60 protein-coding genes, 5 tRNA genes and 2 rRNA genes (2 of these 67 cut by a window edge) are annotated in these 56,409 nt (G+C 56.8%); 7 read left to right on the top strand and 60 right to left on the bottom strand.

The window, feature by feature from the left end; translation table 11 throughout:
- On the bottom strand, positions 1–668 hold the 5' portion of the coding sequence (locus A3224_RS02620) for an MFS transporter (protein ID WP_067151103.1). Its footprint begins 502 nt before the window's first position; only the first 668 of its 1,170 coding nucleotides appear in the window; its start codon is at positions 666–668; its stop codon lies beyond the left edge, outside the window.
- 138 nt (positions 669–806) lie between these two features.
- Positions 807–2,213, bottom strand: a complete 1,407-nt coding sequence (locus A3224_RS02615) for a mannose-1-phosphate guanylyltransferase/mannose-6-phosphate isomerase (protein ID WP_067151100.1) — start codon at positions 2,211–2,213, stop codon at positions 807–809.
- A gap of 151 nt (positions 2,214–2,364) precedes the next feature.
- Between A3224_RS02615 and uvrA the strand changes: the two genes are divergently transcribed.
- The 5 genes from uvrA (at position 2,365) to A3224_RS02590 (ending at position 9,386) form a co-directional block, all read left to right on the top strand.
- The gene (gene uvrA, locus A3224_RS02610) at positions 2,365–5,190 is read left to right on the top strand and encodes an excinuclease ABC subunit UvrA (protein ID WP_067151097.1); all 2,826 of its coding nucleotides are present in this window, start codon (positions 2,365–2,367) and stop codon (positions 5,188–5,190) included.
- 40 nt (positions 5,191–5,230) lie between these two features.
- Positions 5,231–5,983, top strand: a complete 753-nt coding sequence (locus A3224_RS02605) for a LamB/YcsF family protein (RefSeq protein ID WP_067151094.1) — start codon at positions 5,231–5,233, stop codon at positions 5,981–5,983.
- Positions 5,980–6,708: a 5-oxoprolinase subunit PxpB gene (gene pxpB, locus A3224_RS02600; RefSeq protein ID WP_067151091.1), complete on the top strand. Its 729-nt coding sequence runs from the start codon at positions 5,980–5,982 to the stop codon at positions 6,706–6,708. The genes A3224_RS02605 and pxpB overlap by 4 nt, the downstream gene beginning before the upstream one ends.
- A complete protein-coding gene (locus A3224_RS02595; RefSeq protein ID WP_067151088.1) occupies positions 6,705–7,658 on the top strand; it encodes a 5-oxoprolinase subunit C family protein in 954 nt (317 codons plus the stop codon). The genes pxpB and A3224_RS02595 overlap by 4 nt, the downstream gene beginning before the upstream one ends.
- 273 nt (positions 7,659–7,931) lie before the next feature.
- Positions 7,932–9,386 (top strand): pectin acetylesterase-family hydrolase, encoded by a 1,455-nt coding sequence (locus A3224_RS02590; protein WP_067151085.1) that lies wholly within the window; start codon positions 7,932–7,934, stop codon positions 9,384–9,386.
- A gap of 91 nt (positions 9,387–9,477) precedes the next feature.
- Here the strand turns inward: A3224_RS02590 and A3224_RS02585 are convergent, their stop codons facing one another.
- The 30 genes from A3224_RS02585 to rpsJ all read right to left on the bottom strand — a co-directional run bounded on the left by A3224_RS02585 (position 9,478) and on the right by rpsJ (position 24,698).
- The gene (locus A3224_RS02585) at positions 9,478–10,107 is read right to left on the bottom strand and encodes a hypothetical protein (RefSeq protein WP_067151083.1); all 630 of its coding nucleotides are present in this window, start codon (positions 10,105–10,107) and stop codon (positions 9,478–9,480) included.
- 118 nt (positions 10,108–10,225) lie between these two features.
- Positions 10,226–10,486: a YeaC family protein gene (locus A3224_RS02580; RefSeq protein WP_067151079.1), complete on the bottom strand. Its 261-nt coding sequence runs from the start codon at positions 10,484–10,486 to the stop codon at positions 10,226–10,228.
- Between the two features lie 74 nt (positions 10,487–10,560).
- Positions 10,561–10,956 (bottom strand): 50S ribosomal protein L17, encoded by a 396-nt coding sequence (rplQ, locus tag A3224_RS02575; protein ID WP_067151076.1) that lies wholly within the window; start codon positions 10,954–10,956, stop codon positions 10,561–10,563.
- A 97-nt stretch (positions 10,957–11,053) separates the two neighbouring features.
- Complete coding sequence (locus A3224_RS02570) at positions 11,054–12,058, bottom strand: DNA-directed RNA polymerase subunit alpha (protein WP_067151073.1); 1,005 nt, start codon at positions 12,056–12,058, stop codon at positions 11,054–11,056.
- Positions 12,059–12,098: 40 nt separating this feature from the next.
- The gene (gene rpsD, locus A3224_RS02565; protein ID WP_067151070.1) at positions 12,099–12,719 is read right to left on the bottom strand and encodes a 30S ribosomal protein S4; all 621 of its coding nucleotides are present in this window, start codon (positions 12,717–12,719) and stop codon (positions 12,099–12,101) included.
- Between the two features lie 14 nt (positions 12,720–12,733).
- Positions 12,734–13,123 (bottom strand): 30S ribosomal protein S11, encoded by a 390-nt coding sequence (gene rpsK / locus A3224_RS02560; RefSeq protein ID WP_067151067.1) that lies wholly within the window; start codon positions 13,121–13,123, stop codon positions 12,734–12,736.
- A gap of 71 nt (positions 13,124–13,194) precedes the next feature.
- A complete protein-coding gene (rpsM, locus tag A3224_RS02555; RefSeq protein ID WP_067151065.1) occupies positions 13,195–13,551 on the bottom strand; it encodes a 30S ribosomal protein S13 in 357 nt (118 codons plus the stop codon).
- A gap of 407 nt (positions 13,552–13,958) precedes the next feature.
- Complete coding sequence (gene rpmJ, locus A3224_RS16425) at positions 13,959–14,075, bottom strand: 50S ribosomal protein L36 (protein WP_010133825.1); 117 nt, start codon at positions 14,073–14,075, stop codon at positions 13,959–13,961.
- Positions 14,076–14,117: 42 nt separating this feature from the next.
- Positions 14,118–15,464, bottom strand: a complete 1,347-nt coding sequence (gene secY / locus A3224_RS02550) for a preprotein translocase subunit SecY (RefSeq protein ID WP_067151062.1) — start codon at positions 15,462–15,464, stop codon at positions 14,118–14,120.
- 11 nt (positions 15,465–15,475) lie between these two features.
- A complete protein-coding gene (gene rplO, locus A3224_RS02545; RefSeq protein WP_067151058.1) occupies positions 15,476–15,910 on the bottom strand; it encodes a 50S ribosomal protein L15 in 435 nt (144 codons plus the stop codon).
- 1 nt (position 15,911) lies between these two features.
- Entirely contained in the window at positions 15,912–16,097 is a 186-nt protein-coding gene (gene rpmD, locus A3224_RS02540; protein ID WP_067151055.1) for a 50S ribosomal protein L30, read from the bottom strand.
- Between the two features lie 38 nt (positions 16,098–16,135).
- A complete protein-coding gene (gene rpsE / locus A3224_RS02535; RefSeq protein WP_067151052.1) occupies positions 16,136–16,642 on the bottom strand; it encodes a 30S ribosomal protein S5 in 507 nt (168 codons plus the stop codon).
- 10 nt (positions 16,643–16,652) lie between these two features.
- On the bottom strand, positions 16,653–17,003 hold the full coding sequence (gene rplR, locus A3224_RS02530) for a 50S ribosomal protein L18 (protein WP_067151049.1): 351 nt from the start codon (positions 17,001–17,003) through the stop codon (positions 16,653–16,655).
- A gap of 13 nt (positions 17,004–17,016) precedes the next feature.
- Complete coding sequence (gene rplF / locus A3224_RS02525) at positions 17,017–17,550, bottom strand: 50S ribosomal protein L6 (protein WP_067151046.1); 534 nt, start codon at positions 17,548–17,550, stop codon at positions 17,017–17,019.
- A 12-nt stretch (positions 17,551–17,562) separates the two neighbouring features.
- Entirely contained in the window at positions 17,563–17,955 is a 393-nt protein-coding gene (rpsH, locus tag A3224_RS02520) for a 30S ribosomal protein S8 (protein WP_067151044.1), read from the bottom strand.
- 23 nt (positions 17,956–17,978) lie between these two features.
- Positions 17,979–18,284, bottom strand: a complete 306-nt coding sequence (rpsN, locus tag A3224_RS02515; protein WP_067151041.1) for a 30S ribosomal protein S14 — start codon at positions 18,282–18,284, stop codon at positions 17,979–17,981.
- Positions 18,285–18,293: 9 nt separating this feature from the next.
- Positions 18,294–18,833, bottom strand: coding sequence for a 50S ribosomal protein L5 (rplE, locus tag A3224_RS02510; RefSeq protein ID WP_067151038.1), 540 nt, complete (start codon positions 18,831–18,833; stop codon positions 18,294–18,296).
- Positions 18,834–18,864: 31 nt separating this feature from the next.
- On the bottom strand, positions 18,865–19,176 hold the full coding sequence (gene rplX, locus A3224_RS02505) for a 50S ribosomal protein L24 (protein WP_067151035.1): 312 nt from the start codon (positions 19,174–19,176) through the stop codon (positions 18,865–18,867).
- A gap of 23 nt (positions 19,177–19,199) precedes the next feature.
- Positions 19,200–19,568, bottom strand: coding sequence for a 50S ribosomal protein L14 (gene rplN, locus A3224_RS02500; RefSeq protein ID WP_067151032.1), 369 nt, complete (start codon positions 19,566–19,568; stop codon positions 19,200–19,202).
- Positions 19,569–19,614: 46 nt separating this feature from the next.
- The gene (gene rpsQ / locus A3224_RS02495; RefSeq protein ID WP_067151029.1) at positions 19,615–19,878 is read right to left on the bottom strand and encodes a 30S ribosomal protein S17; all 264 of its coding nucleotides are present in this window, start codon (positions 19,876–19,878) and stop codon (positions 19,615–19,617) included.
- Positions 19,879–19,880: 2 nt separating this feature from the next.
- On the bottom strand, positions 19,881–20,087 hold the full coding sequence (gene rpmC / locus A3224_RS02490; RefSeq protein WP_067151026.1) for a 50S ribosomal protein L29: 207 nt from the start codon (positions 20,085–20,087) through the stop codon (positions 19,881–19,883).
- Positions 20,087–20,500: a 50S ribosomal protein L16 gene (rplP, locus tag A3224_RS02485; protein WP_067151024.1), complete on the bottom strand. Its 414-nt coding sequence runs from the start codon at positions 20,498–20,500 to the stop codon at positions 20,087–20,089. Before rplP ends, rpmC begins: the two co-directional genes overlap by 1 nt.
- Before the next feature lie 11 nt (positions 20,501–20,511).
- Positions 20,512–21,192: a 30S ribosomal protein S3 gene (gene rpsC / locus A3224_RS02480; RefSeq protein WP_067151021.1), complete on the bottom strand. Its 681-nt coding sequence runs from the start codon at positions 21,190–21,192 to the stop codon at positions 20,512–20,514.
- A 19-nt stretch (positions 21,193–21,211) separates the two neighbouring features.
- The gene (gene rplV, locus A3224_RS02475; protein WP_067151018.1) at positions 21,212–21,544 is read right to left on the bottom strand and encodes a 50S ribosomal protein L22; all 333 of its coding nucleotides are present in this window, start codon (positions 21,542–21,544) and stop codon (positions 21,212–21,214) included.
- A 15-nt stretch (positions 21,545–21,559) separates the two neighbouring features.
- Positions 21,560–21,838, bottom strand: a complete 279-nt coding sequence (gene rpsS, locus A3224_RS02470; protein WP_067151015.1) for a 30S ribosomal protein S19 — start codon at positions 21,836–21,838, stop codon at positions 21,560–21,562.
- Between the two features lie 37 nt (positions 21,839–21,875).
- Positions 21,876–22,700: a 50S ribosomal protein L2 gene (rplB, locus tag A3224_RS02465; RefSeq protein ID WP_067151012.1), complete on the bottom strand. Its 825-nt coding sequence runs from the start codon at positions 22,698–22,700 to the stop codon at positions 21,876–21,878.
- A gap of 13 nt (positions 22,701–22,713) precedes the next feature.
- Positions 22,714–23,010, bottom strand: a complete 297-nt coding sequence (gene rplW / locus A3224_RS02460; protein WP_067151009.1) for a 50S ribosomal protein L23 — start codon at positions 23,008–23,010, stop codon at positions 22,714–22,716.
- Entirely contained in the window at positions 23,007–23,621 is a 615-nt protein-coding gene (rplD, locus tag A3224_RS02455) for a 50S ribosomal protein L4 (protein WP_067151006.1), read from the bottom strand. Before rplD ends, rplW begins: the two co-directional genes overlap by 4 nt.
- Positions 23,622–23,639: 18 nt before the next feature.
- Entirely contained in the window at positions 23,640–24,275 is a 636-nt protein-coding gene (gene rplC, locus A3224_RS02450) for a 50S ribosomal protein L3 (protein ID WP_067151003.1), read from the bottom strand.
- Positions 24,276–24,386: 111 nt separating this feature from the next.
- Positions 24,387–24,698, bottom strand: a complete 312-nt coding sequence (gene rpsJ, locus A3224_RS02445; protein WP_010133849.1) for a 30S ribosomal protein S10 — start codon at positions 24,696–24,698, stop codon at positions 24,387–24,389.
- Between the two features lie 197 nt (positions 24,699–24,895).
- On the opposite strand from rpsJ, the gene A3224_RS02440 reads away from it, so the two are divergent.
- Positions 24,896–25,372: an aminoacyl-tRNA deacylase gene (locus tag A3224_RS02440; RefSeq protein ID WP_067151000.1), complete on the top strand. Its 477-nt coding sequence runs from the start codon at positions 24,896–24,898 to the stop codon at positions 25,370–25,372.
- An 89-nt stretch (positions 25,373–25,461) separates the two neighbouring features.
- Here the strand turns inward: A3224_RS02440 and tuf (A3224_RS02435) are convergent, their stop codons facing one another.
- The 25 genes from tuf (A3224_RS02435) to A3224_RS02315 form a co-directional block, all read right to left on the bottom strand.
- Positions 25,462–26,655 carry an elongation factor Tu gene (gene tuf, locus A3224_RS02435; RefSeq protein WP_067150963.1) on the bottom strand — a complete coding sequence of 398 codons (1,194 nt, stop codon included), beginning with the start codon at positions 26,653–26,655 and terminating at the stop codon, positions 25,462–25,464.
- 34 nt (positions 26,656–26,689) lie between these two features.
- The gene (gene fusA / locus A3224_RS02430) at positions 26,690–28,795 is read right to left on the bottom strand and encodes an elongation factor G (RefSeq protein ID WP_067150997.1); all 2,106 of its coding nucleotides are present in this window, start codon (positions 28,793–28,795) and stop codon (positions 26,690–26,692) included.
- A gap of 90 nt (positions 28,796–28,885) precedes the next feature.
- On the bottom strand, positions 28,886–29,356 hold the full coding sequence (gene rpsG / locus A3224_RS02425) for a 30S ribosomal protein S7 (protein ID WP_067150994.1): 471 nt from the start codon (positions 29,354–29,356) through the stop codon (positions 28,886–28,888).
- 110 nt (positions 29,357–29,466) lie between these two features.
- Positions 29,467–29,841: a 30S ribosomal protein S12 gene (gene rpsL / locus A3224_RS02420; RefSeq protein ID WP_067150990.1), complete on the bottom strand. Its 375-nt coding sequence runs from the start codon at positions 29,839–29,841 to the stop codon at positions 29,467–29,469.
- 238 nt (positions 29,842–30,079) lie between these two features.
- Positions 30,080–34,309 carry a DNA-directed RNA polymerase subunit beta' gene (gene rpoC, locus A3224_RS02415; protein ID WP_067150987.1) on the bottom strand — a complete coding sequence of 1,410 codons (4,230 nt, stop codon included), beginning with the start codon at positions 34,307–34,309 and terminating at the stop codon, positions 30,080–30,082.
- 126 nt (positions 34,310–34,435) lie between these two features.
- A complete protein-coding gene (gene rpoB / locus A3224_RS02410; protein ID WP_067150985.1) occupies positions 34,436–38,509 on the bottom strand; it encodes a DNA-directed RNA polymerase subunit beta in 4,074 nt (1,357 codons plus the stop codon).
- 309 nt (positions 38,510–38,818) lie between these two features.
- Entirely contained in the window at positions 38,819–39,187 is a 369-nt protein-coding gene (gene rplL / locus A3224_RS02405) for a 50S ribosomal protein L7/L12 (protein WP_067150982.1), read from the bottom strand.
- A gap of 88 nt (positions 39,188–39,275) precedes the next feature.
- Positions 39,276–39,770, bottom strand: coding sequence for a 50S ribosomal protein L10 (gene rplJ, locus A3224_RS02400; RefSeq protein WP_067150979.1), 495 nt, complete (start codon positions 39,768–39,770; stop codon positions 39,276–39,278).
- A 302-nt stretch (positions 39,771–40,072) separates the two neighbouring features.
- Complete coding sequence (gene rplA / locus A3224_RS02395) at positions 40,073–40,768, bottom strand: 50S ribosomal protein L1 (protein WP_067150976.1); 696 nt, start codon at positions 40,766–40,768, stop codon at positions 40,073–40,075.
- A complete protein-coding gene (gene rplK, locus A3224_RS02390; protein WP_067150973.1) occupies positions 40,769–41,200 on the bottom strand; it encodes a 50S ribosomal protein L11 in 432 nt (143 codons plus the stop codon).
- Positions 41,201–41,362: 162 nt separating this feature from the next.
- Positions 41,363–41,896 (bottom strand): transcription termination/antitermination protein NusG, encoded by a 534-nt coding sequence (gene nusG, locus A3224_RS02385; protein WP_067150970.1) that lies wholly within the window; start codon positions 41,894–41,896, stop codon positions 41,363–41,365.
- A 10-nt stretch (positions 41,897–41,906) separates the two neighbouring features.
- A complete protein-coding gene (gene secE / locus A3224_RS02380) occupies positions 41,907–42,275 on the bottom strand; it encodes a preprotein translocase subunit SecE (RefSeq protein ID WP_067150966.1) in 369 nt (122 codons plus the stop codon).
- 117 nt (positions 42,276–42,392) lie between these two features.
- Positions 42,393–42,468: transfer RNA gene (locus A3224_RS02375), tRNA-Trp, on the bottom strand.
- 87 nt (positions 42,469–42,555) lie between these two features.
- Positions 42,556–43,749, bottom strand: a complete 1,194-nt coding sequence (gene tuf, locus A3224_RS02370; protein WP_067150963.1) for an elongation factor Tu — start codon at positions 43,747–43,749, stop codon at positions 42,556–42,558.
- Positions 43,750–43,887: 138 nt separating this feature from the next.
- A tRNA-Thr gene (locus A3224_RS02365) sits at positions 43,888–43,962 on the bottom strand.
- A gap of 61 nt (positions 43,963–44,023) precedes the next feature.
- Positions 44,024–44,097 (bottom strand) — tRNA-Gly (locus A3224_RS02360).
- A gap of 78 nt (positions 44,098–44,175) precedes the next feature.
- Positions 44,176–44,259: transfer RNA gene (locus A3224_RS02355), tRNA-Tyr, on the bottom strand.
- Positions 44,260–44,369: 110 nt separating this feature from the next.
- Positions 44,370–44,445: transfer RNA gene (locus A3224_RS02350), tRNA-Thr, on the bottom strand.
- Between the two features lie 162 nt (positions 44,446–44,607).
- Positions 44,608–45,309 (bottom strand): SPOR domain-containing protein, encoded by a 702-nt coding sequence (locus tag A3224_RS02345; RefSeq protein ID WP_067150960.1) that lies wholly within the window; start codon positions 45,307–45,309, stop codon positions 44,608–44,610.
- A 42-nt stretch (positions 45,310–45,351) separates the two neighbouring features.
- On the bottom strand, positions 45,352–46,089 hold the full coding sequence (locus A3224_RS02340) for a type III pantothenate kinase (RefSeq protein ID WP_067150958.1): 738 nt from the start codon (positions 46,087–46,089) through the stop codon (positions 45,352–45,354).
- Entirely contained in the window at positions 46,079–47,089 is a 1,011-nt protein-coding gene (birA, locus tag A3224_RS02335; protein WP_082817357.1) for a bifunctional biotin--[acetyl-CoA-carboxylase] ligase/biotin operon repressor BirA, read from the bottom strand. The genes A3224_RS02340 and birA overlap by 11 nt, the downstream gene beginning before the upstream one ends.
- A gap of 2 nt (positions 47,090–47,091) precedes the next feature.
- Positions 47,092–48,225 carry an alanine racemase gene (gene alr / locus A3224_RS02330; protein ID WP_067150955.1) on the bottom strand — a complete coding sequence of 378 codons (1,134 nt, stop codon included), beginning with the start codon at positions 48,223–48,225 and terminating at the stop codon, positions 47,092–47,094.
- A 4-nt stretch (positions 48,226–48,229) separates the two neighbouring features.
- Positions 48,230–49,375, bottom strand: coding sequence for an ABC transporter permease (locus A3224_RS02325; RefSeq protein WP_231902439.1), 1,146 nt, complete (start codon positions 49,373–49,375; stop codon positions 48,230–48,232).
- Positions 49,376–49,410: 35 nt separating this feature from the next.
- Positions 49,411–50,163: an ABC transporter ATP-binding protein gene (locus A3224_RS02320; RefSeq protein ID WP_067150949.1), complete on the bottom strand. Its 753-nt coding sequence runs from the start codon at positions 50,161–50,163 to the stop codon at positions 49,411–49,413.
- A complete protein-coding gene (locus tag A3224_RS02315) occupies positions 50,160–51,587 on the bottom strand; it encodes an alpha/beta hydrolase (protein ID WP_231902438.1) in 1,428 nt (475 codons plus the stop codon). The genes A3224_RS02320 and A3224_RS02315 overlap by 4 nt, the downstream gene beginning before the upstream one ends.
- Positions 51,588–51,756: 169 nt before the next feature.
- Between A3224_RS02315 and A3224_RS02310 the strand changes: the two genes are divergently transcribed.
- The gene (locus tag A3224_RS02310; RefSeq protein WP_067150947.1) at positions 51,757–52,704 is read left to right on the top strand and encodes a hypothetical protein; all 948 of its coding nucleotides are present in this window, start codon (positions 51,757–51,759) and stop codon (positions 52,702–52,704) included.
- A gap of 105 nt (positions 52,705–52,809) precedes the next feature.
- Here A3224_RS02310 and A3224_RS02305 read toward each other — a convergent pair whose 3' ends face one another.
- The 3 genes from A3224_RS02305 to A3224_RS02295 form a co-directional block, all read right to left on the bottom strand.
- Positions 52,810–53,712 (bottom strand): aldo/keto reductase, encoded by a 903-nt coding sequence (locus A3224_RS02305; RefSeq protein ID WP_067150944.1) that lies wholly within the window; start codon positions 53,710–53,712, stop codon positions 52,810–52,812.
- A 460-nt stretch (positions 53,713–54,172) separates the two neighbouring features.
- Positions 54,173–54,288 (bottom strand): 5S ribosomal RNA (gene rrf, locus A3224_RS02300).
- A gap of 204 nt (positions 54,289–54,492) precedes the next feature.
- A 23S ribosomal RNA gene (locus tag A3224_RS02295) occupies positions 54,493–56,409 on the bottom strand (it continues 962 nt past the right edge of the window).

The following is a 56,409-nucleotide window of genomic DNA, read 5'->3' as shown; positions in this document are numbered from 1 at the left end:
AGCGCCGTCAACAGCAAGTGAAGGAAGAAGGCTCCACTAGCCAGGCGCCAGACAGAGCCATTGCCCAGAACCGCACCCAGCCCGCCGCGAACAACCGCTGGCCGCCGCGGAGACTCCGGAGTGGGCACCAGGCGCCACAATAGCAGCATGCCCACAAGTGCCAGCGCCATAGTCACCCAAAAGATGGCCGACAGCCCGCCCGCACCGGCGAGGAGCGGCCCCAGCACCGCGGCGAGCATAAAAGCCACCCCGATAGCCGCGCCGATTACCGCCATGGCGATACCCCGATTTTCATCGCGGGTCAGATCCGCCACCAACGCCATAGTGGCCGCGGCTATGGCCCCGGCGCCCTGCAGCATACGGCCGGCGATAAGCCCGTATACAGAGTCGGTCAAAGCCGCGACCAGACTGCCGCAAGCGAACAGAGCGAGGCCTGCGTACATCACCGGTTTGCGCCCCCAGCGGTCCGACAGCATGCCCAGCGGAATTTGCAGCAGTGCCTGACTGAGACCGTAAACACCAAGGGCCATCCCCAACAACGCCGGCGTGCTGCCGCGGTAATCGGCCCCGTAAACCGTCATCACCGGCAGCACCATAAACAGACCGAGCATACGGAAGACATAGAGGGAAGCGAGACCGGCGAGGGCGCGGCGTTCGGAGGCGTTCATCGGATTTCCGGTACAGCTGTAAACAAGGCGCGCATTGTAACAGCGTTAGGCAGCGCGACCGAAGACCCACCACTGGCGGAGTATTGACAAACCTCAGCAAGCTGTGGGCCCCGCTTCCGCGCCGAGGAAAGAGCCCTCCTACACGCGGCCATAGCTGTCATCGAAGCGGACGATATCATCCTCTCCCAAATAACTGCCGGACTGCACCTCGATCAACTCCAGCGGGATGGTGCCGGGATTCTCCAATCGGTGTACCACCCCCAGGGGGATGTATGTGGATTGATTCTCGGTGACTAATAGCTCTTCATCGCCTCGCGTCACCTTCGCTGTACCGCGCACCACTATCCAATGCTCGGCGCGGTGGTGATGCATTTGCAGGGACAGTTGCCGTCCGGGTTTTACCACGATGCGCTTGACCTGAAAGCGCGGCCCCGCATCGATAGAGTCATAGTAACCCCAGGGACGGTAGACCTTGCGGTGTCGCCGGGTCTCACTGCGCGATGCGGCGTTCAAACGCTGCACCAGCCTCTTTACCTCCTGCACCCGCTGCTTATCGGCGATCAGCAGGGCATCGTCAGTGTCCACCACAACCAGGTCGCGCACGCCGAGTAATCCCACCAGCCGGCTGTCGGCGCGCACCAGACAGCCGCTGCTGTCCTCCGCCAGCGCGTCGCCGTGCAACAGATTATCGTCATCGTCCCGTTCCGACAGTTCCCAGAGCGCAGACCAGGAGCCCACGTCGCTCCATCCGGCATCCATCGGCACCACCGCCGCGGATTCGGTCTTTTCCATCACTGCGTAGTCCACCGAATCCTCGGGGCAGGAAGAAAAAGCTTCCGCATCCACCCGGGTAAAGTCCAAATCCCGCGCCGCTCCGGCAAAGGCGGCGCGGCAGGCATCGAGTATTTCCGGCTGGTGCTGGCCCAGCTCTTCGATATAGCGTGCGGCCCGGAAAAGGAAGATACCGCTGTTCCAGGCGTAACCGCCGTCGGCCAGGTAGCGCTCGGCGGTGGCTGCATCCGGCTTCTCTACAAACTCCGCTACCTTCCAGCCCCCTTCGCCGACAGCTTCGCCCCGGCGGATGTAACCGTAACCCGTCTCCGCACGAGTGGGCACTATCCCAAAAGTCACCAGGTGGCCCGCCTCCGCCAGCGCAGACGCTTCGGCCACGGCCCTCTGGAAGGCGGCCACATCAGCCACCATATGATCCGCCGGCAATACCAACAGCAGAGGATCTGCCCCGGTCTCCAATGCCGCGAGCGCAGCCAGAGCGATTGCTGGCGCTGTATTCCGGGCACAGGGCTCGAGCAGTATTGCCTGCGCCTTGTGGCCAATTTCTTGCAGCTGTTCAGCGGCGGCAAAACGGTGCTCCTCGTTACACACCACTATGGGGGCCTGCACCTCTTCGATACCATCGAGACGCAGAGCCGTGGCCTGTAACATGGTGTCGCTGCCGGTCAGAGATAAAAACTGTTTTGGGTAGGCTTCCCGGGACAGAGGCCAAAGCCGCGAGCCTGTGCCGCCGCAGAGAATGACGGGGATCATGCGTTGTCAATCTTTTGCTGGTCTTTTCGGAGCGGGGAATTTTGGCACACTTAGTAGCAGGATTATACTTGGCTGTTTTCCCGCGCCGCAGAAACCAGGCGCGAAGCCCCGGGTTTTCGCCCCAGGTCGCAAACAGACAGGCAGGTAGAGTGTGGACACGATTTATGTAAGGGGTGCGCGCACCCACAACCTCAAAAATATTGACCTGGATATTCCCCGCGATAAGTTGATTGTGATCACCGGGCTATCTGGCTCCGGCAAGTCCTCGCTGGCATTCGACACGCTCTACGCAGAAGGGCAGCGGCGCTATGTGGAATCCCTTTCCACCTACGCGCGGCAATTTTTATCGATGATGGAAAAGCCGGATGTGGACACAGTCGAGGGCCTGTCCCCGGCGATCTCTATCGAGCAGAAATCCACCTCCCACAACCCCCGTTCCACTGTCGGCACCATCACAGAAATCTACGACTATCTGCGTTTGCTGTTCGCCCGCGTCGGCGAGCCGCGCTGCCCGGACCACGATGAACCGCTGCAGGCGCAGACAGTGAGCCAGATGGTGGATCAGGTGCTGGCGCTGCCGGAAGGCACCAAGCTGATGCTGCTGGCGCCGGTGGTGCGCGACCGCAAGGGCGAACACCTGCACGTCTTCGAACAGCTGCGCCGCGACGGCTTCGTACGCGCCCGCATCGACGGCCTGGTCTGCGACTTGGATGACACACCGAAACTGGACAAGCGCAGGAAACACACAATCGAGGTTGTGGTAGACCGCTTCAAAGTGCGCGCCGACCTGCAATTGCGCCTGGCGGAATCCTTCGAAACGGCACTCGCCCTGACCGGAGGCATCGCCTCCATCGCTTTTATGGAGGGCGCCCAGGAAGAGCGGCTGTTCTCCGCCCGCCACGCCTGCCCTGTGTGCGACTACTCCCTCGACGAGCTGGAGCCGCGCCTTTTTTCTTTCAACAATCCCGCCGGTGCCTGCCCCGCCTGCGATGGTTTGGGGGTAAAGCAGTTCTTCGACGAAGAAAAAGTCATTCTGGACCCGAGCAGCAGTATTTCCGAGGGTGCTATCCGCGGCTGGGACAGGCGCAATGTCTACTACTACCACATGCTCAGCTCCCTGGCCGAGCACTACGGTTTCGATCTGGACAAACCCTGGAAGAAGCTGCGCAAGGCGCACCGCGAGGTCATCCTTTACGGCAGCGGCTCCACCCAGATTGATTTCAGCTATGTGAACGACCGCGGTGATGTCACCGTGCGCCGCCACGCCTTCGAGGGCATTATTCCCAACTTCCAGCGCCGTTATCGCGATACCGAATCCCAATCCGTGCGCGAGGAACTGGCCAAGTATCTGAGCACCCAAAAATGCCCCAACTGCGGAGGGGCGCGCCTGCGCCGCGAGGCCCGCCACGTCTTTATCGACAACCGTACACTGGCTCAGATCACCGAAATGCCGGTGGGCGACGCCTATGATTATTTTTCCCACCAACTGAAATTCGAAGGCGCGCAAAAAGAAATTGCAGAAAAAATACTAAAAGAGCTGCGCGACCGCTTCCGTTTTCTGGTGGATGTGGGGCTGAATTATCTGACCCTGAACCGCAGCGCCGAAACCCTCTCCGGCGGCGAGGCCCAGCGTATCCGCCTGGCGAGCCAGATAGGCGCCGGACTGGTCGGCGTGATGTACATTCTCGACGAGCCCTCAATCGGCCTGCACCAGCGCGACAATGAGCGATTGCTAAAAACCCTGACGCACCTGCGGGATATCGGCAATACGGTGATTGTGGTCGAGCACGACGAAGACGCCATTCGCAGCGCGGACTTTATCGTCGATATCGGCCCGGGAGCAGGGGTACACGGCGGTGAAGTAGTAGTGGCCGGCACACACGAGGAGGTGACCGCCTGTGCGCACTCCCTTACCGGCCAGTATCTCTCCGGCAAAAAGAAAATTGCCGTGCCCGAAGAGCGCTACGTGGCGGATCCGGAATATATGTTGCGCATTGAGGGCGCCAGTGGCAATAACCTGAAAAATGTCGATCTGGAAATTCCCGTGGGGCTCTTCACCTGCGTCACTGGCGTCTCCGGTTCCGGCAAGTCGACGCTGATCAACAACACCCTCTATCCACTCGCGGCCACTGCCCTGAACAAGGCCACGAGTCTTAAGGCGGCCCCCTACAAGGCCGTGTCCGGACTGGAGCACTTCGACAAATGCGTCGACATCGACCAAAGTCCCATCGGACGCACGCCCCGCTCCAATCCGGCCACCTACACCGGTATTTTCACTCCAATCCGCGAGCTCTTCGCCGGCACCCAGGAAGCCCGCTCCCGCGGCTATAAACCCGGCCGCTTTAGTTTCAACGTTAAGGGCGGCCGCTGCGAGGCCTGCCAGGGCGACGGTGTCATCAAGGTAGAAATGCACTTTCTGCCGGATATTTACGTCCCCTGTGATACTTGCAAGGGCAAGCGCTACAACCGTGAAACCCTGGAAGTGCACTACAAGGGTAAAAATATTCACGAAGTGCTGGAGATGACCGTGGAGGATGCGCGGGAGTTTTTTGACCCTGTGCCGGCCATCGCCAAAAAGCTGCAAACGCTGATTGATGTCGGCCTGTCCTACATCAAGCTGGGACAAGCCGCCACCACTTTGTCCGGCGGTGAGGCGCAGCGAGTAAAACTCTCCCGCGAACTGTCAAAGCGCGATACTGGCAAAACACTCTATATTCTCGATGAGCCTACCACCGGCCTGCATTTCGCAGATATCCAGTTACTGCTGGACGTTCTGCACCGGTTGCGCGACCACGGCAACACCATTGTGGTGATCGAACACAATTTGGACGTGATCAAGACGGCTGACTGGATAGTGGATCTGGGCCCGGAGGGTGGTTCCGGCGGTGGGCAGATTATCGCCACAGGCTCACCGGAAGACGTCGCGGAAAATAAGAACTCCCACACGGGGCGCTTCCTGAAGCAAATGCTCGTCTGACGGCGAGCGCAGCTTTCAGTCCACCTTCGGGTACAGGCTTATGGAAAGAATCGATATCAACAGTGACCTGGGCGAAGGCACGTCCAGTGCTGATTGCGATCGGGACGCACGGATAATGCCGTATATCTCCCGCTGCAATATCGCCTGCGGCGCGCACGCCGGCAACCTGCTCACTATGCGTCAGTCCCTCGACAACGCGCGCAAGCACGGTGTCACCGCTGGTGCCCACCCCGGATATCCAGACCCAGCGCGCTTCGGCCGCGTATCCCTGGCCATGGAAGTCGGTGAGCTGCTCGAATCCATCGGCGAACAGGTCAACCGGCTGCTCAGTGTCGCTGCAGAGGTGGGCGTTGTACTGGACCATATCAAGCTTCACGGTGCCCTCTACAATGACGTGGAGACCGATGCCGAGCTGGCCGAGCACTTGACGGATTTTATCGCGCGCGAATTTCCCGCATTGAAAATCATGGGACTTGCCAACGCAGAAATGGAAGCTGCCGCGCTCAGACACGGACATCCCTTTATTCGCGAGGGATTTCTCGACCGCCGCTACCTGGACAAACGCAGATTGGCGCCGCGGCACCTGGAAAACGCCGTGATTGCAGACCTGGATCAATGCCTGGAGCAGGCTCTGCGCCTGGCCCGGGGGTTGCCCTTTGAATCCTACCGGCAGGCACCGCTGCAGTTTCCGGTAGACAGTATCTGCCTGCACGGTGATCACCCCAAGGCGCCCGAAATAGCGCTGGCGCTGTTGCAATTTTTACGCTCACGGGGAATAGAGGTGCGCCAGTGAAGGCCGCTTTTTCCATTGTCACCAATGGCGACAGCGCTCTGGACATCCGCTTTGACGCGGAACCAAGTGAAGCGCTCAGCAGGCACATCACAGCTCTCGCACAAGCAATAGAGGCACAGCAATGGCAGGGTGTCCGGGAGCTGATCCCCGCTTACCAGTGCCTGACCGTGTGCTACGATCCCCTGCTATGCGACAGTCCACAACTTTCGGCGCGGCTTGAAACCTTAGCCAACCGTCATCCCGAAGCGTCGGCATCAAAGTCGGATCAGTCACGCCTGATACGTATCCCCGTCTGCTACGCGCCTGAGTTTGCACCGGATATGCAAGCGGTCAGCGCGCACACCGGGCTGTCCGCAGAGCAGATAATCGCGCGGCACACAGCGCCGCGATACCTGGTGCATATGCTGGGTTTTACGCCGGGATTCCTGTATCTGGGAGGACTGGATCCGCTGTTGCACTGTCCGCGTAAGGCCACACCGGAGCTTCGTGTGCCCGCTGGTTCTGTCGGCATCGGCGGTAGCCAGACCGGGATTTATCCCCAGGCCACTCCGGGAGGGTGGCAAATTATCGGCCGCACCCCAGTTGCGCTTTTCCGCCCCGGACACAACCGGCCTTTCGTTGCCGAACCACTCGACAGAATTGAGTTCTACCCCATCGACAGCGAAGCGTTCGAGCGCTTCGACCCAGACACTTTTTCAACCCGGCCACAGGAGCCTGCGGCGTGAGTATTCGGTTTATCGATGCGGGGCTGCAAACCAGTGTGCAGGACCTCGGCCGCACAGGCATGATGCGCTACGGGGTTTCTCAGGGCGGCGCCGCGGATCCATTGGCGGCTCGCCTGGGCAATCTGCTGCTGGGCAATCCGCCACACAACCCGGTGTTGGAAGTCACCCTGATCGGCCCCCGTCTCGAGTTTCAATGCGATATATCCCTGGTGGTTACCGGTGCCCGCTTCACACTAACCCTCGACGGTGAGAGCGTCGAAAACGATCAGGTGATCCAAGCCCGGCGCGGCAGTGTCCTCAACTTCGGACAACTCCTCAGCGGTACCCGGGCCTATATCGCTTTTGCCGGCCAGATGGCACTGACACGGATATTCGACAGTTTCTCCACACACCTCCAGTCGGGCTTCGGCGGCTGCGGAGGACAGCCCCTGAAAAAGGGAGATTTGATCCGTTTTGAAGAAACCCGCACTGTCGCCGACCGTCAGCTGCGGGAAGAACACCGGCTCAGATACACCGGCCATCCCCGGCTGCGCGTCGTCGCCGGCGCTGAGGAAACGCTGTTCTCCGGAGAGACCTTGGAACGCTTTTACACGCAGGCTTTCAGGGTCACCCCGCAAAGCAATCGCATGGGTATTCGCCTGACCGGAGAACCCCTGCACTGCGCAGCCAGGACCCAAATAATCTCCTCCGGGCTGTGCCCGGGTACAATACAGGTTCCGCCAGATGGCGACCCGATTATTGCCTTTGTCGAAGGTCAGACCATAGGCGGCTATCCGCGTATCGCCCATGTCATCAGTGCCGACCAACATCTGCTCGGCCAACTTAAAGCCAATGACCGGATCAGCTTTGAAAAGGTTTCCCTGGCCCGGGCGCACGAGATTCTCGCGGGCAAATCCGCGTTGCTCAACCAGTTGACTGCCGAATACTCATTTCATAGCGCTTCGGATTAATTCACCGCGCGTCAAACAACTTTTGTGACACAGTTCACCCAGCAAACAGCGGACTGCTAAGTCTACGATGACCAAATGGTTCCTGCGCGAAAATTGCTGGACCCGCCGCACCCGCTTCACTACCCTCTGAGCGTTTCACCCAAAAAAGAATTTGGACCGCGTCCACGATTGAATTAGTCGAGGGTGATTTTTATTGTCCCAGTGGTACGACGCAGCATTATCAATTGGACAAAGTCCAGAAAAATAATGTCAACCAACCGAAGGGGATCAATAATGATAAAAATTCTCCGTCCGTCGTCGCTGGCACTGGCCGCCAGCTCACTGATTCTGTCCGCACATGCCCTGGCCGAACCCGGGGATTATGGTTTTTGGACCACACTGGGCAATCTGTTTAACCCACCTAAAGCCAATGCCCCAGTGACACCGGAGCAAGCACAGGGCATGTATCCGTTGAGCCTGCACGACCCGGATTTCGACGACGGCTTCGACCCGGGCGACTATGACAACTGGCAAAAAGTCGATGTTCCAATCAGCACCGGCGCAATGTGCGGCAACGGCTCGCCCTATAAATTTTTTGTCTACCGGGTCCCGGATACCAGCAATACCATTTTTTACTTTGAGGGCGGCGGCGCCTGCTGGGACTATGAAAGTTGCTCAGGGCAAGCGGGTATTCGCGGCGCACGCAATCCCAATGGAATCCCAGACAACTATGTGCAAAACATCAATCTGCTGGATTTTCAGAATACCGCCAACCTGGCCACTGCGGCAGTCTCCCCCCTGATCTACACTCACCACCCCTACAATCAGTTCAAAACCGGAGAGTGGAACCTAGTGTATGTTCCCTATTGCACCGGTGACATCTATGTGGGAGACAAGACGGAAATTTACCAAGATCCCACAGGCCAAAACCCAGATCTCATATGGCACCATAACGGTCTTCGCAATGTGCAGGCAGTCGTTTCCTGGGTAAAAAACAATTTGCAAAAACCTGAGCAAGTATTGGCGGCAGGCTGCAGCGCGGGCAGTATTGGCGCTTTGCTCAACTATTCTAAGTTGCGCGCAGATATGGATGCGACCTACGGCTACCTGATCGATGATTCAGGCCCGTTGTTCCACGCACCGTTAAACAGTGATGATATTGCGTCCTACCCCTCCGTACCCCTGCACAAGGAAGTATTGCGGTCCTGGACTACCTACACCGCCGGAGGTGATCCCAGAGAAACAAATCCGATTAATTTTCTCAGCAGTATTACACCCGGTTTTAACAGTAACGAACTGGCCTCACTCTATAAGGCTCTGTCAGACAAGTTCCCCGAAGATCGGCTGGGAATCACACATTTTCTCGCCGATGGTAACTTTTCATCCTATTCTTACGAACGCTTCCACGAAGATATTTACAGCGATCCAAATGGGGAATCCCGCCTGAATAAATTAAGGGAAAAGTGGCAGTGGGACACTCACAACAACCTGATTCCACTTTTGGATCAAACAAGCAACTGGGGCTACTACTTCCCGATGTTTAGGGATTTTAACGAAAGTCACTGCACTACCATCCTCGATCTCGAGTATGGTGAGATTGCCGAGCACGGCCTAGTTCTGCGTGATTTTCTCAATAACATTGTCAACTATCAGGGCGGCGCCATTATACGCGCCTATGAAACCGATAAAGTATCGGATTTTGAAAACAATCACAGTTGGTTCTACGATCTGGTAGACGGCCTCTTATAAGCCGTAAACAAAAAGCGCGGCATTTGCCGCGCTTTTTTTCTGAGTCATTGATGGAGCTCGAATACCGCTGCCATAGATTTTGACACACAATTCAACGACCATAGGCTTCCTCCCGCGCTTCCTGCAGCCTATGGCGCAAATATTCGTGCCGACTCATACCATTCGGAAATGAGGTCATTTGTTGCACCTCCTGCACTATGCGCCGCTCCGCCTCCTTATACTCGGCAAAACCCGGTACGTCCTTATAGGGATCGTATTCTTCCGCGCTTTGCATTGCTTTCTGCCGATACTCCTTCACCATTGCCTCGGCCGCGGCATCAAACTCTGTCTTGTTCTTGCTGTTACGCTCGAGCCAAGCTATTTTCAACGCCATTGCCTCGTAGGCAAGAATCCGCCCGTCCTGCTCTATCGACTCAATCAGCCGCCAAGCCTCCTCATCAGTGGGACTTCCCTCTTCAGAGAGAAAATACGCCGATAATCTCAACTTATCTTCTTGACGCTGAAAATAGGTTTGAATCCGAGGATCAGACAAAAGCCTCAGTAGCGCATCCCGCTCGGGCGCCGCGAATTCGGACCGAATGTTGTCACGGGGGGCCGCACCATTCGACTCAGCGACTACAACAGAGGAAAAAATCTGAGAAAAAGAAAAGTATCGCCAGGCAACAGCGATCAACAATAAGATAAAGACGAAACCTACATACAGCCGGACTTTCTTATGCATTGTCTTGTTCCCGCTTCAGTATGGCGCGAACAGTGTACTCCGTGGGCTCAAGCAGGCAACCAATCTTTTACTTGGAGGGGAAAAACCAACGCCTCGGGGACGCTACGACACTCTGTTACTAATCCGAAGTCACCGAAATCCACTGTAATGTCTGTGCTTCATCCTTGTCACCGCATGGGGAATCCTTAGGAGGGACGTAACCAACCTGGGCCTCAGGCGGCAGGTTGCCCCGTTCCCATGTCACAACGGCCTCCACACACAGCTTGCGCTGCTCCTCGGTCAACACAACGCCATTGGGCCACTTGCCCAGCTCTATAGCGCGCTTGAGACTGCCGATAATCTCCGGATTGAGATTGTTGAGCAACTCTTCAAAGGACATAAGCGGTACCTCACTGACATACAAAAAAGGCCGGTCACAGACCGGCCTCCTTGGCGCGAAACCACCTGAGGGAATTAACCCTCAGCAGCTTCTGCAGCGTCTTCCTCTACCTGAGGGCGATCCACCAGCTCGACGTAGGCCATCGGCGCTTTGTCCCCCGCGCGGAAACCGCATTTGAGAATGCGGATATAGCCGCCCGGACGGGACTCATAACGAGGACCCAGCTCTTCGAACAGCTTGCGCACGGCATCCTTATCGCGGATACGTGCGAAAGCCAAACGGCGGTTCGCAACACTGTCTTTCTTCGCCAGTGTGATCAGCGGCTCCGCAACGCGGCGCAGCTCCTTGGCTTTTGGCAGTGTGGTTTTGATCAGTTCGTGCTCCACCAGTGAAGCGGTCATGTTCTTGAACATGGCCTTGCGGTGAGCGCTGGTACGGCTGAATTTACGGCCACTATAGCGATGACGCATGACTCAATTCCTTACGACCTTTGTTGCTGTCACAGCAAGTCGTGCTGGAGCGGTGTCGCGTAGCCGTGGCACCGCTCGGGTTGATTATTAACTCTGCTTACAGGGGGCTCAGCTTACTGTCACCCTTGAGGCTGGCCGGCGGCCAGTTCTCCAGACGCATACCGAGGGACAAACCGCGGGAGGCGAGAACGTCCTTGATCTCTGTCAGGGACTTCTTGCCCAGGTTCGGCGTCTTGAGCAGTTCTACTTCAGTGCGCTGAATCAGATCACCGATATAGTAGATGTTCTCTGCCTTCAGACAGTTGGCCGAACGCACGGTCAGTTCGAGGTCGTCAACCGGGCGCAACAGCACCGGATCCACCTCTGGCTCCTCGGACTTGGGTTGCGCTTCCTTCTCGCCCTCGAGATCCACAAACACCGCCAACTGCTGCTGGAGAATGGTAGCGGCGCGTCGGATAGCCTCTTCCGGATCCAAAGTACCATTGGTCTCAAGATCCAGTACGAGTTTGTCCAGGTCGGTACGCTGCTCGACACGGGCCGACTCCACGCTGTAGGCAACGCGGCGAACGGGGCTGTAGGAGGCATCCAGCTGCAGACGACCGATTGCACGAGTCTCTTCCTCATCATCCCGGCGGGCATCGGCGGGCTGATAGCCACGGCCGCGAGCCACCGTGAGACGCAAGCTGAGTTCCACATCACCAGTGATATTGGCGATCACGTGCTCGGGGTTTACGATTTCGATATCGTGATCAACCTGGATATCTCCGGCAGTCACCGCACCCGGGCCCTTTTTGCTCAGGCTCAGCACCGCCTGATCCTTACCGTGCATGACAACGGCGATTTCTTTCAGGTTGAGCAGGATTTCAATCACATCCTCCTGCACCCCTTCAATCGCGCTGTACTCGTGCTCGACACCGTCAATTTCTACTTCGGTGACAGCGCAGCCCGGCATGGAGGACAGCAGGATGCGACGCAGTGCGTTACCTAGAGTGTGGCCGAAGCCACGCTCCAGGGGCTCCAAAACCACCTTTGCATGGTTAGGAGAGTACTCGGTGACGTCAATACGACGCGGTGTCAAAAACTCGTTGACAGCAGTCTGCATAGCCATACCTGTTTACAGTTGCTTTCCTTAAAGTGGAGGATTACTTGGAGTAAAGTTCCACAATAAGGTTTTCGTTAATTTCTGCCGGCAGATCAACACGATCCGGAACGCGCTTGAAAGTGCCTTCCAGCTTGCTCGCGTTAACGTCCACCCACTCGACGTCACCACGTTGGGCGGCGAGAGAAACGGAATTCTGGATGCGCAGCTGTTTCTTAGCTTTTTCGCGTACAGAGATGACATCGCCCGCCTGTACTTGGTAGGAGGGGATATTCACTGTACGGCCATTCACCAGAATCGCCTTGTGGGAAACCAGCTGACGCGCTTCGGCCCGAGTGGAACCAAAGCCCATGCGGTAAACGACGTTGTCAAGGCGCTTTTCCAGCAGCTGCAGCAGGTTCTCACCAGTTGCACCTTTCAAACGGGCCGCTTCCTTATAGTAGTTGCGGAACTGCTTTTCCAATACACCATAAATACGGCGCACTTTTTGCTTTTCACGCAGCTGCACACCGTAATCAGACAGGCGGCCACGGCCGGCGCCATGCTGACCCGGTTTGGATTCCGCACGACATTTGGAGTCATGCGGGCGAACGCCGCTTTTCAGCTGCAGGTCGGTACCTTCCCGGCGGGAAAGCTTACATTTCGGTCCAATATAACGTGCCATTTGTCAGCCCCCTCTTACACGCGACGCTTCTTGGGCGGACGACAACCATTGTGCGGGATCGGCGTCACGTCGGTGATATTGGTGATCTTGAAGCCGCAGTTGTTCAGCGCGCGAACAGCGGATTCGCGGCCGGGGCCAGGGCCCTTCACTTCGACGTCGAGGTTTTTCAGGCCGTATTCCTGAGCCGCAGTACCTGCGCGCTCGGCGGCAACCTGGGCTGCAAACGGGGTGCTCTTACGAGAGCCGCGGAAACCGGAGCCACCTGCAGTGGCCCAGCTCAAAGTGTTACCCTGGCGATCAGTGATTGTCACGATCGTGTTGTTGAACGATGCGTGGATGTGGGCAACACCGTCGACAACGGTCTTTTTGACCTTTTTGCGAACAGTAGTTTTTGGCTTAGCCATACCAGTATCCTAAATCCTGTATCAAGTCGCCTCTACTCAAAAAGGAGGCGTGTTAAACCGCGATATCGCGCTTACTTGCGAATCGGCTTGCGCGGCCCCTTGCGGGTACGGGCATTAGTCTTGGAGCGCTGGCCGCGGACCGGCAGGTTCCGACGGTGGCGCAGGCCACGGTAACAACCCAGGTCCATCAAACGCTTGATGTTCATGGACACTTCGCGTCGCAGGTCACCTTCAACGGTAAGCTTTGCGACTTCACCGCGGATAGACTCGAGCTGCTCTTCAGACAGATCGCGGATTTTGGTGGATTCAGCGATACCTACCGCTGCCAAAATAGACTTCGCCGTGGTACGACCAACCCCGTAAATATGGGTTAGGGAAATCACGGCATGCTTGTGGTCTGGTACATTGACACCAGCAATACGTGCCATAGAGGCATACTCCACGTATTGGGAGCCACTTACTGTGAATAAGTGCGTGACTCAGCTTTAGATTCGGCGCTGACAGCGACTAAAAAACCGGCTGCGCCACCCCCAAAAGGCGCGCAAGAATAGCTTTTCAGACACCAAATTGCAATAGCCCGCACCCTCTTCGGGATCCCCGAAGAGGATACAGACGACAGTCAACGCCCCCTGATAGGGGCAGAGTTCATATTTACCCTGCCCCAACCCGCCCTTAAAAAGGGAGGTTTGCCGATACCGCGAAACCGCGATATCGGCCTATTTTACTGCCGGCATGCCATCTTGGTGAACACCTGTAACATACCATCTGGACTGCACCCACAGTAAAGAACGCAGCACAGCCCTATAAAGAAGCGAGCGGGAAAGCCCGCCCACGATTAGCCTTGACGCTGCTTATGACGCGGCTCAGCGCTGCAGATAACGCGCAGAACACCCTTGCGACGTACAATTTTGCAGTTACGGCAGATCTTTTTAACAGACGCACGTACTTTCATGACCTTACCTCAATCCAATAAAGCTGCGGACGGATGACGCGATCAGCGACGACCGTAACTCTGCAGATTTGCTTTCTTCATCAATCCTTCGTATTGGTGCGACAGCAGGTGCGACTGAACCTGTGCCATAAAGTCCATCACTACGACGACAACGATCAGCAGTGATGTACCCCCCAAGTAGAAGGGAACATTCAGACCCACCACCAAAAACTGCGGCAGCAGGGAAACCAGCGCGATATATACGGCACCCACCAAAGTAAGGCGAGTCAGAACGCTATCGATATAGCGTGCCGTTTGCTCACCGGGGCGAATACCGGGTACATAGGCACCGGATTTCTTCAGGTTATCTGCCACTTCACTCGGGTTAAACATCAACGCCGTGTAGAAGAAACAGAAGAAGCCAATCAACAGCGCGAACAGAATAATGTTCAGCGGCTGCCCAGGCCCGAGCTGCAACGCCATCCATTGGAGGATCTCGGCACCGAGACCTTCACCCCCTTGCCCGAACCACTGCGCCAGGGTCGCCGGGAATAACAGAATACTGCTGGCAAAGATAACCGGAATCACGCCGGCCATATTCACCTTAAGCGGCAGGTGGCTGGACTGAGCAGCTGGTGCGGCAGAGTAACGACCGGCTTGGCGGCGGGCGTGGTTGATCGTAATACGGCGCTGACCGCGCTCCATCACCACGACAAAGTACACTACCGCCACAGCAACAAAACCGATGGCCAACAACAACAGGATGTGCAACTCGCCTTGACGGGCCTGCTCGAAGGCCTGACCAATCGCACTCGGCAGTCCGGCAACGATACCGGCAAAGATCAACATGGAAATACCGTTGCCGACGCCGCGCTCGGTAATCTGCTCACCAAGCCACATCATAAAGACGGCGCCGGTGACCAGCGATGTCACTGCGACAAAATAGAAGCCAAATGCCGGTTCCGCAGAATACGCCAGGTTTTGACCGGCAAGACCAAACGTCATACCGATCCCCTGAATCAGAGCCAACACCACTGTCAGATAGCGAGTGTATTGGTTGATTTTGCGTCTTCCCGCGTCCCCCTCTTTTTTCAGCGCTTCCAGAGAAGGCGTCACCGCGGTCATCAGCTGCATGATAATGGAGGCAGAGATATACGGCATGATACCCAGTGCCAGTATACTCATCCGTTCCAATGCACCACCGGAGAACATGTTAAACAGACCCAGAATAGTGCCCTGGTTCTGATTAAACAAATTCGACAGCTTTTCCGGGTCAATACCGGGGACCGGAATATGTGTACCAACACGATAAACGAGTATCGCGAGGAACAGAAAACGAAGGCGAGCCCAAAGCTCGCCCAATCCCTTGCTGTTGCCCAGGGGATTTACACCGGATCCTGGTCTTGCCATTGGGGCCTCGATTAGTCTTCTACTTTACCGCCAGCGGCTTCGATGGCCGCTTTTGCACCTTTGGTGACGCTCAGACCCTTGACAGTAACTGCCTTGGTCAGCTCGCCGGAAAGGAACACTTTGGCGCGTTTGATATGGTGGCCGATAATATCGGCATTCTTCAGTGCTGCCAAATCGATTACATCCGCATCCACCTTGGCGAGCTCCGCTAGGCGGACTTCCGCAGTGTAACGGGAAACCCGCGCGGTGAAACCATACTTCGGCAGGCGCTTCTGCAACGGCATTTGACCGCCTTCAAAGCCCGGACGCACTTTTCCGCCGGAGCGCGACTTTTGACCCTTGTGGCCACGGCCGCCGGTTTTACCCAGACCGCTGCCAATTCCGCGGCCAACGCGCTTGGCACTCTGTTTGTGGCCTTCTGCAGGAGACAGTTCATTTAGACGCATCTTATGCCTCCTCAACCTTAACCATATAACTTACTTTGTTAATCATGCCGCGCACAGCGGGGGTGTCTTCCACCTCCACAGTGTGACCGATGCGGCGCAGTCCCAGACCTGCGACACACGCCTGATGGTTTTTCAGGCGTCCGTGCACACTCTTGGTCTGGGTGACTTTAATGGTCTTCTTAGCCATGGTCTCAACCCACTAATAACCTATGGTCTGAGCCGCTATTAGCCCAGGATCTCTTCGACTGATTTTCCGCGCTTGGCAGCAACATCTTCCGGGCTCTGCATCTGCGCCAGAGCACTGAAAGTTGCGCGAACCACGTTCACCGGGTTGGTAGAGCCGTAGCACTTGGCCAACACGTTGTGAACACCGGCCATTTCTAAAACGGAGCGCATGGCACCGCCGGCGATAACACCGGTACCCTGAGAGGCCGGCTGCATGTATACCTTGGAACCGCCGTGGCGACCATTGGTGGCGTATTGAATAGTGTCACCATTCAATTCCACTTGGATCATATTGCGGCGCGCAGCTTCCATCGCCTTTTGAATAGCAACCGGAACCTCACGAGCCTTTCCGCGACCGAAACCGACCCGTCCATTACCATCACCAACCACGGTCAGTGCGGTGAAGGCAAAGATCCGACCACCCTTAACAGTCTTGGCAACACGATTGACCTGGACCAGCTTTTCCTGCAGGCCTTCGTCGTTGCTTTTGTCTTTCTCTCTAGCCATAACTCAACCCTTAGAATTTCAAACCGGCTTCGCGGGCCGCATCAGCCAGAGCCTTGACGCGACCGTGGTATTTAAAGCCACTGCGATCGAAGGCGACCTTTTCTACACCGACAGCCTTGGCACGCTCGGCAATCAGCTTGCCAACCGCGGTCGCAGCTTCAACGTTGCCGGTTTTACCTGCGCGCAGCTCCTTGTCGAGGGTAGAGGCGGTGGCCAGTACCTTGTTGCCTTCAGCAGACAGGATCTGTGCATAAATGTGGCGCGGGGTGCGGTTCACGGTCAGGCGAACGGCGCCCAGCTCGCGGATTTTAGCGCGGGCACGACGTGCACGACGCAAGCGAGATGCTTTCTTAACGTTCATATCTATGCCCTACTTACTTCTTCTTGGCCTCTTTGCGATACACGCGCTCGTCAGCATAGCGGACACCCTTACCTTTGTAAGGCTCCGGCGGACGGAAAGCGCGGATCTCTGCAGCCACTTGCCCCAGCAACTGTTTGTTGCTGCTCTTGAGTACTATTTCAGTCTGGCTCGGAGTTTCAGCGGTCACACCTTCAGGCAACTGATAGTCGATCGGGTGGGAAAAACCGAGAACAAGATTCAGGGTTTTACCAGACGCCTTTGCACGGTAACCGACGCCGATCAGCTGCAGCTTCTTCTCAAACCCTTGGCTGACACCGACAACCATATTGTTGACCAGAGCACGAGTGGTACCCGCCAGCGCTTTGGCCTGCTTAGAGCCGCTGCGCGCAGCGAAAGTCAGCTGATTGTCAGCTTGATTCACTTCTACGTCCTGGTGAATCTGCATGCTCAGGTTTCCATTACCGCCTTTTACAGCGATATCCTGACCCGACAGATTGACGGTCACACCAGCGGGGATAACAACCGGATTATTTGCTACTCGAGACATATCAACCCCCGCTTAGAATACAGTGCAAAGCACTTCGCCACCGACGCCGGCCTGACGAGCGGCACGATCTGTCATTACACCTTTGGAGGTGGAGACAATCGCGATGCCAAGGCCACCGCGTACGGTCGGCAGAGATTTCTTGCCAGAGTAAGCGCGCAGGCCCGGGCGGGAAACACGGTCGAGCTCGGCAATAACCGGTTTGCCCTGGAAATATTTCAGGGTAATGGTCAGTTCTGCCTTTGCGCCTTCGCTTACGGCGTAGTCAGTGATGTAGCCTTCATCCTTCAGGACCTTGGCCACGGCAACTTTCAACTTCGATGAAGGCAGAGTGACGTCCGCCTTTCCGCGAGCCAGGGCATTGCGGATGCGGGTCAGCATATCTGCCAACGGGTCTTGCATACTCATTTGTTACGACTCCTCAAGCCTTTTTACCAGCTGGATTTGACCAGGCCGGGAACATCACCACGCATAGCCGCTTCGCGCAGCTTGTTACGGCACAGGCCGAACTTGCGGTAAACAGCGTGGGGGCGACCAGTAATGCGGCAGCGGCGTTGCTGGCGCACCGGGCTTGCATCGCGCGGCAGTTTCTGCAGCTTGAGTTGAGCCTCCCACTTTTCCTCATCGGAAGCAGTGGCACTGGCGATGATCGCCTTCAGCTCTGCGCGCTTTTGCGCGAACTTAGCTGCGGTTCGAGCGCGCTTCACTTCGCGCGCAATCATGGATTTCTTCGCCATGGAATCCTCTTAACCCTTGAAGGGGAAATTAAATGCTTTCAGCAGCGCGCGACCGTGGTCGTCATTAGCCGCTGTCGTGGTAATACAAATATCCAGTCCACGGAGTTTGTCCACTTTGTCGTAGTCAATTTCCGGGAAGATGATTTGTTCGCTAACGCCCATGGAAAAATTACCGCGACCGTCAAACTGCTTCGGGCTGATTCCCCGGAAGTCGCGGATACGCGGAATGGCGATATCAATCAGGCGCTCCAGGAACTCATACATGCGCTCTCCGCGCAGAGTTACCTTACAGCCGATCGGCCAACCGTCGCGGATTTTAAAGCCCGCGATAGATTTGCGCGCCTTGGTGATAATGGGCTTCTGGCCGGCAATAGCCGTCATATCATTGACGGCGTGCTCCAGCACTTTCTTATCACCAACAGCTTCACCAACACCCATATTGATGGTGATCTTGGTGATGCGCGGCACTGCCATCACATTGTCGAGCCCCAGCTCTTCTTTCAGCTTGGGCGCGAGTTCTTTCGTGTAGAGCTCTTTAAGCTTTGCCATGATCTACTAACCTGCTTCTGCGCCTAAAGCCTTAGATGGCTTCACCGCTGGATTTGAAGACGCGAATCTTAGAGCCGTCTTCCAGTACTTTAAAGCCTACCCGATCAGCTTTTTGGGTATTGGGATTGAAGATAGCCACGTTGGAAGCATCAATCGGTGCTTCCTTTTCCACTATACCTCCGGCAATACCCAGCTGGGGATTGGGCTTCTGATGTTTTTTGATCATCTGCACGCCAGCAACAATCAGACGGCCATCCCGCAGTACTTTGCGAACGGTACCGCGCTTGCCTTTGTCGCGACCGGCGATAACGATCACTTCGTCGTCACGCTTGATCTTGCGCATAACTCTGTCTCTCCGCTTTGGGCTTAGATAACTTCTGGTGCCAGCGAGATGATCTTCATGAACTTCTCACCGCGCAGCTCGCGAGTTACCGGGCCAAAAATACGGGTGCCGACCGGAGCAAGTTGCTGGTTCAGCAGCACCGCTGCATTGTCGTCAAACTTGATCAGTGAACCATCTGCGCGACGCACGCCTTTTTTGGTGCGAACTACAACAGCGTTCATTACCTGACCTTTCTTCACTTTACCGCGGGGAATGGCTTCCTTTACGGTAACCTTGATGATATCACCCACGCCTGCATAACGACGATGGGAGCCGCCCAGCACCTTGATGCACATGACGCGGCGAGCCCCACTGTTGTCAGCTACTTCTAAGTAGGATTCCGCTTGAATCATTGTCTCTCTCCGAAACTTTAAAATTCGGCAGTCAATGCGCTAGGGGTTAAACCTTCGCCGCACGCTCTACAATCTTCTGCAAGGCCCAGGACTTGGTCTTGGACAGCGGACGGGACTCTTCGATGGTTACAACATCACCGATGTTGCACTCATTGTTCTCGTCGTGCGCCTTAAGCTTTGTGGACTTGCTCACAATTTTGCCGTAGATCGGGTGCTTAACACGGCGCTCGATCAAAACGGTGATGGTTTTATCCATCTTGTCACTCACAACCTTACCGGTCAGAGTACGCTTTAATTTTGCTTCTGCCATGATTAGTTACCTGCCCTCTCTTGTGCTGCCTTTTGGGTCAACACAGTCTTAATGCGAGCAATGTCGCGACGAGTCTGCTTCAGCAGATGAGTCTGTGTCAGCTGGCCGGTGGACTTTTGCATGCGAAGCTTGAACTGAGCCTCGAGCTGGTTCAACAGTTCCTGGTTCAGCTCTTCAACTGACTTTTCGCGTAGATCTGCAGTCTTCATTACATCACCGAACGCTTAACGAAAGTTGTCTTAATAGGCAGCTTGGCCGCGGCCAGAGCGAAAGCTTCGCGAGCCAGCTCTTCGGACACACCCTCCATTTCATAGAGAACCTTGCCCGGCTGGATCTGAGCCACCCAATACTCAACGCCACCTTTACCTTTACCCATACGCACTTCGAGGGGCTTCTCGGTAATGGGCTTGTCCGGAAACACGCGAATCCAGATTTTTCCGCCACGTTTGACGTGACGGGTCATTGCGCGGCGAGCCGCCTCAATCTGACGCGCAGTAATACGACCGCGGTCGACAGCCTTGAGCCCAAACTCACCAAAGCTCACTTTGGAGCCGCGCTGAGAAAGACCGCGATTGCGACCTTTCTGAACCTTGCGGAATTTTGTACGCTTCGGTTGCAGCATCTGCGTACCCCTTATTTAGAAGCTTTCTTACGGGTCTTCGCCGGCTTTTCATCGGGAATTTCATCGCCGATAACTTCACCTTTGAAGATCCAAACCTTAATACCGATGATGCCGTAGGTAGTCATCGCTTCGGCAGTGGCGTAGTCGATGTTTGCACGCAGGGTGTGCAGCGGCACACGGCCTTCGCGATACCACTCAGTACGGGCAATTTCCGCACCACCGAGACGGCCACTTACCTGAATTTTGATACCTTCGGCACCTTGGCGCATGGCGTTTTGTACCGCGCGCTTCATAGCACGACGGAACATTACACGGCGCTCCAGCTGTTGGGCGACATTCTGGGCAACCAGAGCTGCGTCCAGGTCTGGCTTGCGCACTTCTTCGATGTCGATGTGAACCGGAACCCCCATCTGCGCGCTTACTTCGTTGCGCAGACGCTCCACGTCTTCACCTTTTTTACCGATCACAATACCCGGGCGTGCTGTGTGAATTGTCACACGTGCGGTGTTCGCCGGACGCTCGATCTCGATACGGCTCACAGAAGCGTGGGCCAGCTTTTTGCGAATGTATTCGCGAACTTTCAGATCCGTGTACAGCTTGTCTGCGTACTCGTCACTGCCGGCATACCAGACAGAGGTATGCTTTTTAACGATACCCAGACGAATGCCGGTAGGATGTACTTTTTGTCCCATGGTTTTCTCGCCTGCTCTCTTATTTCTCGGCCACTTTCACAGTGATGTGACAAGTACGCTTAAGAATACGGTCGGCACGGCCTTTTGCGCGCGGCTTGATGCGCTTCATGGTCATACCTTCATCCACAAAGATCGTGGACACCTTCAGCTCATCAACGTCAGCACCTTCATTGTGCTCGGCGTTGGCAATGGCCGATTCCAATACTTTCTTGACAATCGCCGCGCCCTTTTTGTTGCTGAACGCCAGAATATCCAGGGCCTCTTCGACTCCTTTACCGCGAATCTGGTCGGCAACCAGGCGCGCTTTCTGTGCGGACAGACGAGCACCGCGTAATTTTGCTGCTACTTCCATCTCACTAACCTCGGCTTAGCGCTTCTTCGCTTTTTTGTCCGCAGCGTGACCGCGGTAAGTGCGGGTAGCGGCGAACTCACCCAGCTTGTGACCAACCATTTCTTCGTTGATCAGTACCGGGACGTGTTGACGACCGTTGTGCACGGCAATCGTTAGCCCAACCATTTCCGGCATAATCATGGAACGGCGGGACCAGGTTTTAATCGGTCGACGATCATTGGACTCAATCGCCGCCTCCACCTTCTTGATCAAATGCAGATCAATGAAGGGACCTTTCTTTAATGAGCGTGGCACTGTCGATTCCTCTCTAGCTGCTCAGACATCGCGCGGCTTACTTGCCGCGGCGACGTACAATCATCTTATCGGTGCGCTTGTTCTTGCGCGTTTTCTTGCCCTTGGTGGGAACACCCCACGGGGTCACAGGATGGCGACCACCGGAAGTGCGGCCTTCACCACCACCGTGCGGGTGATCCACCGGGTTCATCGCCACACCGCGCACGGTAGGACGAACACCGCGCCAACGTTTGGCACCGGCTTTACCCAACTTGCGCAAGCTGTGCTCGGAGTTGCTCACTTCACCCAATGTCGCCCGACACTCGGCCAACACTTTACGCATCTCACCAGAGCGCAGACGGATGGTCGCGTACTGACCTTCACGCGCAACCAGCTGCACGGAAGCCCCGGCGGAACGGGCCAACTGAGCGCCCTTACCCGGCTTCAGCTCAACAGCGTGAATCACAGAACCAACCGGAATGTTGCGCAGCGGCAAGGTGTTGCCTACAGAAATTGGCGCGGCGTCACCTGACTGCACGGTAGCGCCAGCTTTCAAACCTTTCGGCGCAATAATGTAGCGGCGCTCACCATCTGCGTAGCAGATGAGGGCGATGTGCGCACTGCGGTTCGGATCGTATTCCAGGCGCTCAACTTTGGCCGGAACCCCGTCCTTGTTGCGCTTGAAATCGATAACACGGTAGTGGTGCTTGTGCCCACCGCCGATATGACGAGTGGTAATACGACCGGCGTTATTGCGCCCGCCAGTTTTACTCTTGCTCTCTACCAGAGGTGCATAAGGCGCACCTTTGTGCAGCTCCGCATTGACTACCTTGACCAGGTGACGACGGCCGGCAGAGGTCGGCTTTGCTTTTACAATTGCCATCTAACTGTCCCCCTTACTCAGCAGCTTCAAAGTTGATGTCGCTGCCTTCGGCCAGACGAACGTAGGCTTTCTTCCAATCGTTGCGACGACCGATGCCGTAGCGGGTACGCTTGGTTTTGCCCTTAACGTTCACGGTGCGAATCTGCTCAACGGAAACATTGAACAGTTTTTCTACCGCGGCCTTGATCTCGGCTTTGGTGGAATCGGTGCTCACCTTGAAAACCACCTGGTTGGCGGCATCCGCCAATACAGCAGCCTTTTCGGAAATTACCGGGCCCAGCAATACTTTGTAGAGTCGCTCTTGGTTCATCCCAGCACCTCTTCAATTTTCTTCAGCGCAGAAACGGTAACCACGACTTTATCAAAGCGAATCAGGCTTACCGGATCGATGCCCTGCACATCGCGAACGTCGATCTTGTGCAGATTGCGCGCAGCCAGGTAGAGGTTTTCACTCACTTCTTCAGTCACGATCAAAGCGTCGGACAGATCGAACTGAGCGAGTTTCGCCACCAGCTGTTTGGTTTTAGGCGCGTCCACATCAAAAGATTCAACCACAACCAGGCGCTCCTGGCGGGCCAGCTCGGACAGAATGCAGCGCAGTGCCGCGCGGTACATCTTTTTGTTCAGCTTAACGCTGTGATCGCGCGGCTCGGCGGCAAAGGTCACACCACCGGAACGCCACAGCGGACTGCGGATAGTACCGGCACGGGCGCGACCAGTACCTTTTTGGCGCCAGGGCTTCTTGCCGCCACCAGACACACTGGAGCGATTCTTTTGCGCCTTAGTGCCCTGACGAGCACCGGCCATGAAAGCCACCACCGCCTGGTGCACCAGATCCTGATTAAACTCACGCCCGAAAGTCACTTCAGAGACAGCTACAGTGCCTTTAGCGCCTTCGGGAGTAGCGATATTCAGTTCCATATCTAATTCCCCTCAGACTTAGGCTTTTACTGCCGGACGAACAATAACATTGCCACCCGGCGCACCAGGGACAGCACCTTTAACCAGCAGCAGGTTGCGCTCCGCATCAACGCGAACCACTTCCAGATTCTGCACGGTGACGCGCTCGTTACCCAGATGGCCAGCCATCTTCTTACCTTTCCACACACGACCCGGGGTCTGACACTGACCGATAGAGCCGGGAGCACGGTGTGACAGAGAGTTGCCGTGGCTTGCGTCTTGGGTACGGAAATTCCAGCGCTTAACGGCGCCCTGAAAACCTTTACCTTTGGAAGTGCCGGTCACGTCAATTTTCTGACCAGCTTCAAAGCCGGAGAGTGTGATCTCGGAACCGATTTCGAAGGACTCTTCAGAACCATCAATACGCAGCTCGAAGAGTGCAGCGCCAGCCTCTACATTGGCTTTGGCGAAGTGGCCCGCCTGGGGCTTGGAGACACGGGAAGCCTTGCGACTACCAACTGCCACCTGAACAGCAGCATAGCCATCAGTTTCCACGGTTTTCACTTGAGTGACGCGATTCGGAGTTACCTCAATCACGGTAACCGGAATCGAAACGCCATCCTCAGTGAAGATGCGAGTCATGCCGCTTTTGCGGCCGACAATACCTATAGTCATCTTTTCAACCTCTCAGTGCACGGGGCTTTAACCCACTGCGGCCGCCCAGTTTCAGAGCGTTACACTACCCGAACCTTTTTCGCTCGGGATTCGGTGGTTAGTTATAAAAAGTCAGCCGAGACTGATCTGAACCTCTACACCAGCCGCCAAATCGAGCTTCATCAGCGCGTCGACGGTTTTCTCGGTCGGCTCAACAATGTCCAGCAAACGCTTGTGGGTACGAATTTCGTACTGATCACGCGCATCTTTGTTGACGTGCGGAGAAATCAGCACAGTGTACTTTTCTTTGCGAGTCGGCAGCGGAATGGGACCGCGGACCTGAGCACCGGTACGCTTGGCCGTCTCGACAATCTCCTGGGTAGACGCATCGATCAGCTTGTGATCGAACGCTTTCAGGCGAATTCGGATGCGTTGACCCTGCATGGAATCAAACTCCAACGTTAAAACTAAAGAACGTCCTTTTACGCAGCCCCGAGGGCGGGCGAAAAGGAGCGCGGATTGTACGGGTGGATCAGAGAGCTGTCAACAGGCGTGCCGGTTTTTGTGATTACGGAATGCGGACGACGCCAAACTACACTTTATTGGGCACAGACAGCAGTAGCGGAGCGAGGGCCAGTGTTATGACCATAGCAGCCAAAGTCAGTCAGTTTCTACGCGACCAATTAGTCGACTATCAACTAATCCAACATCCCCACAGCCGCACTAGCCGCGAAAGCGCACACGCCGCACACGTAAGGGAAGAACAGGTAGCCAAGGCCATATTACTCAAGGACGAACAAGGTCACGTATTGGCCGTGATTCCCGCGAGCAGCAGCCTCGATATGCGCGCCCTCCACGAGGAAACTGGTCGCCCACACCTGGAGATGGTACCGGAAGCAGAGCTTGGGCGCGCTTTCCCGGACTGTGAATTGGGCGCACTACCGCCGCTGGGACAGGCATACGGCATCACTACACTGCTCGACAGCAGCCTGCGTCACTGCGACACCGTCTACTTTGAAGCCGGTGACCACGAGGAATTGGTCGAAATGGATGGAGCACACTTTGCCAGATTGTTCTCCGACTGCCGCAGTTGTGATCTGAGTAAAGACTGGCCCTAGCACCTTAGTCCTAGCGAGCGCATCGAAAAAGCAACAAAAAAGCCGCAGCGTTTCCGCTGCGGCTTTTTATTCAGATCAAAAGCGAGAAATTACTCGATGATCTTGGATACAACGCCGGCACCAACGGTACGGCCACCTTCGCGGATCGCGAAGCGCAGACCTTCTTCCATCGCAATCGGCGCGATCAGGGTAACGGTCATTTGAACGTTGTCACCCGGCATTACCATCTCGGTGCCTTCCGGCAGCTCTACCGCACCAGTTACGTCTGTGGTACGGAAGTAGAACTGCGGACGGTAGCCTTTGAAGAAGGGAGTGTGACGACCACCTTCGTCTTTGGACAGCACGTACACTTCCGCTTGGAATTTGGTGTGCGGAGTGATGGAGCCCGGCTTGGCCAGTACTTGACCACGCTCTACCTCGTCACGCTTGGTGCCGCGCAGCAGGGCGCCAATGTTCTCACCAGCACGACCTTCGTCCAGCAGCTTGCGGAACATTTCAACACCAGTACAGGTGGTGGAAGTGGTTTCGCGGATACCGACGATTTCGATTTCGTCGCCAGTTTTCAGAACACCGCGCTCTACACGACCAGTTACCACGGTACCGCGGCCAGAGATGGAGAACACGTCTTCGATCGGCATCAGGAACGGTTGATCAACAGCGCGCTCCGGCTCCGGAATGTATTCGTCCAGAGTTTCCACCAGTTTCTTCACAGCGCTGGTGCCCAGGCCGTTGTCGTCTTCGCCGTTCAACGCCATCAGAGCGGAACCAACGATGATCGGAGTGTCGTCTCCCGGGAACTCGTACTGGTCCAGAAGCTCGCGAACTTCCATTTCCACCAGTTCCAGCAGCTCTTCGTCGTCGACCATGTCGGCTTTGTTCAGGAATACCACGATGTAGGGTACACCTACCTGACGGGACAGCAGGATGTGCTCACGAGTCTGCGGCATGGGGCCATCAGCTGCAGAGCAAACCAGGATGGCGCCGTCCATCTGCGCAGCACCGGTAATCATGTTTTTCACGTAGTCGGCGTGTCCCGGGCAGTCAACGTGGGCGTAGTGACGGGTCGGGGACTCGTATTCCACGTGAGAGGTGGCAATGGTGATACCGCGCTCGCGCTCTTCCGGTGCGTTATCGATACCGTCGAAGGCTACCGCCTGGCCGCCCCACACTTCAGAGCACACGCGGGTCAGCGCCGCGGTCAGGGTGGTTTTACCGTGGTCAACGTGACCGATGGTGCCCACGTTTACGTGGGGCTTGGAACGTTCAAACTTTTCTTTTGCCATTTTCTATGTCCTCTAGCTAAAAGAAGTTGGGAGATTAAGCCTTGTTTTTCGCGATGATTTCATCGGCGACGTTTTTCGGCGCTTCCGCGTACTTCAGGAACTCCATGGTGTAGGTGGCGCGTCCCTGGGTAGCTGAGCGCAGATCGGTTGCGTAACCGAACATTTCCGCCAGCGGCACTTCAGCGTTGACCACCTTGCCGGAGGGGCTCTCATCCATACCCTGGATCAAGCCGCGACGACGGTTGAGGTCGCCAACCACGTCACCCATGTTTTCTTCCGGTGTAACCACTTCGACTTTCATCACCGGCTCGAGCAGCACGGCACCGCCCTTTTCGGCCAACTGCTTGGTCGCCATGGAAGCAGCGATTTTAAACGCCATTTCGCTGGAGTCCACATCGTGGTAAGAGCCGTCGTAGATGGTCGCCTTCAAGCCCAGCAGCGGGTAGCCTGCAAGCACACCGTTCTGCATTTGCTCTTCAACGCCCTTCTGCACCGCGGGGATGTATTCCTTCGGTACTACACCACCCACGATTTCGTTGTGGAACTCCAGGCCGTCCGCACCTTCTTCTTCGCTAGGCTCGAAGCGAATCCACACGTGGCCGTACTGACCGCGACCACCGGACTGACGTACGAACTTGCCTTCGATCTCACAGGTATTGGTGATGCGCTCGCGATAAGCCACTTGCGGCTTACCGATATTGGCTTCCACATTGAACTCGCGACGCATACGGTCAACGATGATGTCCAGGTGCAGCTCACCCATACCGGAGATAATGGTCTGGCCGGTCTCTTCGTCGGTCTTGACGCGGAAAGAGGGGTCTTCCTGCGCGAGCTTGCCCAGCGCAATACCCATTTTCTCCTGATCCGCTTTTGATTTCGGCTCTACCGCAACAGAGATTACAGGCTCCGGGAACTCCATGCGCTCGAGAACGATTTTGTGGTTTTCGTCGCACAGGGTGTCGCCAGTGGTGACGTCTTTCAGCCCGATCGCGGCTGCGATATCACCGGCCAGTACTTCTTTGATTTCCTGACGGTTGTTGGAGTGCATCTGCACCATACGGCCGACGCGCTCGCGTTTTTGCTTCACAGAGTTATACACCGATGTACCGCTTTCCAGCGTTCCGGAGTAAACGCGGAAAAAGGTCAGGGTGCCGACGAAGGGGTCGGTGGCAATTTTGAATGCCAGCGCGGCGAAAGGCGCATCGTCGTCGGACACGCGGCTTTCCACGGTTTCACCATCATCCAGGGTACCTTCGATGGCTTTAACCTCAGTCGGCGCAGGCAGGTATTCGATAACGGCGTCCAGTACCGCTTGAACACCTTTGTTCTTGAAGGCTGAACCACCCAAAACCGGTACGATTTCGTTGGCGAGTGTGCGCTGACGAATAGCGGCCTTGATCTCTTCCTCGGAGAGGTCTCCCTCTTCCAGGTATTTTTCCATCAGCTCTTCACTGGATTCAGCGGCGGCCTCCACCAGGAATTCGCGCATTTCGGCGCACTCATCCGCCAGATCCGCGGGAATATCTTCATAGGTGAAGCTCATTCCCTGGTCTGCCTCGTTCCAGATGATGGACTTCATCTTGACCAGGTCAACCACGCCCTTGAATTCATCCTCGGCACCGATGGTCATTTGCAGCGGAACCGGGTTGGCACCCAGGCGGGTTTTCAGCTGCTCGACAACCTTGCGGAAGTTGGCGCCGGTGCGGTCCATCTTGTTTACGAACACCATGCGCGGAACTTCGTATTTATTGGCCTGACGCCATACAGTTTCGGTTTGCGGCTGCACACCGGATGAGCCACACAGCACAACCACGGCACCATCCAATACGCGCAGGGAACGCTCTACTTCGATAGTGAAGTCAACGTGTCCCGGAGTGTCGATGATGTTAATGCGGTGCTGCGGAAACTGCTGCTGCATGCCTGCCCAGAAGCAGGTAGTCGCCGCAGAAGTAATGGTGATACCGCGCTCCTGCTCCTGCTCCATCCAGTCCATGGTGGCGGCACCTTCGTGCACCTCACCGAGTTTATGGGACAAGCCGGTGTAGAAGAGAATGCGCTCGGTAGTGGTGGTTTTACCTGCGTCTACGTGGGCGCAGATACCGATGTTACGGTAGCGGTCGATAGGCGTTTTACGTGCCACAGTTGTATCCTCGATATAACGGCAAAAGGCAGCCTGGAAATTTCCGTGCTGCCTTCCGGTATTAATTTCCGATGGTGGTATTCATCAGACTTAGAAGCGGTAGTGAGAGAACGCCTTGTTGGCTTCCGCCATACGGTGTACGTCTTCACGCTTCTTGACCGCGCCCCCTTTGTTCTGGGAAGCGTCGATAATTTCGTTGGCCAGGCGCTGCGCCATAGATTTTTCGCCACGCTTGCGGGAAAACTCCACCAGCCAACGCATCGCCAGAGCCATACGGCGTGAGGGACGCACCTCTACCGGCACCTGGTAAGTTGCACCACCAACACGGCGGGATTTAACCTCCACCATCGGCGCGATATTTTCCAGGGACTCTTCGAAAATTTCGATGGGGTCTTTGTTAAGTTTTTCTGAAACCATGTCCAGAGCACCGTAAACGATACGCTCCGCAACAGATTTCTTACCGCTGACCATTACGTGGTTCATAAATTTGGCCAGGGTAACATTCCCGTATTTGGGATCGGGCAGTACTTCGCGCTTGGCGACTACTCGTCTTCTCGGCATGAGAATTGCCTCTCTTCAGGGTTACTCCGAGACACCGCCGCACATCAGTGCACCTCGGCGAGCTCGGCCTTACTCCGGTTGGAAAACCGAAACGCAATCAGTCTTAAGGATTAACCTTTAGGACGCTTGGCACCGTACTTGGAACGGCCCTGCTTGCGATCGTTTACACCGGCACAGTCCAATGCACCGCGCACAGTGTGGTAGCGCACACCCGGCAGGTCTTTTACACGACCGCCGCGAATCAGTACCACGCTGTGCTCCTGCAGGTTGTGGCCCTCGCCACCGATGTACGAAGTCACTTCGTAACCGTTGGTGAGACGCACACGGCAAACCTTGCGCAGTGCGGAGTTCGGCTTTTTCGGTGTAGTGGTGTACACGCGAGTACAAACCCCACGGCGCTGCGGGCTAGCCTGCAGAGCGGGAACGTCGCTTTTTTCGACTTTGCGTTTTCTCGGCTTACGAACCAACTGGTTGATCGTTGCCATTAAAAATCACTCCAAAATAAAACGCCCCCACCGTGAGAGCGGGGGCCCCAGTGACTGTGTGTACCGCCGGCATCAAAGCCGGACAGAACACCCCACATAAGCGGGGGCCGCATTCTAAATGCGGCGATCCGCCTAGTCAATCAGCGGCAGAGTAACTACTAACCTCCGCCGCCACCTGTTGGGAATCGGATTTCCCATTTCCCCAGCCTCTCCCCAAAAAAGGGAGAGGGGTACGAGGTTAGTCGCCGGAGGATTTGAGGGCCTCGGTCAGAGCTGCCTCCACCTCTGCGGCGGACGGCCCCTCACCAAAACCTTCCTCCTGCTGCAGGCTGCGCTTGCGGCGACGCTCGGCATGGTGCGCCAAGCCGGTACCCGCCGGAATCAAACGACCGACAACAACGTTTTCCTTCAAACCGCGCAGGTGGTCTTCTTTACCGGTCACTGCCGCTTCCGTCAGTACGCGCGTGGTCTCCTGGAAGGAAGCCGCGGACAGGAAGGACTCGGTGGCCAGAGAAGCCTTGGTGATACCCAGCAACAAGCGCTCGAACTGGGCCGGCTGCTTGCCTTCCGCGCGCAGGCGCTCGTTTTCCTCGATAACGCGCTGGTACTCAACTTGATCGCCCTTGATGAACTCAGAGTCGCCCATCTCGAGGATTTCCACCTTGCGCAGCATCTGGCGCACGATCACTTCGATATGCTTATCGTTGATCTTCACACCCTGCAGGCGGTAAACCTCCTGAATTTCGTTGGTGATATAGCGCGCCAACTCCTCCACGCCTTTCAGGCGCAGGATATCGTGCGGATTGGACGGGCCATCGGAGATCACCTCGCCTTTTTCCACAGTTTCGCCTTCGAACACTGTCAGCTGGCGATGCTTCGGAATCAGTACCTCGAAGTGGTCCTTACCGTTCGGCAGCGGCTTGCCGTCCGCCGGAGTGATCTGCAGGCGTACTTTGCCCTTGGTCTCCTTACCGAAAGATACAGTTCCGGAGATCTCTGCAAGAATGGCAGGCTCTTTCGGCTTACGCGCTTCAAACAGGTCCGCCACCCGCGGCAGACCACCTGTGATGTCTTTGGTACCACCGGACTCCTGAGGAATACGGGCGATAACATCACCGATATTCACCTTGTCGCCGTCTTTCAGGCTGAGGATGGCGCGCGGCGGCAGTGCGTAGTGCGCCGGCGCTTTGCTGTTGGCCAGTGTCACTTCTTCGCCATTCTCGTCCACCAGGGTTACCGCCGGACGCAGATCTTTACCCGCCGCCGGGCGCTCGGCGGGATCGATCACCTCAATGGAGGACAGGCCGGTAATTTCGTCGGTTTGCTTGCGAATCGACAGACCTTCTTCCATACCGGACAGTTTCACCCAACCGGCAACTTCGGTAATGATCGGGTGGGTGTGCGGGTCCCACTTGGCCACCATCTGGCCACCTTCAACTTCCGCGCCGTCTGCCACATTGATAATGGCACCGTAGGGCAGCTTGTACCGCTCCCGCTCACGCCCGGCGCTGTCAGCTACCGCCAGCTCACCGGAGCGGGATACAGCAACCAGGGCGCCACTTTCGGCCTTCACGGTTTTCACATTGTGCAAACGCACGGTACCCGGCTGCTTAACCTGAATACTGTCCGCAGCGGAGGCGCGACTGGCCGCACCACCGATGTGGAAGGTCCGCATCGTAAGCTGGGTACCTGGCTCACCGATCGACTGGGCGGCAACCACACCCACCGCCTCACCGGGGTTGGCGCGGTGACCGCGGGCCAGGTCGCGGCCGTAGCACTGGGCACAGATACCGTGGGCCGTTTCACAGGTGATCGGCGAACGCACGATAACCTCATCGATACCCATGGCCTCGATGCGTTCTACCCACTTTTCGTCAATCATGGTGCCGGCGGGAACGGCGATTTCATCGCTACCCGGTTTGAGCACATCGCGGGCAACCACTCGGCCGAGAATCCGGTCACCGAGAGATTCGATAACATCACCACCCTCGATTACCGGTGCCATGGTCAGACCATCATCGGTGCCGCAATCGGTCTCTGTGATCACCACGTCCTGGGCAACGTCTACTAGGCGGCGGGTCAGATAACCGGAGTTGGCGGTCTTCAAGGCGGTGTCAGCCAGACCCTTACGGGCACCGTGGGTGGAAATAAAGTACTGCAATACCGACAGGCCTTCGCGGAAGTTCGCGGTGATGGCGTTCTCGATAATGGAGCCGTCCGGGCGCGCCATCAGGCCGCGCATACCGGCCAGCTGACGAATTTGCGCTTCGGAACCACGGGCGCCGGAGTCCGCGTACATGTACACAGAGTTAAAGGAGTCCTGCTCCACCTCGTTACCGGTGCGGTCAACCACTTTCTCTTTGCGGATACCGGCCATCATCGCCTGGGTCACCTTGTCGTTGGTGCGGGACCAGACGTCGATCACCTTGTTGTACTTCTCACCGGCGGTCACCAGACCGGAGGCGAACTGGCTTTCAATTTCCTTCACTTCCGCTTCGGCGGCGGCGATCAGTTCAGCCTTGGCCGCCGGAATTTCAAAGTCGTTTACGCCGATGGAGGAACCGGACTTGGTGGAGAAATCAAAACCGGTGTACATCAGCTGGTCGGCGAAAATTACTGTCGCCTTCAGCCCCACCTTGCGGTAGCACTCGTTGAGAATGCGCGAGATAGCCTTTTTCTTCATCGGCTGGTTAACCAGCTCAAAGCCCAGGCCGTCCGGCACTATATTCCACAGCAATGCGCGACCGACAGTAGTGTCGTAGAGGGTGCATTTCTCGCGCTTCTCGCCGTCTTCGCCAATTTCCACTTCACGAATGCGCACTTTTACTTTGGCCTGCAAGCCCACCTGCTTGGCGTAGAAGGCGCGGCTCACTTCCTTGATATCGGCAAAGACCATGCCCTCGCCTTTATCGTTGATGCGCTCGCGGGTCATCCAGTAGAGGCCCAGCACCACGTCCTGGGACGGCACGATAATCGGCTCACCGTTGGCCGGAGACAGGATGTTGTTGGTGGACATCATCAGCGCGCGGGATTCCAACTGCGCCTCGATCGTCAGCGGCACGTGCACCGCCATCTGGTCGCCGTCGAAGTCCGCGTTATAGGCCGCACATACCAGCGGGTGCAGCTGAATCGCCTTACCTTCAATCAGTACCGGCTCAAAGGCCTGGATACCCAGCCGGTGCAGGGTGGGAGCGCGGTTCAGCAGCACCGGGTGCTCGCGGATCACCTCATCGAGGATATCCCACACAATGGCTTCTTCACGCTCGACCATTTTTTTGGCCGCCTTGATGGTGGTGGCCAGGCCGCGGGCTTCCAGCTTGCCGAAGATAAACGGCTTGAACAGTTCCAGAGCCATTTTCTTGGGCAGGCCGCACTGGTGCAAACGCAGGGTAGGACCCACCACAATTACGGAACGGCCAGAGTAGTCGACGCGTTTACCCAGCAAGTTCTGACGGAAGCGGCCCTGTTTACCCTTGATCATGTCGGCCAGGGACTTCAGCGGGCGCTTATTGGAGCCGGTGATGGCGCGTCCGCGACGGCCGTTGTCCAGCAGCGCGTCTACCGCTTCCTGCAGCATGCGCTTTTCGTTGCGCACGATGATATCCGGCGCGTTCAACTCCAACAGGCGCTTGAGGCGGTTGTTGCGGTTAATCACGCGGCGGTACAGATCGTTCAGGTCAGAGGTCGCAAAGCGGCCGCCGTCCAGGGGTACCAGTGGGCGCAGATCCGGCGGCAGCACCGGCAGCGCTTCCATGATCATCCACTCCGGGTTGTTACCGGATTTGTAGAAAGCTTCCAGGAGCTTCAGGCGCTTGGAGAGCTTCTTAATCTTGGTCTCGGAGTTAGTGGCCGGAATCTCCTCGCGCAGGCGCTGGATTTCGGAAGGCAGGTCGATGTCGCGCATCAGCTCCTGGATAGCCTCGGCCCCCATTTTGGCCTCGAACTCATCTGCCCACTCCTCCATCGCCTCGAAATACTGCTCATCGCTCAGCAGCTGGCCACGCTCGAGGCTGGTCATGCCCGGATCGGTGACCACGTAAGACTCGAAATAGAGCACCCGCTCAATATCGCGCAGGGTCATATCCAACAACAGACCGATGCGGGACGGCAGAGACTTCAGGAACCAGATGTGTGCCACCGGGCTCGCGAGTTCAATGTGGCCCATGCGCTCGCGGCGCACCTTGGCTCTGGTGACTTCCACACCGCATTTTTCACAGATAATGCCGCGGTGCTTCATGCGCTTGTACTTGCCACACAGGCACTCGTAATCCTTTACCGGACCGAAGATTTTGGCGCAGAAGAGGCCTTCGCGCTCGGGCTTAAAGGTGCGGTAGTTGATGGTCTCCGGCTTTTTCACTTCGCCGTAGGACCAGGAGCGGATCATGTCCGGAGACGCCAGGCCGATGCGGATAGCGTCAAATTCTTCCAAGTGTTCCTGGGACTTCACCAGGTTTAACAAATCTTTCAAGGCCTTTCTCCTAGAAACTGTCTTCTAGCTTTGATGGGCGCGCTTCTCAGTGCCCATCCTACCATTCGGTTTGCTGCGTAGGATGGGCAAAGGAGCGCAGCGACGTGCCCATCACCGGTACCGGTCTTATTCGTACTCCAGCTCGAAACTCATGCCGAGAGAGCGGATTTCCTTGACCAGTACGTTGAAGGATTCCGGCATACCCGGCTCCATGCGGTGGTCGGAGTCCACGATGTTTTTGTACATCTTGGTCCGGCCCTCCACATCGTCGGACTTGACCGTGAGCATCTCCTGCAGGGTATAGGCAGCACCGTAGGCTTCCAGCGCCCAGACCTCCATCTCCCCGAAGCGCTGACCACCGAACTGCGCCTTACCGCCCAGCGGCTGCTGGGTGACCAGGCTGTAGGAGCCGGTGGAACGCGCGTGCATTTTGTCGTCCACCAAGTGGTTCAGCTTCAGCATGTACATATAACCCACGGTAACCGGTCGCTCGAAGGCATCGCCGGTACGGCCGTCGTACAGGGTGATCTGACCGGATTCAGGCACATCCGCAAGGCGCAGCAACTGTTTGATCTCGCTCTCATCGGCGCCATCGAACACCGGTGTCGCCATGGGTACGCCTTTGCGCAGGTTTTCCGCCATGGCGAGAATTTCCTGGTCAGACATTGCGTCGAGTTCTTCTTTGCGCCCGCCGGTGGAGTTGTAGACCTCTTCCAGGAACCCGCGGATCTTGGTCGCCTCCTGCTGCTCCTTGATCATGCGGTCAATCTTCTCGCCCAGGCCCTTGGCGGCCATGCCCAGGTGCATCTCCAGAACCTGCCCCACGTTCATGCGCGAGGGCACGCCCAGCGGGTTCAATACGATGTCCACCGGCTCGCCGTTTTCGTCGTAGGGCATATCCTCGACCGGTTTGATAACGGAGATCACACCCTTGTTACCGTGGCGACCGGCCATCTTGTCACCCGGTTGAATGCGACGCTTGATCGCCAGGTAAACCTTGACGATCTTCAGCACGCCCGGCGCCAGATCGTCGCCGGACTCCAGTTTTTTCTTCTTGTCTTCAAAGGCTTCGTCGAGCAGTTTGCGGCGCTCTTTCAGCTGCGCCTGGGCTTTTTCCAGCTGCTCGTTCAATGCCTCGTCAGCCATGCGCAATTTGAACCAATCCTCGCGCGGCATTTGTTCCAGCACTTCGGCAGTGAGTTCATCGCCTTTCTTGACGCCCTTGCCGCCGGCGACCTTCTGGCCTTCCAGTGCTGACTGCAGGCGCTCGAATGTGGCGGCCTCGACGATGCGGTATTCCTCGTTGAGGTCCTTGCGCACTTCGTCCAGCTGCGCCTTCTCGATTTCGAGGGAGCGCTGGTCTTTCTGCAGCCCGTCGCGGGTGAACACCTGAACGTCAATCACAGTGCCCCGGGTGCCGCTCGGACAGCGCAGGGAAGTGTCCTTCACATCGGACGCCTTCTCACCGAAGATCGCGCGCAGCAACTTCTCTTCCGGAGTGAGCTGGGCCTCGCCTTTCGGTGTCACCTTACCCACGAGAATATCGCCGGCAGTCACCTCCGCACCGATGTAAACGATGCCGGATTCGTCCAGTTTGTTCAGCGCAGATTCGCCCACGTTGGGAATATCCGCGGTGATCTCTTCGCTACCCAGCTTGGTGTCGCGAGCGATACAGGTCAGCTCCTGAATGTGAATAGTGGTGAAGCGATCCTCTTGCACCACCCGCTCACTGATCAGAATAGAGTCCTCGAAGTTGTAGCCGTTCCAGGGCATGAACGCGATACGCATGTTCTGCCCCAAAGCCAGTTCGCCCAGATCCACAGAGGGGCCGTCGGCAAGGATATCGCCGCGGTCCACCACATCGCCGGTCTTCACGATCGGACGTTGGTTGATACAGGTGTTCTGGTTGGAGCGGGTGTACTTGGTCAGGTTGTAGATATCCACACCTGCGTCCCCGGCCTCAACCTCTTCGTCCCGCACACGCACGACTACCCGGCTGGCATCTACACGCTCGATCACACCGCCGCGCTTGGCCACAACACAAACACCGGAGTCCCGTGCCACGGTGCGCTCCATGCCGGTGCCGACCAGCGGCTTCTCGGCGCGCAGAGTGGGTACAGCCTGGCGTTGCATGTTGGAACCCATCAGGGCCCGGTTGGCGTCGTCGTGCTCCAGGAAGGGAATCAACGCCGCGGCCACGGACACCACCTGCTTCGCGGAGACATCCATATACTGGATTTCCTCCGGCTTTTTCAGCGTAAATTCGTTGTGGTGGCGTACACTGACTAGCTCATCGGTAAAACGACCATTTTCATCGACGGCCGCAGACGCCTGCGCGATTACGTAATTGGCTTCGTTGATCGCTGACAGATATTCAATTTCATCTGTCACCTGGCCGTCCACCACCTTGCGGTAGGGGCTCTCCAGGAAGCCGTAATGGTTGGCGCGCGCATAAGTAGCCAGGGAGTTGATCAGACCGATGTTCGGACCTTCCGGCGTTTCGATCGGACACACGCGACCGTAGTGCGTCGGGTGTACGTCACGCACTTCGAAGCCCGCCCGCTCGCGGGTCAGACCACCCGGGCCGAGAGCTGAAACGCGGCGCTTGTGGGTAACCTCCGACAGCGGGTTGTTCTGGTCCATAAACTGGGACAGCTGGGACGAGCCGAAGAACTCCTTCACTGCCGCCGCTACCGGCTTGGCGTTGATCAGATCCTGCGGCATCAGGCCCTCAGATTCCGCCATGGACAGGCGCTCTTTCACAGCCCGCTCCACGCGTACCAGACCAACGCGGAACTGGTTTTCCGCCATCTCGCCAACGGAGCGTACGCGGCGGTTGCCCAGGTGGTCGATGTCGTCCACCATGCCTTGCCCGTTGCGGATATCGATCAACGTTTTCAGCACATCGACGATATCTTCCTTGCTCAGCGTGCCGGGCCCTTTTTCATCTTCGCGCCCCAGCCGGCGGTTGAATTTCATGCGACCGACAGCGGACAAGTCGTAGCGCTCGTCGGTGAAGAAGAGGTTCTCGAACAGGGATTCCGCAGATTCCTTGGTCGGCGGCTCGCCCGGGCGCATCATGCGGTAAATTTCCACCAGCGCTTCCAGCTGGGTGCGTGTCGGGTCGGCGCGCAGGGTGTCGGAAATAAACGGACCGCGGTCCAGGTCGTTGGTGTACAGCGTTTCGAATTTCTTGACGCCGAGCACCCGCAACTTACCGACTACCTCTTCAGTGATTTCGGTGTTGCACTCAACCGCCACCTCTCCGGTGGTCTCATCGACAATGTCGTGCGCCAGCACGCGGCCGTACAGGTACTCCAACGGCGCTTCCAGACGCTCAACCCCCGCCTTTTCCAACTGGCGGATATGACGCGGCGTGATGCGGCGGCCTTCCTCGACAATGACCTTGCCGTTGTCGTCCCGAATATCAAAAGAAGCGACATCACCGCGCAGGCGCGAGGGGATCAGCTCCAGGCTGACGTGATCTTCATGCAGGTCGAACTTGCTGGTTTCGAAGAACATCTCCAGCATTTCCTGGGAGCTGTAGCCCAGGGCACGCAGCAGAATCGTCGCCGGCAGCTTGCGACGGCGATCGATGCGCACATAAACCAAGTCCTTTGGATCGAATTCAAAGTCCAACCAGGAGCCGCGGTAAGGAATTACCCGCGCGGCGTAGAGCAGCTTGCCGGAGGAATGCGTCTTGCCCTTGTCGTGATCGAAGAATACACCCGGGGAGCGGTGCAGCTGGGAGACGATCACGCGCTCGGTACCATTGATGATAAAAGTACCGTTGTCGGTCATGAGCGGAATTTCGCCCATGTACACTTCCTGCTCTTTAATATCCTTGATGGACTTGTTGGCAGATTCCTTGTCGTAAATGATCAGACGTACGCGCACTCGCAGCGGACATGCGTAGGTAACGCCCCGCAATGTACATTCTTTGACATCGAAGGCCGGCTTGCCCAGGGTGTAGCTCACATACTCCAGAGCGGCGTTGCCGGAATAGCTGACGATCGGAAATACGGACTTGAACGCAGCCTGCAGGCCCACGTCCAGCCGCTCGTCGGGGCGCTTATCGGCCTGTGTAAAATTGCGATAAGAGTCCAGCTGTATCGCAAGGAGGAAAGGCACATCCATGACCTTGGGCAGTTTGCCAAAATCCTTGCGGATACGTTTTTTCTCAGTGTATGAGTAAGCCATTCAAATTCCCCAGCTTGATCGGTGACAAGACTTCGTGGAGCTTCGGCCGCCGCGCGGCAATACGCAGCTCCTCCGGGCAAGAAGCCTCTGATCAATACGGCCCGCCGCACTGATCACAAGCTTCTCTCGCGCCTTTGCACGGCGCACGATGCAAAATCTATTAAAGACTCAGGCACTGGCAACAAATAAAGATCGAGCCGCCAAAACCTCACTACCGCAAACGGCAAAAAGGCCGGCGGACAAAGTCCACCAGCCTTGCCGCCGGCGACCGGCTTTTCCGGTCGACAGCGGTGAGTCGCAACAAGCGAATTACTTCAATTCTACAGTTGCGCCAGCTTCTTCCAGCTCTTTCTTCGCCGCTTCGGCTTCTTCCTTGGTTGCGCCTTCCTTCAGCGGGCTGGGCGCGCCGTCTACCAGAGCCTTGGCTTCTTTCAGGCCCAGGCCGGTGATGCCGCGAACAACTTTGATCACGTTCACTTTCTTGTCGCCTGCGGAAGCCAGGATGATGTCGAAAGAGTCCTTCTCTTCTGCAGCGGCTTCGCCACCGGCCGGGCCGGCAACAACTGCAGCAGCAGCAGTTACGCCGAATTTTTCTTCCATCGCCTCGATCAGCTCGACGACGTCTTTAACAGACATTTCGGCAATAGCGTTGATAATATCTTCTTTAGTCAGAGACATGAGTCAGTACCTGATTTGATTGAGCAGCGGAGTGCTCGTCTAATTCAATAAAACAGTGAGAAACTGCCGTTCGCACAAACGAACCGGATTAGGCAGCTTCCTGCTCTTTTTGGTCGCGAATGGCCGCAATAGTGCGGACCAGCTTGCCAGCAGACGCTTCTTTCAGCACGCTCATCAGCTTGGCGATCGCCTCGTCGTAAGTCGGCAAGCTTGCCAACAGTGCGACGTCGGTAATCGCGCCTTCAAAGGCGGCACCTTTCAGCTCGAGCTTGTCATTGTTTTTCGCGAACGCCGTCAGGATGCGCGCACCGGCACCCGGATGTTCGTTAGAAAATGCAATAATGCTCGGACCGACGAATTTCTCGATGAGACACTCGTACTCGGTACCAGCCAGAGCGCGACGCGCCAGAGTGTTGCGGACGACTTTCAGCCAAACGCCGTTCTCGCGAGCCTCTTTGCGCAGAGCGGTCATATCGTTCACGGTCACGCCACGGGAATCCGCGACCACCGCAGACAGAGCGCTCGAAGCAGCTTGCTGGACTTCTGCGACAATTGCTTTCTTGTCTTCGAGTCCAATAGCCATAATGTCACTCCTGGATTTGAAAAAAGACCGGGAAACCATTCTTCCCGATCCGTTCCGGTGCTCAAAGCTCAAATCCAGCAAAATACTGGTTTGGGCAACACCGTCTGCGTAGGCTTGGGCGCTTCAGCCAACAGACTGCCGCCGGGATTAAGCCGTATGCGATTTAAACCTCAACCGCACCGGCACCTACGGTCTTTGACGGCCCACTCTATTGTCGAAACAAAGTGAGTAGACCCCAAAGTTCGGATTGCCAACGGAGCGGGGAGCCCGGCACACAGGCCCAGCACCACCGCGCCCGGCGATTAAATATTCAGGGACGCCTGATCGATGGTCAGCCCCGGCCCCATAGTTGTGCTCAGGGTGATTTTCTTCAGGTATACACCTTTCGCGGAAGCTGGCTTAGCTTTTTTCAGATCGGCTACCAGGGCTTCCAGGTTTTCTTTGATCGCATTCACGTCAAAGCCGATTTTGCCGATACCTCCGTGAATAATACCGCCCTTGTCAGCGCGGAAACGCACCTGACCGGCTTTGGCATTTTTCACCGCAGTCGCCACGTCCGGGGTAACGGTGCCGGTTTTGGGGTTCGGCATCAGGCCACGTGGCCCCAGAATCTGGCCGAGCTGTCCGACAACGCGCATGGCGTCCGGAGAAGCGATGACCACGTCAAATTCCATGTTGCCCGCTTTTACTTCAGCGGCCAGGTCGTCCATCCCCACCAGATCGGCACCGGCCTCTTTTGCGGCATCGGCATTGGCGCCCTGGGTGAAAACAGCCACGCGCACTTCCTTGCCAGTGCCGTGCGGCAAAGTAGTAGCGCCGCGTACAGCCTGGTCGGATTTACGCGGATCGATACCCAAGTTGATGGAAGCATCGACGGTTTCGGCGAACTTCACATTGGACAGTTCTTTCAGCAGAGCAACCGCTTCTTCAATGCCATAGGCTTTGCCCGGTTGCACTTTTTCAGCGATAGCGCGCTGACGCTTGCTCAGTTTAGCCATTTACAGACCCTCCACTTCGATACCGGCGCTGCGGGCGGAACCGGCAATAGTGCGCACGGCAGCTTCCAGATCGGACGCTGTCAGGTCTGCCTTTTTCATCTCTACGATTTCTTCAATCTGAGCACGGGTTACCTTGCCCACCTTCTCGGTGTTCGGGCGTCCTGAACCGCTCTTGATCTTGGCAGCCTTGCGCAGCAGCACCGCGGCAGGCGGTGACTTCATGACAAAAGTGAAGGAGCGATCGCTGTAGACAGAGATCACTACCGGCACGGGCAGGCCGGGCTCCAGATTCTGGGTCTGGGCGTTAAACGCTTTACAGAACTCCATGATGTTCACGCCGTGCTGACCCAGCGCGGGGCCGACGGGCGGACTCGGGTTGGCCTGACCGGCCTTAACTTGCAGCTTGATATAAGCTTCGACTTTCTTAGCCATTACAGCTCTCCTGTAGATGGGTGGTAACGCTCGCACGAGGCGCCCAGAGGGACGCAACGGCAAGCTCCCCGAATATCCCCACGACGCAGACAGCAACTAGCGGGGACACGAAAACCCCCTCCCACCGCGCGGCAGAAGAGGGTTCAAAATGCCATATAAAAATCAGGTCTTTTCTACCTGACTAAACTCCAGCTCGACCGGCGTCGAACGACCGAAAATCAGCACTGCCACACGCAGGCGGCTCTTCTCGTAATTGACTTCTTCCACCACCCCGTTGAAATCATTGAATGGACCGTCAATGACACGCACCATTTCACCGGGCTCGAACAGAGTTTTCGGCTTGGGCTTATCGGCAGAGTCGTCAATGCGATTCAGGATAGCCTGCGCCTCGCGATCAGTAATCGGCGCCGGCTTGTCAGCCTTGCCGCCGATAAAACCCAGCACCCGCGGAGTCTCTTTTACCAAGTGCCAAGTGTCGTCGTTCAATTCCATTTCCACCAGCACATAGCCGGGGAAAAACTTACGTTCACTTTTGCGTTTTTGACCGGCGCGCATCTCCACCACTTCTTCGGTGGGGACCAATACATCGCCGAACAAATGACCCATTCCATGCAACTCGATGCGCTCCTTCAAAGAAGAAGCCACGCGCTTTTCATAACCGGAATAAGCCTGGACTACGTACCAATGCTTGGACATGCGTCAACCTTTAGCCGATAACCTTGGAGGCCGCCCAACCCAGAGCGGAATCCAGCGCCCACAAAATCAGCGCCATGATCAATACGAACACCACCACGATCAGAGTGGTCTGGGTCGCCTCCTGACGGGTCGGCCAGACGACGCGGCGCACCTCAGCCTGAGCCTCCCGCAGCAGACTCCAGAAGGCATTACCTTTGGCGGTATTGATCGCCACCACCAAGGCCACCAGACAGAGGGCGACCATCGCCAACACACGGTAAAGCAGGGGGAATTCGGCGTAATAGGAGTTGCCACCGACAGCAGCACCAACCAGTAACACCACCAACAGCCATTTGAGGCCATCTAGACGGAAGGTTTTCGCTTCTACCTTAGCATTCATACAAAAGAGCCCTTAGCGCACTATAGATAAGCCCTAGCGCTTACAAACACAAACCCTTGCATGAATGCAGGTGCTTGTGACGCCCTCAGGCACAAAACAAGGTGGGGCGATTGATATTGGCAGGCCAGGAGGGACTCGAACCCCCAACAGCCGGTTTTGGAGACCGGTGCTCTACCAATTGAACTACTGGCCTGGAAAACGAGGGGGCGGATCTTAACACCCTCCCCCGCATTTGGCAAAGGGCACAGCTGGAGAATCCCAACTGTGCGGCTATCGAGAATTACTCGATGATCTTGGATACAACGCCGGCACCAACGGTACGGCCACCTTCGCGGATCGCGAAGCGCAGACCTTCTTCCATCGCAATCGGCGCGATCAGGGTAACGGTCATTTGAACGTTGTCACCCGGCATTACCATCTCGGTGCCTTCCGGCAGCTCTACCGCACCAGTTACGTCTGTGGTACGGAAGTAGAACTGCGGACGGTAGCCTTTGAAGAAGGGAGTGTGACGACCACCTTCGTCTTTGGACAGCACGTACACTTCCGCTTGGAATTTGGTGTGCGGAGTGATGGAGCCCGGCTTGGCCAGTACTTGACCACGCTCTACCTCGTCACGCTTGGTGCCGCGCAGCAGGGCGCCAATGTTCTCACCAGCACGACCTTCGTCCAGCAGCTTGCGGAACATTTCAACACCAGTACAGGTGGTGGAAGTGGTTTCGCGGATACCGACGATTTCGATTTCGTCGCCAGTTTTCAGAACACCGCGCTCTACACGACCAGTTACCACGGTACCGCGGCCAGAGATGGAGAACACGTCTTCGATCGGCATCAGGAACGGTTGATCAACAGCGCGCTCCGGCTCCGGAATGTATTCGTCCAGAGTTTCCACCAGTTTCTTCACAGCGCTGGTGCCCAGGCCGTTGTCGTCTTCGCCGTTCAACGCCATCAGAGCGGAACCAACGATGATCGGAGTGTCGTCTCCCGGGAACTCGTACTGGTCCAGAAGCTCGCGAACTTCCATTTCCACCAGTTCCAGCAGCTCTTCGTCGTCGACCATGTCGGCTTTGTTCAGGAATACCACGATGTAGGGTACACCTACCTGACGGGACAGCAGGATGTGCTCACGAGTCTGCGGCATGGGGCCATCAGCTGCAGAGCAAACCAGGATGGCGCCGTCCATCTGCGCAGCACCGGTAATCATGTTTTTCACGTAGTCGGCGTGTCCCGGGCAGTCAACGTGGGCGTAGTGACGGGTCGGGGACTCGTATTCCACGTGAGAGGTGGCAATGGTGATACCGCGCTCGCGCTCTTCCGGTGCGTTATCGATACCGTCGAAGGCTACCGCCTGGCCGCCCCACACTTCAGAGCACACGCGGGTCAGCGCCGCGGTCAGGGTGGTTTTACCGTGGTCAACGTGACCGATGGTGCCCACGTTTACGTGGGGCTTGGAACGTTCAAACTTTTCTTTTGCCATTGCAGCCTCCCAATATAGGCGGACAAAACCAGCACACCTACCTAAAGAACAGGCGCACCCGGGGACGACCCAGCAAAGGATACAAAACCCGGATACAAATAGCCGCAGAGACACCTGCCCCTGCGGCCACATAAAAAATGGAGCTCATGGGCGGATTTGAACCGCCGACCTCACCCTTACCAAGGGTGTGCTCTACCCCTGAGCTACATGAGCTTATCATCAACACACTCGAACCATTCGGCCCGACCCAGCGGAAAAGCGTCCCACACTAAAGTGGAGCGGGCAGCGGGAATCGAACCCGCATCATCAGCTTGGAAGGCTGAGGTTCTACCATTGAACTATGCCCGCATGCGGGAAACCCCATGCAAAAGGCCGCAGCCTTCCGCTGGCGACACCCCGAAACCAAAGCTCCAGAGCATCAAAATATGGTGCAGGGGGGTGGATTCGAACCACCGAAGCTTGCGCGTCAGATTTACAGTCTGATCCCTTTGGCCACTCGGGAACCCCTGCTTAAGGCGGCGTGTATTCTCTACACGCCTCTCGGTGCTGTCAACAATTTTTCCTTCAAATTCACGGACTTACCCGCAAAATTTAAAGTGCTGCAGCACTTAGAACAAAATTGGAGCTGGCGAGAGGAGTCGAACCCCCGACCGGCTGATTACAAGTCAGCTGCTCTACCAACTGAGCTACGCCAGCTTTGTTCCTCACCGAGAAGACAACTTTATAGTCGCCCCTCAGATGGAGGCGGGATTCTAGGGGATGTTTTGCCGACAAGCAACACTAAATTGGCAACGAAAAGAAACGCGACGGAATTTCAAGGCGTAGAGCGGCGATCGGACTACAGCACCGAGCCGGATATCAGTCGTCAATTACCTCACTGCATAAGTTTTGGCGCCGGTCCAGTTCCGGGTATTCCGATTGCAGTTGCGCCCAGAAGCTTTCTGCCAGTCCCGCAGCCGCGCCAGGAGATAGCACTACCCAGCGCTCCAGGTAAGTTTCAGGCTCCTCGCGGCTCTGTGCGTCGATTCCCTGTTGGCGCAGCTTGCGCTTCAGTGACTCTGCACGCGCGCGCTCGGAGAAAATTCCAAAGGAGATGCCGTTTGTCAGCGATCCCTTAGGGATCACATAACTGTCCACTCCGGCCGCCTGAAGTTCTCGCAGCTTGTTGAAGGCTTCGCGCTTGGATCCGAGCGGGGCAAGGAATACCCAATAACGCATCTGCCCCTGCATTTCGATTTCCCGCAGACGACCGTCCACCTGCAAAGCTGCAAGGCGCTCGACAATATTCAGCCCCTGATACTCTTCTGTAAAGGGTCCGAGCAGTGTGCAGAGCGTACCCTCAGAAGCCGGCGGCGCCCCCTTTCGTTCAGGCTTCCGCTTTTCCCTTATGGGCTTTAGCTGATCAGTGGCTACCTCGCGGACAAGCTGAATAGGCGCCCCCTGTGTCTGCACAGACTGCCGATCTGAGCCGACCGGTTTTGAGGCAGAGTTGGCAGCCATCTGGAACCAGGCGTAAAGGCCGATATTGGCGAACAACAAAGCGAGAACTATCCAGCGCATAAACTTCTGTATTCGCAGTCGACCCCTTTCCTTATGGACGGATTAGGGGTTGGTAAGAGACAAGCCATCGAGCACCAGCTCAGGCACCAGCCGGTGCTCTTTCTGACACAAAGGGGACAATAGCTGGCCATCGCCACCAGTCAGCCACAACAAAGGCTCTTGCCCGCATATGCGGCGCAATTCACACAGCGCCAGTTCTACCGTGCCCAGTACCATCAGAAGCAGACCGCGGTTGACCGCCTCTTGTGTATCCTGCCCCGGTGCCAGCGGCAGATCCTGAACCGGCATTTCCGGAACCTTGACCGCGTCTGTATCCTTGTACAGTGCACGGCGCATCAATTTAAGGCCCGGGACGATATAACCGCCGAGATGACGGCCGCCATTATCCAGCAAATCCAGGGTCACGGCGCTGCCGCAGTCCACAATCAGCGCGGCACGCGGGTCTTTCTCGTGGGCAGCGAGCACCGCCAGCCAGCGATCCACCCCCAGTCGCCGGACATCCCGGTAACCGCAAGTAACACCGGCGCAGCGGGTCTCGACACGGGCGAATTCCACCGGCAACCCGAAAAGCTGGCGCACACCTTGTGCAAGAGATTCTGCCGCTCTGGCACCGGCGACATTGGCAGCGCGTACGCGCTTTGGGTGCAGCGCCCGCCACCCTTCCGGTAGACGGCCGCGACACAAGTCGGCGGTGGACAAAGTTCCGCGAGCCTCCACTTCACCGTCAGAAATCAGCCGCCACTTGCCTCGGGTATTGCCGAGATCCACCTCAAGTATCATGCCTTTCCCGCCGCAGGGAAACTTCACCGCCATGGAAAGAGCGTCGCTCACCATCCACCTCCAGCACCAGCGCACCAGTTTCGTCAACACCAGCAGCTGTTCCACACCAGTCGCGGCTGGCGGAAACAAGCCGTACCGGTTGACCGGCGAACTGATCCAGCGCCAACCACTCATTCCTGTAGGCAGCAAATCCCCGCTCGGGATAGGTGTGCAGCAAAGGCAACAGATGGTTCAGCATCACCGCCGCGAGACGGTTGCGATCCACACCGGGACAAACACTGTTTAAATCTATCCACGGCTGGTCGATTGCCTCGACGTTTTCCGCGCGTAACCCGACATTCAGTCCCACCCCCACCACCACTGCACATCGGTCAGTGAGATCGCCGGACAACTCCAACAATACGCCGGCCAGTTTGCGCCCGCGGCACCAGACATCATTTGGCCATTTCAGGCGCACATCCGGCACATTGAATTCCCCCAATGCCCGCGCCAGGGCGACCCCCACCGCCAAACTCAGTCCTTCCAGCTGCTGCACTCCGCCACTGAACTGCCAGCCGACAGAAAGAGTGATACCGCCGCCAAATGGACTGATCCAGCTGCGTCCACGGCGTCCCCGCCCGGCGGTCTGACGCTCCGCGAACATCGCCACACCGTGCCCTCTATTCTCCTCCAGCCGCGCGAGCAACCGGGCGTTGGTGGAATCCACTTCGTCCCGCACGAGCAGCTCCCTCAGCAGGTTGCGGGCAGCGCTATCCAATCCGGCTTCAATAGCCTCTGGGGACAGCAGATCCAAGCCCCCCGGCAAGCGGTAACCGCGCCCCTTGACCGATTCCAGTGACAAGCCGTAATGGGTCAGTTTTTGCAGTTGTTTCCACACCGCGGCACGGCTCACGCCCAAAGCGGCACCGAGACTTTCACCGGAGTGCACCTCACCATCGGCGAGCAAATTGAGCACCGGGCGCAACTGTTGCAGAGGAGTTTTTAGATTTGAATTGGCCAATGTTAGCTTCTCAGGTAACGGCGATGGTAGCGGCTGCCGAGGCTGGTCAGAATCTCGTAGCCAATGGTGCCGGCATAGCCGGCCACTTCATCGACAGTCAACCGCTTGTTCAACACTTCGATATATTGCAGGGAGTCCCGCTCGTTTTCGCTCAGCGCGCTGATATCGAAAATGGTGGAATCCATAGACACCCGCCCGATCATCGGCAGGCGTCGACCGCAGGCCCAGCCGCAACCGCGCCCGCTTTGTGCCCGCAGTATACCGTCGGCATAGCCGCCGCGCGCCACAGCCAGACAGCTTCCAGCCACCGCTTGCTGCGTAGCGCCGTAGCCAACTTGGCACGTACTGCTCAGATGACGCTTCTGCAACACCGGCAGCTGCAAGGTCACCACGGGCCGCATCGGATTGGGCGAACCCGGAAGCGGGTTGACGCCATAGAGTGCGCAACCGGGGCGGGCAATATCGAAGTGATAGGCGTCGCCGAGGAAAATGCCCGAGGAATTGGCGAGGCTCAGGCGTACATCCGGGCACAGCGTCCGCAGCCGCTCGGCAGCCATTTTGAATCGGCGTAACTGCAGTGCATTTTGTGGATGATCCGGGTCATCGGCACATGCCAAGTGGCTGAGCACAAGACGAATATCCGCCGTCTGCAAAAGTTCGCGCTCCTCAAGCAGCTGTTCGAATTCCTCTTCGGTCATTCCCAGCCGGGTCATTCCGGAATCAAACTTGAGCGCGCAAGGCGCGGCCACACCAATCCGCTCAGAGACTGCCACCCAATCCCGCAGCTGCTGCACAGTGAAAAGGACGGGGATCAGTCTTGCCCGGGCACAGGCCGCTTCGCAGCCGGGGCGGACACCAGTCAGCACCACGATATTGACATCATCCCCCAGACATTTGCCCAAAACCTCTCCCTCGGTCTGGGTAGCGACAAAAAAGTCCCGGCAGCCCTGCCGGTAGAGCTCCGGCGCCACTTCCACCATACCCAGGCCGTAAGCATCGGCCTTAACCACGGCGCCGCAGCGGCTACCGGGGGCCAGACTGTCGCGGAGATGCAGGTAGTTGTCGCCGATCGCCCGCAAATCGATCGTCAACACCCCCTCGCGCGCGTCGGTTCCCAAACTGCATTCCGCATTCATCTCTTCACCCCGTATTCAACAAACGCTCCCGCCTCAGCGCCCGAGCGCCTAAAGCGACAGCAAACACTGCCATCAGCAGACTCACCAGTGATCCCGCCAGTACCAAGGGCAGGGAAATCGGATCTCCCACCAAGAGCGCCTTGAGCCATTGTTGCTGGGCCACCAGCGGTACAAGCTGCCATACCCCGCTCTCCAGCTGCACACCGGAGACGTCCAGCACCACCAACAACATGGCTGGGGCTATTTGCAGTATGGAGAGCTGGGTCTGGGCATCTTTAAAGGAATTGGAGCGCAATGCCAGAAGTATTTGCACCACCGCCACCAACAGTGCCAGCGGCAAAAGCAGCAACCCCATGCCAAGGGCGGAGCCGACGGTGGCCGCCTGCTGTATTCCCAACTCCGCCAACGGCATCATCGGCATCAATGAGACCAGTGCCGCCAGCGCCAGTAGCGCACCCATCCACCCCATGCTCGCTACCGCCAGCACCTTGGCCGCCACCAGCTGCCAACCGGGCAGTGGCTGCAAAAGCAATGTTTCCAGGCTCAACCGTTCGCGCTCACCGGCCGAAGTGTCCACTGAAGTGGCGAGGCTGGCCACGAACAGGGTGAGGATCAAAAGCCCCGGCACCGCCGCCAGGATAATGGCACCGCGACTGGACGGAGTACTCACGTCGCGCACCTGCAGATTCCAGGGGCTGAGGAGCTGCTGCGCCACGCCGCGGGCAGACAAGCGCTGGCTGACCACCAACTGTTGCAGTTTCCCCAGCCGCTCCTGCAAGCGGCCCTGGGCGCGCCCGGAGGCAATATCGGCGCTATCCAGGTATAGATATACTTTTGCTGAGCGGAGGGACACATAGTCTTCAACAAAATCTTCGCTCAGCTCCAGCACCAGATCATAACCGCTCTCAAGCAGCTCACGTGGCTTCCCTTCCGACAATACCTCAACCTGGAATTGGTCATCACTGAGCCGCTCGGCCAGTAACGGCACCCTGTCTCCCCCCAGAAAAGCCATACGGGTCGGCTCCTCCGTGCTTTGTTTCACCATGTAGGTGGTGAAAGCAAATAGCATTACCGGAAAAATCAGCGAAAAGCTCACCGCCGTCCACAGGGCGCGTTTGTCGCGCCATGTTTCCAGAAATTCTTTGCGCACCAATGCCCCCATCGGGGACGAAAACCAAGCCCCTCTCAACATGCGGGAGCCCCCTCCTTCTGCCCGCCAGCGGTGCCATAGGCCAGGGTGACAAAAGTATCTTCCAAGTTGCCGCAGCCGGTTTGCGCCAATAATTCCGCAGGGGTACCGCCGCCGACGATTCTCCCGGCACTCATCACCAATACTTGGTCTGAAAGTTCGGATACTTCGGACATCACGTGGCTGGAGAACAGGATGGTGGTACCGCGGTCGCGCAGCTGGAGCAAGGTTTTTCTCAGTAAGCGCGCCGCCAATACATCCAAACCGCGTGTGGGTTCATCCAATATCAAATGCTGGGGCTGGTGGACCATTGCCCGCGCCAGAGAAACTTTCATACGCTCGCCCTGGGAAAAACCGCGCGTGCGCCTATGCCACAAATCATCCAATTCCAGCTCTTCCCGCACCGCCTGTAACGCTTTATCGCGCACTCCACCGGAAAGTCCCTGTATCGTGGCGAACAACGACAGATACTCGGCAACGGTGAGCCGCTCATAGAGCCCTTCGCGATCGCCGACCACACCCAGCTGCCGGCGCGCGGCCATCGGATCGCGTCCCACATCAATGCCGCCCAGCCGCACATCTCCCGAGTCCGCCCGCAGCAGGCCACCAATAATGCGCAGGCAGGTCGTTTTTCCCGCACCATTGGCACCGAGGAGCGCGGTGATCCGCCCGTCAGGAACGGTGAAACTAAGGTCACGCAAAATCTTGCGGCCGCCGAAATCTTTACTGACAGCATTTACTTCAATCACAACTGCCCTCCCCGCGGTTCCTGCCCGCCGATAACTCCCAGTGCCGGCCCAAAAGCACCGGCCATAAATGGCGGCCGCCGGATTTCGGCTACACAGTCCTGCGCCAATGGCTCGAAGGGTGCATCGAGAAACTGTGCAATCAAGTCCGGAATACATCCGCGGGGCGTATTGATATGACCGCCGCCGGCAACAACCAAATGCTGCTTGTTGACCAGGTAATCGAGTTGTCGCTCTGCATAATAGGGGGGTGTTATCGGGTCCGCCTCACCGGAAATCAACAATACTGGTTGCTCGCGCACTTGGGGCTTTTCATAGGGCTTGGAATCCACCGGCCATGCTTCACACCCCGTCGCGAACAAATCGTAAAAAGCCGTACCCAGAAAGGAATCCGCACTGTCCGCGGCCACTTCATCGGTCGTGATACGGCTCAACTCTTCGGCACAGGCCACGGAGAAAGTGAGGCCCATCGACATGGAGTCTGCATTGTCGAGAAATTGCCCGGCGACACCGGATAGTGGCAACAGATTACCGCGCTCCGCCTGGTAAAGTGCATAGGGTAGCTGTGCGGCGGCGGTGGGCTGATAGAGCGCCGTGCGGATGGCGTTGGCGAGCATCCAACGGGTAAGGGGTGTTTCCAGCGGTGCGCCCGTGAGCGGATCAGGAAAATGTGTCGCTTCCAACTCCCCCCAGTTGTCCAACAACCTATCGAGAGCCCCGCGCCAGTCACCGAACCCGGCACACACCCGGTCCCGTTCACAGTCTTTTTCCAGCTGACGCAAAGCGCGCTCGGCAGCCGTCGCGGTCAGAAAAACCTTGGTCTCGATCGGCGCTACAGCATCGAGCACCAACGCGCTCAGGGAATCTGGATACCACTGCTGATACAGCAGCGCTGTCCTCGTGCCCCAAGAGCCGCCCCACAGAGCGATGCGCCCGTGCCCAAGATAGCGTCTCACCCGCTCCAGGTCCTCCACGGTCTGTCGGCTGCCGAGCGAATTAGCAAATTCAGCGCGCTCGAGATAACAGTCCGCCAAACGCCGGGAGAATTGTTGCAAGTCTGCGGGCATATCTCTTTTTAAGCCGCAACTGAAAGCACCGGAGCGTCCCGCGCCGCGGCGATCTACCATCACAATTGCCCGTTCGCGGTTGACCTTGCGAAACACATTCAACAGGGGGGCCAGATCACTGGCAGCCTGCCCCGGCCCCCCTGCGAGTAAATAAAGCGGCTCCCGTCCCTCTTCGTTAACAGCGGGCGCTACCATTACGGCCAGCTCACTCCCGCTTTCCCCTTCTCCGACGGCCACCAGATAGCAGCGCAGTGAATTGCTCCAACCATCCAGGTAACAGGTCTGGAAAGGGGAATCGGCCTCGGCCCAGGCCAGAGCCGACAACCCAAAAGCAAACAGTAACTGGGCTGCCTTAAACAAACATCGTTTCCATAGCAGCATACTCTCTCCCTCTGAGCCTTCTGAAGGAGCGCAGTCTATCCAATTTGGGCCGTTTCTGTCGCCACAGGTCGCAGCCCCCCAACACCATTCGCACAGCGGGGCTTGCAGTGGTAAGGTTTTGCTTTACGATCTTGCATCGCTAGCACCCATGAGCTTTTCAGACAGAGAAAAACAACTTATCCGCGCAGCTTTTACTTGGGGGCAGATCACCCATAAAGAAGGCTATACCCTGTCGGACCTGGAAATTGAGAAATCGGTGCTCTTCCGCCGCCTGCTGGATGGCCGGCCGCCGCTGGCATTCCCGCCGCCCCTCCGCCATGGCTTCCCCTGGTATGAGGTGATCGAAGGGCGCGGAGAGCACGTGGTCAACGCCTCAGATCCCTCCCCCGAGTGCAGCATCATCGCTCCCGGTAGCAAGCCCGGGGACACATGCATTCTGATTGATGGCGCATTCTGGCGCGTGGCAGAAACAGTGCGGGAACGGGAGGAGTACATCGTCGAGTGGGGCCAGTATCCGATTCAATGGAGACTGAAGAAGCACTGGGAAGTCAATTACGAGATGACTCAACAGTTGCACAACTTCCGCAAGGATAACCCCAACGCGGAAATTACTTTTGACAACCGCTCCGGCCAAAAGGAATACAGCGAATTCCGCATCGACGACGAGCAGACCGTGTGGCTGAGTGAATGGAAACTGAGTCGCATCGGCCTTTCCGGCTGGGTATGGGTAGGCAGACCGGTCGAAATGGAGTGCCTTACCGACTTGGTGCCGTTGTTCCACGACCAGCAAGGCCCTTTGATTATCGGCGAGGTGGAAAAACTCAGCGGCGAAGCCTGGCTGCGTATCGAGCAAGCCGGGGAGGAGTACCGGTTTATCAAGCTCGGCGAGCAGTTGGACTATCAGCCCCTGATCAGCACCGCAATGACTGAGTTCGAAACACTTCTGCGGGAGATGCAAGGGGATACATTGGACGTGATGGATTGGCGCGGTGAGCGGCTCCTGCGCCGCTATCTGGTGCCGTCACACCTAGCGCCCCTGGAAGAGTTTGAGCTGCAGGGGGAAAACTATGACCTGATGCCTGAAAACGCCTATTGACGCCCCTGTAATTCACAAGCGCCCGGGGGTTAAATTTCGCCCCGGGCACAAATCACATCCCTGTAGTCCCCCAGATGTAGGTTAGGCACCGGTAGGATATAACGGTTAGTCCACGTCCCGGCCGCGGGCAGCACGCAACAAGCGGAACCACGCCTCCCTCGGTATTTCCATTCCCAATGCAGCCACGGACATCCGCAGGCGGTCAATTTTACCGCTCCCCAGAACTGGAACGAGATTTGCCGGGTGTCTCAGCAGCCACGCAAGCGCCAGCTGCTGTGCCTCCATCCTCAGCTCTTGTGACAATTCCTCCAGACAGGTCTGAACACGCCGGGCGGCCTCAGAATCGTCGGTAAACAGTGCACCACCTGCGAAAGGAGACCACGCCATGGGGATCACACGCTCACGCTGACAGTAATCCAGCTGGCCATCAAACATGGGCGTGCTGTGTAATAGTGACACCTCTATCTGATTGACCAACAGGGGCGCTGACAACCGTGATTGCAACAACTGTGTCTGGTGGGGCAAAAAATTGGAAACACCCACGGCACGCACCTTACCTTCGGTAATCAGCTTGTCCAGGGCCTCTGCCAGCACCTCGGCATCCATTAGCGGATCCGGACGGTGAATGAGCAGCAAGTCCAAGCACTCTATTCCCATCTTGCTCAGGCTGGACTCAGCAGCGGCAGTGACATGAGCCGCACTGGTGTCGTAGTGATTTAGCGCATAGTTATTGTTTTCACCCATCAGCTTAATGCCGCACTTGGAAACAATTTCCATCTCCCCGCGCAGTTGCGGTTTGAGCTTAAGCGCCTCTCCAAACAGCTGTTCGCAGCGGTAATCACAATAGATATCCGCCAAGTCAAAGGTTGTAATACCCAGTTCGAGCACCCGCTCAAGTAATTCTACGGTCTGCTGCGGGGTGTAGTTCCAGTCAGCAAGCCGCCAGAGTCCCATGGCGATCCGGGACATAGAAAAGGTTTGGTCTATAGAAGAGTTGATACGCTGCATATGTGTATAGATCGCTGAGTTGAATTTTCCTGTTGATGGCGCAGGCCAACTATTCGCCACAATCTCTGTTACTCACAAAAACCATGGACAGAGCTGTGTATAACTATGGGATAGTTGTCCCCAGCCCCCGATTTTATGCCGCCAGTCACTAAGCGCGTAAAAAAACATCGCCCCCTGTCCTCTCCACCCACAACTGCTCCATGACATCCCGGTTACTAACAGAAGACATGGACAGACTTGTGTATAACTACTGGATATCCCCGTTAAATCAAGGCGTTACGCCACTTCGCGGGAGGCGCATAAAAAAGCAGCGGTGGTTTTTTGCTCGCGCCTGCGGGAGGTAAGGGCGGTTTGTGCAGGGGGTTATCAAACAGGCCGTGCAGATTTTTGCAGGTTTGTTAAGGCTGTGGATTTCGGGCATAAAAAAAGGCCACCCAGTTGGGTGGCCTTTCGATTTGGCGCCTGACGATGACCTACTCTCACATGGGGAAGCCCCACACTACCATCGGCGATGTTGCGTTTCACTTCTGAGTTCGGCATGGGATCAGGTGGTTCCACAACTCTATTGTCGTCAGGCAAACTGGCTTGGGTGGCTCCGGTCTTATGAGCTTTTGCTCTGCCTTGCCGTTTGACTGCCCGTTTGCCTCGCTGATCGCTCAGCGCTGACAGCCAACCCAAATAAGTCGGTGAAACAAACTGTAGTAATACACCGCAAGTCTCTGTGCGTCTCTTCACACAATCCAACAGCTTTCGCTTGTCGTCAGTAACCATCTCTGTTGTATGGTCAAGCCTCACGGGCAATTAGTACTGGTTAGCTCAACGCCTCACAACGCTTCCACACCCAGCCTATCAACCTGGTAGTCTTCCAGGGCCCTTCAGGGGACTCAAGGTCCCAGGGAGATCTCATCTTGAAGGAGGCTTCCCGCTTAGATGCTTTCAGCGGTTATCCCGTCCGAACATAGCTACCCGGCAGTGCCACTGGCGTGACAACCGGAACACCAGAGGTTCGTTCACTCCGGTCCTCTCGTACTAGGAGCAACTCTTCTCAAATCTCCAACGCCCACGGCAGATAGGGACCGAACTGTCTCACGACGTTCTAAACCCAGCTCGCGTACCACTTTAAATGGCGAACAGCCATACCCTTGGGACCGGCTTCAGCCCCAGGATGTGATGAGCCGACATCGAGGTGCCAAACACCGCCGTCGATGTGAACTCTTGGGCGGTATCAGCCTGTTATCCCCGGAGTACCTTTTATCCGTTGAGCGACGGCCCTTCCATTCAGAACCGCCGGATCACTATGACCTACTTTCGTACCTGCTCGACATGTCTGTCTCGCAGTCAAGCGCACTTATACCATTATGCTCATTGCATGATTTCCGACCATGCTGAGTGCACCTTCGTACTCCTCCGTTACTCTTTGGGAGGAGACCGCCCCAGTCAAACTACCCACCATACACTGTCCTCGATCCGGATCACGGACCTGAGTTAGAACCTCAAACATGCCAGGGTGGTATTTCAAGGATGGCTCCACGAGAACTGGCGTCCTCGCTTCAAAGCCTCCCACCTATCCTACACAAGCAGGCTCAAAGTTCAGTGCAAAGCTGTAGTAAAGGTTCACGGGGTCTTTCCGTCTAGCCGCGGGTACACTGCATCTTAACAGCGAGTTCAATTTCACTGAGTCCCTGGTGGAGACAGCGTGGCCATCGTTACGCCATTCGTGCAGGTCGGAACTTACCCGACAAGGAATTTCGCTACCTTAGGACCGTTATAGTTACGGCCGCCGTTTACCGGGGCTTCGATCAAGAGCTTCGCTTACGCTAACCCCATCAATTAACCTTCCGGCACCGGGCAGGCGTCACACCCTATACGTCCTCTTACGAGTTTGCAGAGTGCTATGTTTTTAATAAACAGTCGCAGCCACCTGGTCACTTCGACCGGCCTCAGCTCGGGGAGCAAGTCCCTTCACCAAAACCGGCGTACCTTCTCCCGAAGTTACGGTACCATTTTGCCTAGTTCCTTCACCAGGGTTCTCTCAAGCGCCTTGGTATTCTCTACCTGACCACCTGTGTCGGTTTCGAGTACGGTTCTCTATTGCCTGAAGCTTAGAAGTTTTTCCTGGAAGCAGGGCATCAACCACTTCGCTCTCTTAAAGAGAGCTCGTCATCAGCTCTCAGCCTTAGGGACCCGGATTTGCCTAAGTCCCCAGCCTACTACCTTAAACACGGACAACCGATCGCCGTGCTGGCCTAGCCTTCTCCGTCACTCCATCGCAGCAATAGCGAGTACAGGAATATTAACCTGTTTCCCATCAACTACGGCTTTCGCCCTCGCCTTAGGGGCCGACTAACCCTGTCCCGATTAGCGTTGGACAGGAACCCTTGGTCTTCCGGCGGGGAGGTTTTTCACCCCCCTTGTCGTTACTCATGTCAGCATTCGCACTTGTGATACCTCCAGCCAACCTCCCGATTGACCTTCAACGGCTTACACAACGCTCCTCTACCATGCCCGAAGGCATCCGCAGCTTCGGTTACCAGTTTAGCCCCGGTATATCTTCCGCGCAGGCCGACTCGACTAGTGAGCTATTACGCTTTCTTTAAAAGATGGCTGCTTCTAAGCCAACTTCCTAGCTGTCTGGGCCTTCCCACATCGTTTCCCACTTAACTGGTATTTGGGACCTTAGCTGGCGGTCTGGGTTGT

The organism is Microbulbifer thermotolerans (assembly GCF_001617625.1).
Taxonomy (GTDB): Bacteria; Pseudomonadota; Gammaproteobacteria; order Pseudomonadales; family Cellvibrionaceae; genus Microbulbifer; species Microbulbifer thermotolerans.
The sequence above is the reverse complement of the archived record's forward strand: the minus strand, read 5'-3'. Positions and strand labels throughout refer to the sequence as shown.

What these genes read in the sequence shown, in the direction of transcription:
- A3224_RS02615 (WP_067151100.1), bottom strand. Translation starts at nt 2,213, where the DNA reads ATGATCCCCGTCATTCTCTGCGGCGGCACAGGCTCGCGGCTTTGGCCT.
- A3224_RS02605 (WP_067151094.1), top strand. Translation starts at nt 5,231, where the DNA reads ATGGAAAGAATCGATATCAACAGTGACCTGGGCGAAGGCACGTCCAGT.
- A3224_RS02590 (WP_067151085.1), top strand. Translation starts at nt 7,932, where the DNA reads ATGATAAAAATTCTCCGTCCGTCGTCGCTGGCACTGGCCGCCAGCTCA.
- A3224_RS02585 (WP_067151083.1), bottom strand. Translation starts at nt 10,107, where the DNA reads ATGCATAAGAAAGTCCGGCTGTATGTAGGTTTCGTCTTTATCTTATTG.
- A3224_RS02580 (WP_067151079.1), bottom strand. Translation starts at nt 10,486, where the DNA reads ATGTCCTTTGAAGAGTTGCTCAACAATCTCAATCCGGAGATTATCGGC.
- rplQ (WP_067151076.1), bottom strand. Translation starts at nt 10,956, where the DNA reads ATGCGTCATCGCTATAGTGGCCGTAAATTCAGCCGTACCAGCGCTCAC.
- A3224_RS02570 (WP_067151073.1), bottom strand. Translation starts at nt 12,058, where the DNA reads ATGCAGACTGCTGTCAACGAGTTTTTGACACCGCGTCGTATTGACGTC.
- rpsD (WP_067151070.1), bottom strand. Translation starts at nt 12,719, where the DNA reads ATGGCACGTTATATTGGACCGAAATGTAAGCTTTCCCGCCGGGAAGGT.
- rpsK (WP_067151067.1), bottom strand. Translation starts at nt 13,123, where the DNA reads ATGGCTAAGCCAAAAACTACTGTTCGCAAAAAGGTCAAAAAGACCGTT.
- rpsM (WP_067151065.1), bottom strand. Translation starts at nt 13,551, where the DNA reads ATGGCACGTATTGCTGGTGTCAATGTACCAGACCACAAGCATGCCGTG.
- rpmJ (WP_010133825.1), bottom strand. Translation starts at nt 14,075, where the DNA reads ATGAAAGTACGTGCGTCTGTTAAAAAGATCTGCCGTAACTGCAAAATT.
- secY (WP_067151062.1), bottom strand. Translation starts at nt 15,464, where the DNA reads ATGGCAAGACCAGGATCCGGTGTAAATCCCCTGGGCAACAGCAAGGGA.
- rplO (WP_067151058.1), bottom strand. Translation starts at nt 15,910, where the DNA reads ATGCGTCTAAATGAACTGTCTCCTGCAGAAGGCCACAAACAGAGTGCC.
- rpmD (WP_067151055.1), bottom strand. Translation starts at nt 16,097, where the DNA reads ATGGCTAAGAAGACCATTAAAGTCACCCAGACCAAGAGTGTGCACGGA.
- rpsE (WP_067151052.1), bottom strand. Translation starts at nt 16,642, where the DNA reads ATGGCTAGAGAGAAAGACAAAAGCAACGACGAAGGCCTGCAGGAAAAG.
- rplR (WP_067151049.1), bottom strand. Translation starts at nt 17,003, where the DNA reads ATGAACGTTAAGAAAGCATCTCGCTTGCGTCGTGCACGTCGTGCCCGC.
- rplF (WP_067151046.1), bottom strand. Translation starts at nt 17,550, where the DNA reads ATGTCTCGAGTAGCAAATAATCCGGTTGTTATCCCCGCTGGTGTGACC.
- rpsH (WP_067151044.1), bottom strand. Translation starts at nt 17,955, where the DNA reads ATGAGTATGCAAGACCCGTTGGCAGATATGCTGACCCGCATCCGCAAT.
- rpsN (WP_067151041.1), bottom strand. Translation starts at nt 18,284, where the DNA reads ATGGCGAAGAAATCCATGATTGCGCGCGAAGTGAAGCGCGCTCGAACC.
- rplE (WP_067151038.1), bottom strand. Translation starts at nt 18,833, where the DNA reads ATGGCAAAGCTTAAAGAGCTCTACACGAAAGAACTCGCGCCCAAGCTG.
- rplX (WP_067151035.1), bottom strand. Translation starts at nt 19,176, where the DNA reads ATGCGCAAGATCAAGCGTGACGACGAAGTGATCGTTATCGCCGGTCGC.
- rplN (WP_067151032.1), bottom strand. Translation starts at nt 19,568, where the DNA reads ATGATTCAAGCGGAATCCTACTTAGAAGTAGCTGACAACAGTGGGGCT.
- rpsQ (WP_067151029.1), bottom strand. Translation starts at nt 19,878, where the DNA reads ATGGCAGAAGCAAAATTAAAGCGTACTCTGACCGGTAAGGTTGTGAGT.
- rpmC (WP_067151026.1), bottom strand. Translation starts at nt 20,087, where the DNA reads ATGAAGACTGCAGATCTACGCGAAAAGTCAGTTGAAGAGCTGAACCAG.
- rplP (WP_067151024.1), bottom strand. Translation starts at nt 20,500, where the DNA reads ATGCTGCAACCGAAGCGTACAAAATTCCGCAAGGTTCAGAAAGGTCGC.
- rpsC (WP_067151021.1), bottom strand. Translation starts at nt 21,192, where the DNA reads ATGGGACAAAAAGTACATCCTACCGGCATTCGTCTGGGTATCGTTAAA.
- rplV (WP_067151018.1), bottom strand. Translation starts at nt 21,544, where the DNA reads ATGGAAGTAGCAGCAAAATTACGCGGTGCTCGTCTGTCCGCACAGAAA.
- rplB (WP_067151012.1), bottom strand. Translation starts at nt 22,700, where the DNA reads ATGGCAATTGTAAAAGCAAAGCCGACCTCTGCCGGCCGTCGTCACCTG.
- rplW (WP_067151009.1), bottom strand. Translation starts at nt 23,010, where the DNA reads ATGAACCAAGAGCGACTCTACAAAGTATTGCTGGGCCCGGTAATTTCC.
- rplD (WP_067151006.1), bottom strand. Translation starts at nt 23,621, where the DNA reads ATGGAACTGAATATCGCTACTCCCGAAGGCGCTAAAGGCACTGTAGCT.
- rplC (WP_067151003.1), bottom strand. Translation starts at nt 24,275, where the DNA reads ATGACTATAGGTATTGTCGGCCGCAAAAGCGGCATGACTCGCATCTTC.
- rpsJ (WP_010133849.1), bottom strand. Translation starts at nt 24,698, where the DNA reads ATGCAGGGTCAACGCATCCGAATTCGCCTGAAAGCGTTCGATCACAAG.
- A3224_RS02440 (WP_067151000.1), top strand. Translation starts at nt 24,896, where the DNA reads ATGACCATAGCAGCCAAAGTCAGTCAGTTTCTACGCGACCAATTAGTC.
- tuf (WP_067150963.1), bottom strand. Translation starts at nt 26,655, where the DNA reads ATGGCAAAAGAAAAGTTTGAACGTTCCAAGCCCCACGTAAACGTGGGC.
- rpsG (WP_067150994.1), bottom strand. Translation starts at nt 29,356, where the DNA reads ATGCCGAGAAGACGAGTAGTCGCCAAGCGCGAAGTACTGCCCGATCCC.
- rpsL (WP_067150990.1), bottom strand. Translation starts at nt 29,841, where the DNA reads ATGGCAACGATCAACCAGTTGGTTCGTAAGCCGAGAAAACGCAAAGTC.
- rpoB (WP_067150985.1), bottom strand. Translation starts at nt 38,509, where the DNA reads ATGGCTTACTCATACACTGAGAAAAAACGTATCCGCAAGGATTTTGGC.
- rplL (WP_067150982.1), bottom strand. Translation starts at nt 39,187, where the DNA reads ATGTCTCTGACTAAAGAAGATATTATCAACGCTATTGCCGAAATGTCT.
- rplJ (WP_067150979.1), bottom strand. Translation starts at nt 39,770, where the DNA reads ATGGCTATTGGACTCGAAGACAAGAAAGCAATTGTCGCAGAAGTCCAG.
- rplA (WP_067150976.1), bottom strand. Translation starts at nt 40,768, where the DNA reads ATGGCTAAACTGAGCAAGCGTCAGCGCGCTATCGCTGAAAAAGTGCAA.
- rplK (WP_067150973.1), bottom strand. Translation starts at nt 41,200, where the DNA reads ATGGCTAAGAAAGTCGAAGCTTATATCAAGCTGCAAGTTAAGGCCGGT.
- nusG (WP_067150970.1), bottom strand. Translation starts at nt 41,896, where the DNA reads ATGTCCAAGCATTGGTACGTAGTCCAGGCTTATTCCGGTTATGAAAAG.
- secE (WP_067150966.1), bottom strand. Translation starts at nt 42,275, where the DNA reads ATGAATGCTAAGGTAGAAGCGAAAACCTTCCGTCTAGATGGCCTCAAA.
- tuf (WP_067150963.1), bottom strand. Translation starts at nt 43,749, where the DNA reads ATGGCAAAAGAAAAGTTTGAACGTTCCAAGCCCCACGTAAACGTGGGC.
- A3224_RS02345 (WP_067150960.1), bottom strand. Translation starts at nt 45,309, where the DNA reads ATGCGCTGGATAGTTCTCGCTTTGTTGTTCGCCAATATCGGCCTTTAC.
- A3224_RS02340 (WP_067150958.1), bottom strand. Translation starts at nt 46,089, where the DNA reads ATGATACTTGAGGTGGATCTCGGCAATACCCGAGGCAAGTGGCGGCTG.
- alr (WP_067150955.1), bottom strand. Translation starts at nt 48,225, where the DNA reads ATGAATGCGGAATGCAGTTTGGGAACCGACGCGCGCGAGGGGGTGTTG.
- A3224_RS02310 (WP_067150947.1), top strand. Translation starts at nt 51,757, where the DNA reads ATGAGCTTTTCAGACAGAGAAAAACAACTTATCCGCGCAGCTTTTACT.
- A3224_RS02305 (WP_067150944.1), bottom strand. Translation starts at nt 53,712, where the DNA reads ATGCAGCGTATCAACTCTTCTATAGACCAAACCTTTTCTATGTCCCGG.